The organism is uncultured Peptoniphilus sp., from assembly GCF_946998875.1.
GTDB lineage: Bacteria > Bacillota > Clostridia > Tissierellales > Peptoniphilaceae > Peptoniphilus_A.
Window position 1 is genome coordinate 1 of record NZ_CAMQAY010000008.1, and the last position, 51,839, is coordinate 51,839.

Genomic DNA, 51,839 nt, shown 5'->3' on the forward strand with positions numbered 1-51,839 from the left:
CATCATTTACTTTTACTTCTTCTATTTCATAACCAGTCTCTGGTGTAAATGTTAATGTTACTGTTTCATTTTTATTCTTTGTAGCATTTGTTGGTGTTACACTTCCGTTTCCACCGTCTACACTTGCTTTCAGAGTATAAGTTACTGGTGTTGGTGGTACGTTTTGAGTCCATTTTGCATATAGTGTTATGTCTGCATTTATTGTTTCTGTTGCAAAGTTAAATGGTGTTGTCAGTCCTGCGTCTTTATACCAACCGTCAAATGTGAAGCCATCTTTTGTCGGTGCTGTCGGTATTGTTGCATGTTCACCTGTTTTTATTACTTGTAATTTTACCTCAGTTCCGCCGTTTGTGTTAAATCTTACTATATATACATAATAGGTAATATTTAAAGTTACATTAAAATTTTTTGTGTAAGATCCCGCTTCGTAGTAATTATCCGTATCGTATTCATAGGTCACTGTACTTGGTTTTGTGATGTCAACTATAAAATTATAATCAGCTCCTACTATATTTGTTGCTTTATTGATGTCAAATGTGCCCGGAAAAGCTGCATAAGGTATTTTCATATCAGTTGTTCTTATGTCAACATCATACTTTTGGCCACGACCGTCTAAACCAACTGTAAAGTTAGGGTGTCCCAGGTCCAAACTTGTTAATTGATTTTCAATACAAGTAAGTTCTGAAAGTGCCTTGTTTTGACTTACATCCAGAATTGTTAATTGATTTCTCGTACAACTAAGTGTATCAAGTGCCTTGTTTTGACTTACATCCAGTTTTGTTAATTTATTTTCCGCACATCTAAGTTCTTGAAGTGCCGGGTTTTTACTTACATTCAGTTCTGTCAGTTGATTTTCTTGACACCAAAGTTCTTTAAGTGCCGTGTTTTTACTTATATCCAGTTTTGTTAGTTGGCAATTATAACACCTAAGTTCTTTAAGTGCCGTGTTTTTACTTATATCCAAGGTGCTTAGTTGGTTAAGAGAACAATAAAGTGTTTGAAGTGCCGTGTTTTTGCTTACGTCCAGTTTTGTTAATTGATTTTCATTACACTTAAGTGTTTGAAGTGACGGGTTCTTACTTACGTCCAGGTTTGTTAGTTTGTTATTATAACACCTAAGTTCTTCAAGTGCCGGGTTTTTACTTACGTCCAGACTTGTTAATTGATTTTTCGAACAACTAAGTGTTTGAAGTGCCGTGTTTTTACTTATATCCAAGTTGCTTAGTTGGTTACCATCACAATAAAGCCATTTAAGTGGTGTGAAATATTCGATTCCTTTTAAATTTGCAATGTCTTTATCTCTAACGTCTATCGATTTTTTGCGTGCAATTTCCGTATCACTTAATTTACCGTCACTATCAGTATCAAAGTTTGTACTAACATACTTCCTAAAGTTTTCATCAGGGAAGTTTGTTTCATTTATGGCAACATCCCCCGGTCCTGCCCAAACTGGGCTTACGATTAAGTTCATTATAAGCATCATAATTGCTAGTAGCATTGCGATGCGTCTTTCTCTTTTCTTTTTCATAATTCTCCTCCTTTTTTCTTGTATGGAAATAGATTTTTTGCTTTCTACCTTTATCTTATAAAATTTTTTTCTTTTGCACATCACCCGAAAGGATGATATTTTGTGAAATTTTATAATTTTTTTGTGTTTTTTTGTAATTTTTTTGATTTTTTTGTATGGTTTTAAAAATTTTTGCGTTTTTTTAAATTATTCTAGCTATTCTTCCTTTTTTCTTTTGAATAAAAAATAAACTGCTAAGACTAGTAGGGCTGCACCTACTCCTGAAATTCCTATGCCCATGGTTCTATTGCTACTTACATTGTCGACGGTGAAGTCTTGACCAGGGTGGATTCCCTTTTTTATATATGATATATCTAAATCATCATCTAGCATAAGCCAGTCGCCTTGTTGTATTCCAACTATGGTAAATTCAAGGGGACCTTTATCAGCATATACTTCGTAGGAGTACCTCTGTTTGTCTACTTGGTCCTGCCACTTCATGCCATTGTAACCTTCGATGACATCTGGAATATATTCATCCTCGCTTAGGTAAGTAGTGTCGTCGTTTTTGCTCCTTTTGATATATAATTCATAATTACCTAGGTCGTCTTCTGTGATGTCTTTCCACTTGTCAATGGTTTCTATCTCTTTAAATATGCGCGGATCGATGTTATACTCGCCGATCTTTATTGGTGCTATAAGCTTACTTGAACTAAGCTCTTTTGTATTAACGCCTTTATTATCACTCTCTATGTCTCCGCTCAAAGAGAACCAATCGTACTCGTAGTCTGTGTTTTTAATGTGACCAAAGATTTCTGCCTTTCTATATGCAGCAAAATATGGAATGGATACGTCTGTTGCCGGGTCTTTAAATGGTAGGTCTGGTTCTACTGTGCCTGCTAGGATTATAACTTTGCCTTCGTTTTCGCTTTTTATTTTCCCATCGTCTACATATGCTGCTGTGTCCAGGGTCTTTTGTATTCCTGGTTGTTCTGTCAAGATTAATATTCAAAGTCCAAGTATTAACGCACCGGCGATGATCAGTATTATTATCTTTTTCATAATTTCCCTCCTTACTCCTTTTCCTATGGAAATATTTTGCTTTATATCTTTATCTTACAAAATTATTTTCTTTTGCACATCACCCGAAAGTATGACTTTTTAAAATATTTTGAAATTTTTTCAATATATGAAATTAGTATAAATATAATCTTTTTGATATAATTAGTTTAAGAATTCTTTATTTTATTAAATTAATAGTTAGATAAAATTATTTTATTTGAAGGGAGGCTACTATGTATCGCAAAGAAATCTTAAGTTATATCGTTTCTATATTTTTGGTTTCAGCTGCATGTGTTCTACATGCTCTTGACTATTATAATTTAGTGAATTTCCCTGTGCATACCATGGTGCTTGTTCTATATACAATTGTAATTTTTATGTGGATGCATAATATGATTAATAGAGTCCTTAGACCTTCTATAGTCACAAGATTTAAACTCATCGCCATACTTCTCATCTGTTACCTTACGGTGAGAACTGTTAAGTACGAAATCTTTATGGGTAACGAAGACGCAGTAAGAATTGCAAGAAACTTCTACTTTGTCTTTCCACTTATTTTAACTCAGCTCGTGTTCCTCACTTCTCTTCACGTTGGGAAATCTGAGAGAGAAAGTATAAGCAAGTACTGGAATCTTCTTTGGATACCTACTTGTGTATCTGCGTTATTAATCTTAACCAACGACTACCACGAGCTAGTCTTCTCCGTTGACCCGAATGCTAGAGGTCTAAATCTGTACGGTCCCCTATATTATTTTATACTTATCTACATAGGTATCTTAGCTATATTAACCATCACATTTACGATGCTCTATTCAACTAAAACTAGCCATATGTCTTCAGTAAATCTGCCTATCTCCATTCTTGTAATCTGGACTATCTACACCTATCTATACATGACTGAATGGGAGCCATTCGAATTTGTTAAAATCCTCTTCAAGAGTGCAGAGTTTAATATTTTGATGGTGCTACTATTTATTGAATCTTTGGTATTTATGAGACTTCTGCCTTCCAACAGAGGCTACGAATCATTTATTGAGCTTTCTTCTCTAAATATTGGGATTGTGGATTCAAATAAAGAGATGATCTTCCGACCGAAAAAGTACAGTGATATAGATCTTGCTCTCGTTGACAAGGCGATTTTAAATCCGATTTTTATAGATGAAGACACTCTTCTTGAAAGTGCAAATATTACCGGCGGCACATCATTTTGGTTTGTAGATTTTACAGATTTCAACAATCTAAAGAGAAAACTCCTTTCCATGAGTGAAGATATGTTAAACGAAAACGAACTTCTAAAGGCGAATAATGCCTTGGAAAAAAATATGGTCAAGGTTGAAGAAGCAAGAGAAATCAGAGAGCACATTCAAATGAAGCTTAAACCTCAGTTTGATCAGCTTAAATATATCTTGATGAATCTTCCTGAAGATGAAGATCTATTTGAAGTAAAACTAAAACACGCGTGTTTTCTAGACGTGTACATCAAGAGATATTCCAACCTATTCTTGATTACGAAGAATAAAAAGATTCTAGAACTTGCAGAGCTTAGGCTTGCCTTTGGCGAATCCCTCGACTATTTGAAACTAAGCGATGTTAATACCAGTTTAGATTGGGATTTAAAGGGAAGATTCGATGCAAAGTATTGCCTCGACCTATACGAAATTTTTCAATATGCCTTGGAATTTTACATGCCTGGTATCGACATTCTCCAGGTGAGTCTGTATAGAAAGTACCGTATACCTACCCTAAGTATTAAAATTACCGGTGTAGAACCGAAATCTTTCTTAAGTAAATATGAAGACACCTATGCTAATCGCGGAATCTCCATTGATGAGGACCTAACAGAAGATGAAATCAACCTATGTATTTATCTTGGAAGGAGGCATATATGACTCTTTTAAATCTAAGTACTAATAACCTTGCCATACTATTTCTTTTTAACACCTTAGTCTTGGTCGCAAGTGTAAAGATTGTTGTCGATACAGCAAGTAGTAAGCTATACTCCAAGTATTTTGTACATAGTGTATTCATCTTTTTATTGAGTTTTTTCTCTATGCAAATTTTGGCAGAGATTGGAACAGGCAAACTCTACATTGCAAAACTTATGTTAGACCTTCCCGTTTACCTATTTATAATCTTAGATTTGTTCCTCTGCACCCTTGAAATCCTCTTTGCAATAAGTTTTATAAAGATTAAAAATAGTACCATAGGTAAGAACTCCATCAAGGAAAGTATGGACAATCTCCCTGACGGCATCTGCTTTTCAAAGCTTGACGGTACGCCCCTCTTGGTAAATAGAGTAATGCAGGACATAAGCTATGCAGTATTCGGAAAAATGCTAGTAAACGATGTGGCCTGTGTAGAAGATGTAAGAAATAATAAAATAAAAAAGGATGCTCGTATCTTGCAACAAGATCCTCTCATAGTAGAAGCACTGGGAGATATTTGGCAGATACAGATTGTCCTTCACGAAAATGTCAGGGAAACCTTGGCATATAAAATCACCCTAGAGTGGGGTCTGTACCAAAAGATTGAAGAAAAGAATAGACAGATTGAAAAGATCAACCGAAGTCTCAAAGAATATCAAAAGAACGTGGCAGAGTACACGAGACAAAAGGAAATCTTGCAGGCAAAGATCAAAATCCACGACAAGATTGGTCAGTCTCTAATCTATTTTAAAAGATACCTGGATATGGACAAAAAGACCAAGGAAGATCGGGACAAACTCATCAATTTATGGATGGAGAGTCTCGTAATACTCGATGAAAAAGATGATTTCTTAAGTGAAAAGGTAAATTCTTCGAAAAATGAAGCAATTTTTGAAAAATTGATCTCCACCGCAAAAGATATAGGAGTTGCTGTCCACTTGGACGGCGAAACTCCAAGGGACGAAGGCAATCTAAATCTCTTGGTCGATATAGTTCACGAGGCACTTAACAATGCCATTCGCCACGGTCAAGCAAAAAATATATGGATTAAGTTAGATGAAGGCGATTTAAATATCCATTGCAAGATAAGAAACGACGGCATATTATCCAAAGAACCGATAAAAGAAAAGGGCGGCCTCAAAAACATCCATCAAAGGTTAAAAAGCTTTGGTGGTAAGATGAATATAGAACTTAATCCGCAATTCACCTTGGACCTATCCTGGCCAAAAGGAGGAAACTATGACCTATAAAATAATGATAGTTGACGATCAGTTCGTCTCCAGAGAAATGTTTAAACTATACATCAGCCAATGCCCCGACTACGAAGTGGTCTACTGCGTCGATACCGCCATGTTTGCAGACACCTATGTACTAAATACTAAACTCGACCTGGTTATCATGGACATACTGATGCAGGATGGTTCCAACGGCCTCGATGCAGCGGAGAAGATAAAGAAATTAAGACCAGAACTTAAAATAATAGCCGTTACCAGCATGCCGGAAGTATCTTGGATGGATAGAGCAAAAGGAATCGGCATCGAAAGTTTCTGGTACAAAGAAGTATCTGAAAAGACAATTTTAGAAATAATCGAAAGAACATTAAATGGAGAGTCCATCTATCCAATTAAGACACCAGAAGTTAAATTGGGAATGACTAAATCCACCGACCTAACCCCGAGGGAGATCCAAGTCTTAAGACTCCTGACCACAGGAGTGGAGAACGACGAAATCGCCGACAGCTTAGGCATCTCACTTAACACAGTTAAGACCCATATCCAACATCTCTTGGACAAGACTGGATTTGCAAGTAGAACACAACTTGCAATTCAAGCACGCATCACAGGATTTGTAATAGGAGACGATTAAAATTAAACAAAATAACAAAACCCCCGGTCTAACTGGGGGATCAAGTACAAAAAGGGCTCTCACGAGCCCTATTTTTAGTAGTTCTATAATAAATAGTGTTGGTGAGGAATTATTGTGAGTCGGTAAATAATTTTTAGTGGAAAAAAATTTTATTTATTACGAATTAAACACTTCAGTATTTGAAGATTTACTTACTTGGATTGTAAAATTTAGAGGAGAAGACAATGAAAAATAAATTTAGATTTAGGAAAAACAGCATAGTTTCAATAATTGCATCGCTTGCGATTTTAATAATTTTTAATGCCCTCTTTTATAGCAAAATGCCAGCAGAGCTTCCAACTCACTGGAACTTTCAAGGTCAAGCTGATGACTACGGCTCAAAATTTCACGCCATGGTAACGATTCAAGGATTTTTAGTCCTTATGAATTTATTTCTCTGCTTTATGCTTGATAACGACCCAAAAAACGAGAGGCAAAACAATTTTTTAATGACTTTAAGCAAGATGTCCATGCCAATAATGATGATAGTAATTTATGTCATAACAATTTTAGCTGGCCTTGGAAAAGATATAAATACATCAGTTATAATTTCTATTTTAATGGGAATCCTATTTATAGCAATTGGAAATTATATGCCAAAGGTAAAGAGAAATTACACCATGGGCATAAAACTTCCTTGGACCTTAAATAGCGACGAAAACTGGAGGAGGACTCACAGATTTGGCGGTCTTTGCTTTATATTTATGGGACTATGTTTTTTTGCTACGCCCTTTGTCAAAAGCGAATTAATAATAATTATAGCTATGGCAATAGTTGTAGTCCTTCCAGCAATTTATTCCTATTACCTTTACACTAAGGGAATCTAAAAAAAGCCAGTGCGTCTTGCATTGGCTTCTTTAAATTATTTTTATCTTTAAAAATTATTTTCTATCTTAAATTTATTTTTAATCTAATATAATTTTCTATTTTTTCTTGAAACTTCTAGGGGAAGTTTTTCCCTCTCCCTCTTTACTTTTTCATCTTCCAATTTTATTACGGCGAGATTTTTTTCTTGACCTAGGTCCGCAAGGATATCGCCTCTTGGTGAGATGCACAAAGAGTGGGCGTAGGCATTTTTGGAAAGGTCCTCATCTCTTGCTATGGCAGGTGAAACTACATAACACTGAGTGTCAACTGCACGAGCCCTATTTAAGAGGTGGAAGTGAACTTCGCCAGTCTTCTTCATAAAGGTTGATGGGACAAAGATGACTTCTGCCCCAAAGTCACGAAAACTTTGGAAGAGCTCAGGAAATCTCAGGTCAAAACAAATTGCAAGACCAAAAATCCCATATTCTGTTTCAAAAACACCTAGGGACTTGCCGCCAGAAATGGTATCAGACTCCTTGTAGCCTTCAATGTCAAAGAGGTTGATCTTTGAATACCTGTAAATTTCTTTGCCATCCTTGTCAAAGACATAGGAGCGGTTGTAAATTTTTTCACCAGCCTTAATTGGTATTGAGCCGCCAATTAAGTAGACTTTATTTTCTTTTGCCACCTGGCTCATTTTTTTATAAGTTTCCCCAAAATCTTCTTCGGCAAATTTTGTGAAATAAGAATTTTGGTAGGGACAGTTCCACATTTCTGGGAGACAAATTACATGAGCGCCTTCCTTTTTTGCCCGAGACACATATTCTTCCATGGTATTTAAATTTTTTTCCTTGTCTCCACTTGCTGGCAGTTGAATTACTCCTACATTAAAATCTTTCATATAAACCTCAAATTATGTTAAAAAATCCAAGGCATAAAACTACAAGTCCAAGGACTATTCTGTAGTAGCCAAAGACAATGAAGTCGTGTTCACGAACATAGCCAAGGAATTTTTTAATTACTATTAGGGCAACAATGTAAGAAATCACGCCGCCAAGAATAATCAAAAACCACTCCTTTAAGCTAAAGGAAAAGCCAATTTTTAAAATTTTAAGGGCAGTTGCTCCAAGCATAGTTGGCACTGCAAGGTAGAAAGAAAATTTTGCAGAGCTTGTTCTTGAACAGCCAAGTAGCATGGCGCCAATAATTGTTGCAGCAGAGCGTGATGTGCCTGGAACCATGGCAAGGCATTGGAAAAAGCCAATGAAAAGTGCAGTCTTTAGTCCTATGTCATTTAAGTTTTCATACTTAAAAGTTTTGTCCCTATTATTTTTTTCCATGAAAATAATTATTACACCATAAAAAATTAGAGCTATGGCAACGGTAATTGGATTAAAGAGATGAGCGTCGATGAAGTCGTCTAGCAAAAATCCAAAAAAGGCTGCGGGAAGAAATCCCACGATTATCTTTGCAATTAGCCTCATAGTTTCAAGGTCTCTGTACTTAAATTTTTCCTTAAAAGATAAACTATCGTACTTTTCTTCGCCAATGACTGGTGCAAGTTTTCCCTTGGCAATGGGATTGATGTCGTAGAAGTATAAATAAACTACGGCAAGAATTGCGCCAAGCTGAATAATTACGCTAAAGGCATTGGAAAAGGACTTTGGCTCAAGTTTTATGAAGCTGTCTGCTATTATTAGGTGACCTGTTGATGAAACAGGCAAAAATTCTGTGAGTCCTTCAATTATTCCAAGGATCACTACTTTTATTATGTCTAAAATCATATATACCTCCAAATTTATCAAAGCTATTATAACATTTGTAGAGACAAAAATAAAAGGCTCTCGCCATAAAGACAAGAGCCTTAAAAAATTTATTCACTTCTTTGTAAATTTAAAAATTTTGTAAATTCCTTCTTAAACATTAATTCAACTGTTCCCGTAGGACCATTTCTGTGCTTGGCAATAATTACTTCACCAATGTTTGGCTTTTCTGATTCTTCCTTGGTGTAATATTCATCTCTGTATAAAAACATTACTATGTCGGCATCTTGTTCTATGGCACCAGACTCACGAAGGTCAGAGAGGATTGGTTTGTGGTCAGTTCTTAGTTCTGGGGCACGAGAAAGTTGTGATAGGGCAATAACTGGCACTTCAAGTTCCTTTGCAATTGCCTTTAAATTTCTTGAAATGGCAGAAATTTCTTGTTGCCTTGACTCAACTCGGGAGTTCATCTGCATAAGTTGTAAGTAGTCTATTACAATTAAGTCAAGTCCCTTTTCCACCTTCATCCTTCTGCACTTGGCCTTTAGTTCAAGGGGCGATATGCCGGCAGTGTCGTCAATTTCAATTTTTAAATTGGAGACAATGGGCATGGTGTTAATAATTTTTGTCCACTCTTCCTCATTTAAGTTGCCGGAAATAACTTTTTGCAAATCCACATGGGCATTTGATGAAATAATTCTTTGGAAAAGCTGGTTCTTGCTCATTTCAAGGGAGAAGACTGCCACTGATGCGCCCCCTCTTAGGGCTGCGTTAGTGGCAATATTTACCATAAGAGCAGTTTTACCCATGGAAGGTCTTGCTGCAAGTAAAATTAAGTCAGACTTCTGAAGCCCTGAAATTTTTCTGTCAAGATCTACAAAGCCAGTTGTAAGACCAGTTAAGGCATTTGGATTTTGCGCCTTCTTTTCCAAGTCAGAGAAGGATTCAAGGGCAATATTTTTTATATTTACAAGTCCATTTTTTGTTGAGTCCTGAGTAATGTCAAATACAGACTTTTCTGCAAGCTCGATTATAAGTTCTGCCTTTGCATCTGATGAATAGGCAGCGGAAATAATTTTGTCAGAGGCATTTATTAATTCTCTTAAGATTCCCTTTTCCTTAATAATTTTGCAGTAAGACCTAATATTTGACACAGCAGTTACATTAGAAGACAAATCGGCAAGATAAGTTATGCCGCCAACTTCTTCTAGGGAGTCAGTTTTTTTCAGTTCCTCAGCAATGGTTATTACATCTGCAGGTTCATTTCTGTTGTAAATATTTAAAATTGCATCGTATATTTTTCTGTGAGCATCTTGATAAAAGTCCTCTGTCTTTAAAATTTCAATAGAGGAGGTTATAGCTTCCTTGGATAGCATCATAGAGCCCAGGGCAGATTCTTCAGCCTCTAAGCTGTGAGGAGGCATTTTTATATTTTCAACAGAATTTAAATCTAATTGGTCCTTAACATCCATATCAATCAAGATTCCGGTCTAACATTTACCTTTAAAGTTGCAGTAACATCTGGATATAATTTTATGTCGATGTTTTTCATGCCAGCTTCTTTAATATTTTCAGCTAAGTCAATTTTTTTCTTGTCAACTTCAATTTTGTATTCGCTCATTAAATTTTTAGCAATGTCTTGTGAAGTTATTGCGCCAAAAAGTCTTCCGCCTTCGCCAGCCTTTGCCTTAATAGTTAAAGTTACTTCTTCAATTTTTTTCTTAACTTCATTGGCCTTGGCGCGGTTTTCCTTTTCTAACTTTTCTTCTTCAATTTTATTTTTCTTCCAAGTTTCCATATTTTCAGGAGTAGCTTCAATGGCAACTCCCCTTGGGATTAAAAAGTTACGAGCGTAGCCAGTCTTTGCGTTAACTATGCTTCCCTTAGCTCCTAAGTTTTTGTCGTCCTTTAATAAAATTACTTTCATGTTATTCCTCGCTTTTATTTTCTTCTAAATATTCATCTATAGCTTCTATTAAAATCTTTTCAGCTTCATCTAAATCATCAGTGTCAACTTGAGCTCCAGCCATATTTAAGTGACCGCCGCCGCCAATTTTTTCAAGTATAAGTTGAACTGATACAACTTCTCCACGAGACCTGCCAGAGATGTGAGTTTTGCCATCGTTAATTGTTAAAACAAAGGATGCGTCAATGCCGTTTATATCAAGTAGGGCATCGGCAGCTTGTGCAGCCACAAGGACGGAATTTTTTGCCGCCTTTTCAAATCTGGAAACAGCAATATTATCGTGGATAATTTTTGTGTTGTGAATTACATCTGCCCTATAAAGCATAGTGTCAAAGTCGTCTTGGAAAAGTGCCTTTACCTTTAACATATTTGCCCCAGCCCTCTTTAAAACTGAAGCAGCTTCAAAGGTTCTCACTCCAGTTTGGAAGGAGAAATTTTTTGTGTCTACAACTATTCCACTCATGAGAGCATCAGCTTCAAAGTGAGTTAAATTTAAGTCATCAGACATATAAGTTAGCATTTCAGTTATAAGCTCGCAAGTGGAAGAAGCATAGGGTTCCAAATATGTTAAAACTGGATTTTCAACAAATTCCTTGCCCCTTCTGTGGTGGTCGATTACAACTATTTGACCAGTTTCCTTTAAAAGGTCAGGATACTCTGTAAAGGATGGCTTGTGATTGTCCACTAAAATTATTAGAGAAGAATGCTTTATAGTATTCATGGCAGTATCTCTAGAAATCACCTTTTCATAAATTTCCGGCTCTTCTTCCTTCATCCTGTCAATTAAATTGTCAATAGAAGGATTGGACTTTTCAAGAACTATAAAGCCCTCCTTATTCCTATTTAAGGTTGCACGAAGACAACCTATGGCAGCACCAATGGCATCCATGTCTGGATTTTGGTGGCCCATAATATAGACATTTTCAGATCTGTCAATTAATTGTTTTAAGGCTTCACCTATAACTCTTGCCTTAACCTTATTTCTCTTTTCAACAGCCTTTGACTTGCCACCAAAAAAGGCATAGTTGTCGTCAACCTTTACAACGGCTTGGTCACCACCACGACCTAGTGCCAAATCAAGTGATGAGTCAGCTTCAAGGTAGGCATCTTTAAAATTAAGTCCAAAGGAAGAAACTCCAATAGATAAGGTTATTGGAATGGAGTTTCCCTTGTTTAAATCTCTAAGGTCATCTAAGATATCAAATCTCTTGTCCTTTAAAATAGTTAGAGACTTATAAGTCATTACAACAAGGTACAAATCTTCGTCCATTTTTCTAACTAGGGCGTCGTACTCTTCAAAGTACTGAGAAATAGTTGAGTCAATCTCTGCAATGAGTAGGGGTCTGATTTCTGATGGGGCAGAACTTACAGCCTCAGAGAAATTGTCCACTTCAATCTTTGCAATAATTGGATACTCAGAGGTGTACTTGTCCTTTAAATTTTTGTAGGCAGTGTTGTCTACAAAGTAAAGGAGCACAGACTTGCCTTCCTTATTTTCAGACTTATTTTCCACAACATTTGTGTAGACACTAAAGGATCTCTTGTTGATCTCAATAGGAAGAGTGCTTTCGCCACTTCTACTTATGACATTTGACATGTCAATGTCTTTAACTAAATTTTCAAGGTCTCTATCTAGCACGCTCTTTTCCTTAAATAAATTTATGAAGGGAGTGTTGTACCAGAGGATTTTTGCCTTTTCGTCAGTAACTACAAGGGGAAAGGGCATATCAAAAATAGCTTCCTTAGTTAAAGAGTCGAATTTTTCATTTAAATTTTCAATGTGTTTAATTGTCTCTTCATTCTTATTTTTGATTTCGGAATAGCTTATATAAAAAATATATGCCAAAGCCAAAATTGAAACAAGACCAAGAATTGGCTTTAGTATTATTAAAATAATAACAACAGCAATACCAAAAATAAGATAGGGGAGAAAATCACTAATTTTATAATTATCTTTCATAATATTCCCACTTAATTAATTTTTCTAAAGTTAACAATTTGGTCAAGGGCGCCAAGTATCATAACAAAAATTTGTAGGGTCGAGATAGCTAGGCAAAGACCAATTAATAGATATTGTAAAAAACTCTTAAAGCCAAACCTGGTCATAAAAAATTTAAGAACGCTTATACCTGCTGCAAAGAGCATGAAAAAAACTAAATTCATTAAATTAATCATAAAAATCTCACCGCTGGGACCAAAATAATCGCCAGTCAAAGAAAAAATTGCAAGAGTAGCAATGGATAACATAATAACTTCTCTTGGGAATTTTAAAAATTCAAGAGAAGAAGGTTGCATAATAAACTTTCCCTTTGAAAGGAGACTTCTTCCAGCTGTAGTGTAAGTTACATAGGAAGTAACTACAGAAATAATGATTAAAACAGAGGGAAGAATTTGTAAAGATCTCTTGTAATAAATTTCTGCACTTGCAGCAAAATTTGATAAATCGCCTTGTGATAGCCCAGCTTCCTTGGCAATATTTGTATAAAAGCCTGTAATGGAATTAATAGTTTCCCTTGAATTTAGCACTTCACTATTTATGCCAAAGGCAAAAAATAAAACCATTATAGATGTAAAAAATATAAGAGATGTTGCCATAATTGTGGCAGCAACACTTTTATTTGTTGTAATCATATAGTGAAAAATTAAGATGAAGGGTCCAAAAATTGTAAAAATTATTATTGCCTCCATGGGTCCTAAGATAGCACCGATTAGGAGGACAACTGCAATTAAAGTCGCCATCACTTTTATAATTCCTTCTTTTACAGATTCAACTACATACATAGAAGGAAATAAAATATAAAGAAAGGGAAAAATCATTCCAATCATGGAAATAAATATAGACCTAGTAAAAAGTCTGAAGAGTCCCTTAAAATCAGTTTCTTTTTCCAATAAATCAACTCCTGTCTTCTTCATTTTACCACAGATTTATAATTTGATAAAGAAATCTAAATTTAGGCAAAAATTAGAAAAATTAAAAATAAAGTTGGCGATAAAGTCTTGGCAAATTTTATAAAAAAAGCCAGGGTCATCCCTAGCTTTAAAAATTAGTAAATAATTAAGTTGTCGCCATCCTTATACATAAAGAAGCTGTCGTAAATTCCATCGGGGCTATTCTCTAAGTCCAGTAAAAAGTCCTCTATATTTTCCATGACTTCATCAGTAATTTCCAAATCCTCGTAGCGAAAAGTAATGCCCGATAGGATAATTTTCTTTTCCTCCATAATTTCCTTCCTTTCTCAAAAAATAATTATAAAAACTACTCTTAATAAATAACTTAAAAAAGAAAAAAATTATATAGAAAAAAGTTCCCCTAAAGGAACTTTAAAATTAAATAAATATTATTTTGCTGAAGAAATATTTTATAAATGGGAGATTTAATTTTTTATAAGGCTTGTAACTCCTTTATTGCTTGGACTATTTTATTCAAACCTTCTTCTAGAACCTCTCTTTGACAGGCAATGCTAAGTCTAAAATAACCATTGCCTGGTTCACCAAAGACAATGCCATCTTCAATTAACAAGTCGTATTTTGTAATTAAAAGGTCCATAAGGTCTTTGTGATTTACATAAGCACCAAAATTTATCCAAGCTAAGAAAGTTCCCTCAGGTTTTTTGTATTTTGTTTTAGGAAGTTTTTCTTCTAAGAACTTAACAATAAAATCAAAATTATCCTCAACATATTCCATTACTTCATCAACCCAATAAGCACAGTGGGAGTAGGCTGTCTCACACAAAACCATGTCAAGGGGTGGAGCAAATCTAATGAAGTGCTTTCCATAAGTTTCTTTGTTCCACTTATCTTTTAAATTCTTGTGGTCAATAATAATTTGAGCTATGGGAAGCCCACCAACATTAAAAGTTTTACTTGGAGCTACAGCGGCAGCAATCTTTTTATAAGCACCGAGACTCATAAGGGGATAATGCCTTACATTTTTTCTTGTTAAATCACAGTGAATTTCATCAGAGAAAATAGTTAAATCATATTTTTTGCAAATCTCAATAATTTTTAAAAGTTCTTCTTTTTTCCAGACACGGCCAACTGGATTATGAGGAGAGCAAAGGAGAAGCATAGTGTTATTTGGATCCTTAGCTTTATTTTCAAGATCATCAAAGTCAATATAGTAGTAACCGTCCTCGTTGATTAAATTATTATTAACAACCTTTCTGCCGTTTTCTTCAATTAATTGTGCAAAGGGATAGAATACTGGAGGTTGAATTATAATTCCCTCTCCTTCTTTGGTAAAAGAATTTATGGCAAAACCAATGGCTGGGAGGACACCAGGAGAATAAAATATTGAATCCACTTCTATTTTCCAAGAAAATCTTTCATAGTACCAGCTTTGAATAGATGAAAAATATTTTTGACCAGGCATTGACTGACCAAAAAAACCATGGTCAACTCTTTTTGACAGGGCCTCTATAATTTCATCGGCTACTCTAAACTCCATATCAGACAACCAAAGAGGAAGAGCCTCATCACTTGCTCTTGGATCAATAAAATCTTTGTGGTCCCATTTTACGCTGTTACTTCCACGTCTATCATACTTAATTTCTAAATTTAACTTATTCATTTTTCACCTCATAAAACAAGTATAGCAAGTAAGAAAAATTATTTTTTTGACTTAAATCTACTATAAGGAAACTTTTTCACAAGAAGTTTCTCTCAAGTGGAAAAATTAGCCTTAATATGATAAAATTATAAATAAGTAAATTATTTAAGTAAAAAAACCATTAAAAGAATATTTATAGGAAATTTGGTGAATTTTTATGGATGAATATTTAATAGAGGTTGGTAAAAAAATAAAGAAAATTAGAAAGGTAAAAAAGATGACCATAGATGACTTGGCAAAGAAGATAAATAAAAGCAAGTCAGCAGTATCAAAATATGAAAATGGAGAAATTAATATTGACCTGATTACCTTAAAGGAGATTAGTGATGTCTTTGAAATAGAAATAACTAATCTAATACCCCAAAATATTATTAAAGCTAAGGAAAAATCTATGGACTTGGATAAGGTACCTAAATTTTTTAAATACGATTCAAAAATATATTCTTATTATTACGATGGGAGGAATTCAAAAATTGTTAAGTCCCTCATTGAGATAAGAAGAGAAGAGGATGAAGAGCACAGCGTCTGTATGTATATGAATATTTCAGATTATGAATTTCCCTATATATGTGAAAACACCTATTCTGGCAACATTGAGCATTTTGACAGTATAACTAGAATAAATCTGATCAACAAATACACAGATCTTGAAAAGCCCATTATATCTATATTATCACCCTTTGTTGATTCAGAAATAAGGTGGGGACTTTGGAGTGGCATTTCAATTAGGCCAATAATGCCAGCTGCTATAAAGATGCTTTTTTCAACAAAAATTTTAGATGAAAATAAAGAATTGCAGAAGAAACTTCTTTTAAACCGCGAAGATATGACCTACATAAAGAAATTTAATATGTTTTCTGTTTTTTAATTAGGTATAATTTTATTTAAAATCATGAAACAAACTAAAATATAAGCTTCCTTTAACTACAAAACTCTAAAGTTTTTATTAGACAAAAAAAGTTCCCCCTAAAGGAACTTTAAAATTAATTGCTAAAGTATGCAAGGAAGAGAGCACCTGGACCTGTGTGAGTGCCAACTACACTTCCTATTTGTATAAACTCTGGAGAAGAAATTTTATCTTCCCATAGATTTTTTGTCTCTCTCAAATATTTTTCAATCTTTTCTCTGTCTCTACCTGTGTAGCCAAGTTTAAGGGGCATGGAAAAATCAATAGAGCCATGCTTTTCAATTTCACTAATAAATAAATTGTTGGCATTTTTTACGCCCTTTGCCTTGCCAATACTTGCAATTGCTCCATCTTCCATGGAAAGAAGAACCTTTACAGAAAAAAGTCCACCTATAAGGGCAGATGTCTTTGAAATTCTTCCACCTCTTTCAAGGTATTCCAAGGTGTCAACTAAAACTACAAGTCGAAGTCTTTTCTTTGCTTCCTCCAAAAGTTCGGCGATTTCTCTTGCAGACTTTCCTTCTCTTACAAGCCTCATGGCATAATCAACGAGAGCTCCCTCTGCATTTGAAACATTTAAGCTATCTACAATAAAAATTTTATCCTCAAGACCTTGGCTAGCTATCTTTGCACTTTGATAAGTTCCAGATAATTTTGATGACAAGACAATTACCACAGCCTCGTCGCCCTTATCAATAACTTTTTTGTAGGCATCCATAAAAGCCACAGGTGTTGGTTGACTTGTCTTTGGAAATTCTTCCTTCCTTTCAAGCCTTTCATAAAATTCATCCTTTGTAATATCAACTGAATCTAAAAAGTCTTCTTCGCCAAAAGTTACGTGAAGGGGCACAACAATTAAGTCCTTCTTAATATTTTCTTCTATGTCACAAGTTGATCCTACAATTATTTTTACTGCCATATATTTCCTCACAATTATTTATATTTTATCTATTTTTACTATTATACATTAAAAATATTAAAACTTATTTTATAAATTATTAACATTTCATTAAACTTTTCACATATTTACTATATTGTGCAAGCTTTAGTATAAAGAAAATAAGGGAAAGTGTCAACATTTACACCAAGCCAAGTGTAAAGTTTTTGTGGTAAAATATTTAGAGAAGATTGATTTTATTTGGGGAGATGATTTTATCAATAGATATTCAAAAATTACAAATAAGACAAAAAGAGAAATTGTCCTTCTTAAGGCAAGACCCTGCAAGTGGGGCAAGTGTACTTTTTGTGATTATATAGAAGACAACGAAGTGGACAATAAAAAAATTGACGAGATAAATTTTGAAGTTTTAAAAAATGTCACTGGAGAATTTGGAGTCCTAGAAGTCATTGACTCAGCCTCAGTTTTTGATTTGACAGAAGCGACTCTTAGAGAAATAAAGAGAATTGTTGAGGAAAAAAATATAAAGCGCTTATTTTTTGAAGCTCATTGGATTTATAGGAATAGATTAGATGAGATAAGAGATTTTTTTAAAGTTCCCATAACTTTTAAAACAGGAATAGAAACTTTTGACAATGACTTTAGGGAAAACATCTTAAAAAAGGGAGCCGACTTTAAAGACTATAGGGAAGTTAAAAAATATTTTGACTCTCCCTGTGTCATGGTGGGCATAAAGGGTCAGACAAGAGAAATGATTGATAAAGACATGGAAATTATAAAAAACTTTTCTCATGCGACAGTAAATATTTTTATGAACAACTCCACAGATATAAAAAGAGACGATGAACTCGTTAAGTGGTTTGTAGAAAAATATAGGTACCTTGAAGATGATCCTCGTGTCGATATTTTATTTGAAATAACAGACTTTGGTGTGGGCTAACAATCTTTAAGAAAAAATAAATAGAAATCTTTAGAATTTGTTTTTAAGATTAAAAAATTCCCGATGGAAAATTTCCACCGGGATTATTTTTTGAGAATATTTTATTTTAGATAAATAACATTGTTATCATGTCTTGGACATGAAGTGGTGCTTCTGGTCCAACAGGAAGTCCCACTAGATACCATACTATCATTAAAGCTGTCCAACATAATAAGAAGAACATTGAATATGGAAGCATCATTGAAGTAAGAGTTCCAAGTCCAGATTCTTCGTCATACTTTTGCATGAATACAACGATCATTGCGAAGTAAGACATAAGTGGTGTGATGATGTTTGTTGAAGAGTCACCAATTCTATAAGCGACTTGTGTAAGTGCAGGTGAAAGTCCAAGATTATACATCATTGGCACAAAGATTGGAGCCATGATTGCCCATTTTGCTGAAGCCGAACCCATAAATAGGTTTAAGAAAGCTGAAAGCAAGATGAACATAAGTAATAGCGGAAGTCCCTTTAACTTAATTGACTCTAAGAAGTCTGCTCCGTTTTTTGCAAGAATTAGTCCCAAGTTTGTTTGGTTGAAATATTTTACGAACTGTGCTGCAAAGAAAGCAAGAACAAGGTATCCGCCCATGCCCTTCATTGCCTTTGTCATTGCTTCAACAAGGTCGTGGGAATTTTTTATTGTTCCAACGGTTTTACCATAAGCTAGACCAGGAATCATGAAAAGTAGTAGCATAGCTGGTATAAGTCCGTGACCCAAGAAGTACTTAAGAGTTTTCATGTCTTTTCCTTCCTCTATTGCTCTAAAAGGAGCATTAGCTGGGAACATCAAAAATGCCATTATTGCTACAAAGACTATGAAAGCTATAAGAGCATTTCTAAGTCCCTTTCTTTCCACATCTGTAAGAGGTGTAGAACTAGCCTTATAGGAGCCATGATATTCTCCCAAGTTCTTTTCTACAATTCTATTAGTTACAAAGGTACCAATAATTGTGATTAAGAAAGTTGATACAAATAGGAAGTACCAGTTACAAGTAGCGGCAAGAGTCATGTCTATACCACCAGCTTTTAAGGCTTCATTTGTAATATTTGTAAGTAGGGGGTCAGTTGTACCAAGTAATAAGTTGGCAGAGAAACCACCACTTACGCCTGCAAAGGCTGCGGCAATACCAGCAAGGGGATGACGACCTGCATTTGCAAAGATTAGAGCTCCTAGTGGAACTACTACTAAGTATCCAGCATCAGATGCAATATTTGACATAACGCCAGCAAATACAACTGTGGCTGATAAAAGTGTTGGGTTTACATTTGATAGTAGTCTTTTTAAGGTAGCATCAAAAAGTCCACTGTTTTCAGCAACACCAACCCCAAGCATTGCTACAAGAACTGTTCCTAGTGGAGCAAAGCCTGTAAAGTTTTCTGTTGCAGAGTTAAAGATATAAGCTAGTCCTTCCCAATTTAATAGAGATACAGCTTCTTTAGTAACTTTTTCTCCAGCTTTTGCATCGAAATATGTAACACTTAAGCCTGATTTTGCTGCAAAATATGATACTATGATTACGATTACACTCAGTATTGCAAAAATCATGGCAGGATGTGGTAATTTATTACCAATTCTTTCTACGCCTTTCAGAAAGCCGCCAACATCGTTCTGGTTTTTAACCTGTTTTTTGTTTTCTTTCATTTAATTCCTCCTTATTAATGAAAATAATATCCTCAAATTTAATATTATAGTAAATCTGTTATACTTTCAACAATTATTTGACAATATTACTATTTTTATCAATACTGTAATAGATTAAATTAAATGATTTATTTTCATACAATATAAAATCTATTTATAATCAACTATTGACTAAAAATTTGTTGTTTAGAGGGCTTAGGAATGTTAAATTTAATTCACAAATTTAACACTTTATGCTAAAATAGAATAGCAAGGAGAGGGTTAAATAATGAAAGAATATAGTTCCTTTGAAATCCTTGGACCCATAATGGTTGGTCCATCGTCATCACACACTGCAGGCGCTTGCAAGATTGCAAGAGTTGCTGCAAAAATTTGTCCTAGTAATTATGAAAGCGTGGAATTTTATTTGCACGGTTCTTTTGCATATACATATAAGGGTCATGGCACTGATAGGGCACTTTTAGGCGGAATAATGGGCTTTAAGACCTATGATAATTCTATTAGAAGGGCTTATGAGATTGCTGATGAGAGAGGCCTTAACTACTCTTTCATCCCAATGAATTTAGGAGAAGAGTATCACCCAAATACAGTTAAAATAAAATTTAATTATAAAGATGGAAGTAGCGAATATGTTATTGGCTCCTCAATTGGCGGAGGCAATATGATAATCGTTGACATAAATGGAATAAAGGTTGAATTTGATGGCAAATTTCCTACATTTTTGTTCCAATATAATGAACAAAAGGGCGTTATCGCCGAAGTTTCCACAGCTTTAGCTAATGAAAATTACAATATTGAATCTATTAACACATCTAAGGATATGCTTACTGAAATTGTAACCCTAACTGTTGAGCTAGACGAAAATGCCAATGAAAATTTAAAAAATCTTTTGTTAAATAATCCTAGATATTTAACTTCAAAATATGTGGAGGTTTAAATGTTAAATACTGCTAAAGAAATTGTAGAAGTATGCGAAAGTGAAAATCTTCACCTTTATGACTTAGTATTAAAGGGAGAGACAAAGACCCTTAAAATGACTGAAGAAGAGATGAAGAAAAAGCTTCAAGATATTTTAGATGTTATGAAAGCTTCATCGCATGAAACACTAGATAAAACTTACGACACTGAATATAAAATGATAGACGGCTTTGCAAAGAAGATGAACGACTATCAAAAAGAAAAAGATCCTTTAACTAGCAAATTTCTAGTTAGGACAATGGCTATGGCCTTTTCCACATCTGAAACCAATGCAAATATGGGAACTATTGCAGCAGCGCCAACTGCTGGAAGTTCAGGTATTATGCCTGCAGCCTTAATGGCAGCAAGAGACAAATATGGTTTAGATGACGAGACTTTAATAAATGGACTTTTGACATCAATAGGAATAGGGCAAATTATTGGTAAATATGCAACATTTGCCGGTGCTGAAGGTGGATGCCAAGCTGAATGTGGTTCTGCCAGTGCTATGGCAGCAGCTGCATTAGTAGAGATGCTTGGCGGAAGCGTAGAAGAAGCACTAAATGCAGCCAGCATTACACTTATTAATGTAATGGGGCTGGCCTGCGATCCAATTGCAGGACTAGTAGAGTATCCATGTACTTTTAGAAATGCCTCAGGTGTTATGAATTCTTTCATATCAGCTGATATGGCCCTTGCAGGTATTAAATCTATTGTACCTTTTGACGAAGTTTGTCAAGCAATGGGTGAAGTTGGGCATCTACTACATGAATCAATTAGGGAGACTGGTCTTGGCGGGCTAGCAGGTACAAAAACCGGACAATGTATTAGAGCCGAGTTTTTGAATATTAAGGAGGATTAAAATGACAGAAAAAAAGAAAAAAATAGGTCTAATTCCTAGACTTATTATAGCTATTGCACTAGGTATTATTGTTGGTCAATATTGTCCAGCAGTAGTAACTAAAATTGCAATCACAATCTCTGGATTATTTGGAAAGTTCTTAAACTTCATTATTCCATTGATGATCATCGCCTTTGTATCTAAAGGTATTGCAGACCTATCTGAAGGTGCTGGTAAACTTTTAGGAGTAACTGTTGCACTTGCTTATGCATCTACACTAGTTGCTGGATCTTTATCCTACACTATGGCAAGAAGCATATTCCCAAGCTTTATTAAACCAGAACTTGCAGATCAAGTTCAAAAGGCAACTACAAATGAAATTGCACCTTTCTTTGAAATTCCACTAGGAGCTTTCATTGATGTAACAGCAGCACTTGTACTTGCATTTATGCTAGGACTTACAGTTTCAGCACTAAGAGCAAAGGGAAGCGGAGAAGTTTTCTATAAGGGAATTAACGAATTCAACGAAATCATAAATTTAGTATTAGCTAGATTCGTAATACCTCTACTTCCATTCTTTATCTTTGGTAACTTCTGTAACCTATCATATTCAGGTTCAGTATTTGCAATTCTTGCAATATTCTGGAAAATATTCCTATGCATTATTATTTTGCATTCACTTTACATGGTTGTTCTATTTACAGCATCAGGCGCATACACAGGAAGAAATCCTTTCAAATGCTTAAGAGCAGCAGTTCCAGCTTACTTAACAGCTATAGGAACTCAATCTTCAGCAGCAACTATCCCTGTAAATGTTGCTTGTAACAGAAAAATGGGCGTAACAAGACAAATTAGAGAATTCTGTATCCCACTTTGTGCAACAGTTCACTTAGCTGGATCAATGATTACTTTAACAGCTTGCGTATTCACATTACTTACAATGTTTGATATGCCTCACTCTTTCCCACTAATTCTTAAATTTATCGGTATCCTAGGAGTTGCCATGGTAGCAGCACCAGGAGCACCTGGTGGAGCAGTAATGAGTGCACTTCCATTCTTACCAGTAGTAGGAATTGAATCATCAGGAACACTTGCTACAATTTTAATTTCACTATATCTAACTCAAGACTCTTTTGGTACAGCAGCTAACGTAACTGGCGATAACGCTATTTCAATGGCAGTTGAAAAAATCTATTACAAGTACATTGTAAAAAGACCTATTCCAGAAGAAAACTTCGAAGAAGAAGCAAGACTAGATATTTAACAAAAATGCATATTTACCTAGAAAAAACTATGTCTCTGACATAGTTTTTTTGCTTTATAAATTTTTTTATGTCTATCTAATTAAAGAATTAAAATAAATTTGCTATAATGAGACTAAAGGTTGGTGTGACATGAAGACTGTACTTATAACTGGTGCCTCAAGAGGTATTGGCAGAGACATTGCCAAGAGACTGGCAAGAGAAGACTATAGAATTATAATAAATTACAATAAATCTGAAAAAGAAGCAAAAAAATTAGAAGAAGAAATTAGAACTATGGGAAAAGATGCCCTTGCCATAAAGGCAGATGTGACAAAATTTTCTGAAGTGGAAGAAATGTTTCATGAAGTTTCAAAAAGATTTAAGGGCGTTGATATACTCATAAACAATGCAGGAATTTCTAGCTATGCACTTTTCCAAGACATTGACGAAAAAACTTGGGATAATATTTTTGATGTAAATGTAAAGGGAGTTTACAATTCCATTCACGCAGCTCTTCCCTATATGTTAGAAAAGCATGCGGGAAAAATTTTAAATATGTCATCTATTTGGGGCATAGTTGGTGGCTCCATGGAAAGTCATTACTCTGCAAGTAAGGGCGCTATAAATGCGCTTACAAAGGCCCTGGCACAGGAACTTGGCTACTCTGGCATAACGGTAAATGCTATTGCGCCAGGCGCAGTTGATACACCAATGACCAAGGAAATAGGAGAAGAAAACTTGTGCATTTTATCTGAGGAAATTCCCATGGGTAGGCTTGCTACCACTGAAGAGATAGCAGAGCTAGTTGCCTTTATGATTTCAGAGAAAAATTCCTATATGACAGGACAAATTATTTCGCCTAACGGCGGCATGATAGTTTATTAATAAAGAGAGGTACTTATAATGAAGATTTTATTTATTTACAATCCAAATTCTGGAGATGAAAGTGGAGAAGAGTTTATTGGAGAAGTTCAAAAGTATTTAGAAGGATATTTTGAAGAAGTAATTTTAAGGGAGACAAAAAAAGAAGGCGACGGCACAAGGTTTGTAGAAGAGACAAAGGATATTGATGCTATTGGAGTTTATGGTGGTGACGGAACTGTAAATGAAGTTTTATTGGGCATGCATAAAACTTCTTCAAGGGCTAAACTTTTAATTTTGCCAGGGGGTACGGGAAATTTATTGGCAAAGAAACTTGGAATAGATGATGACAAGGAAGCTGCCCTAAGATCCTTTGACTTTAAAAGGACAAAGAAGATTGACCTTGGCAAGGTAAATGATAAGATTTTCAGCCTCTTTGCATCAATAGGTGCAGTGCCAGAGGCAATCCACGAAGTCTCCTCAGAAGAAAAGTCAAAATTTGGTGGTCTTGCCTATATAAAGAAGTCCATAGAAAAATTAGCTTCATCAGAAGAATATAAGCTCCAAGTAAAATCTGATGGTGGAGATTATTCTGGACCTGTGGATCACTTAATAGTTGGTCTTACAAATAAAATTGGAAAATTAGAATTTACCCAAGAAAACGAAGAGATGAATAGTGGCAAGGCAAACTTATTTATACTTACAAGGGACACCCTAAAGGACAGACTAGAAGCTTTAAAGGATTCCATAGCTGGAGAAGTTGAAGAGGGAGAAAATGTCCTTCACTATACAGTTAAAGAAGTTGAAATAGATTCCCTTGACGGTGAAAAAGTTAGCCTAGATATTGATGGAGATAAGGGACCAAGCTTGCCAGTTAAGATAAAAATTTTAAGAGAAAGAGTGGAAGTATACCTTCCAAGTGAGGTGAAAGATGACTAAGATTTTATATGCTAAGGATTATGTTGATAAAAAAAGCTGTGACTTAATAGAAAGGGTAAAAAAATTAAAATCTAAGCCAATTATTTCTATAATAAGAGTGGGCAATGACTACGGCAGCCTTGCCTATGAAAAGGGAATAAAAAAGACGGCAGAAAAACTTGGCATTGAGGTTGATGTAAAGGAATTTGCAAAAGATTCCAGCCAAGATGAAATCATTGATGCAATAAAAAAGTTAAATGATGATGAAAGTATTGGAGGCATACTTGTCTTTAGACCTCTTCCAGAAAATTTTGACGAAGAAGAAATTTCTCTTGCCCTAGATCCAAAAAAAGATGTGGACTGCATGCATCCCTTAAACATGGCGAGAGTTTTCGGTGGAGATGTCAGTGGTTTCACTCCCCTTGCCCCAAAGGCAGCCTATGAGCTTTTAAAATTTTATGGCTATGATTTAAAGGGCAAGGATACTGTTATAATCAACCACTCCAATGTTGTGGGTAAGCCCCTTGCCATGCTTTTATTAAATGATCTTGCCACAGTTACAATTTGCCATGTGGGCACAAGGGACTTAAAAAAGCACACAAGGTCGGCAGAAATTATTTTTACGGCCATGGGTCGCGCAGAAACTTTAGACGAGACTTATTTTAATGAAGATGCTCTTGTAATTGACATTGGCACTTCAAAAAATAAGGAGGGGAAATACAGAGGCGACCTTGACGAAAAATCTGTAGATGGAAAAATAAGTGCCTACTCACCAGTTCCCGGCGGTATAGGAAGCATCACCAACTTACTCTTACTTGAAAATGTAATAAATTATTATTAAAAATTTTTGGCTCTCCAAATTTTCTGGAGAGCCTTTTATTTTTATATTTGTTATAATAAAAATAAGGAGAGATAAATGATAACGAATAAAGTAATTTTAGTAAGGCCCTATGCCTTTAAGTACAATAAAGAGACAGCCCATGACAATGCCTACCAAGAGCGCCCCAGAGAAAATATAGAAGATGAAATAAAAGAGAGAGCCTTAAGGGAATTTGACCAAGCAGTTAGACTTCTTCAAGAAAATAAAATTCATGTTGATGTAATAGAAGATTTTGATGAGTCTACACCAGATTCAATTTTTCCCAACAATGTCTTTGTGACCTTCCCAGGAAAAGTTTTTGTATCAGAAATGTACACAGAAAACAGAAATAAGGAGTACGAAAAAATTCTTCCCCAGCTAAAAAAAATTATTGATTACGACAAAGCCCAGGTAATTGATTTTAGAAATGATGAGGGAAAAGTTTTAGAAGGAACAGGCGCTCTTGTCATAGACAGGTGGAAGGATATTTGCTACGGCTGCCTATCAAAACGCTGTGACGAAAATGAATTTTTAAAATTTGCCAAGGTCTTTAATCTTAAGCCAGTGGCTTTTAGGGCAAGGGACAAGGGCAAGGACATTTACCACACAAATGTGCTTATGATGGTGGCAGAAAAGTTTGCCATTATTGCAGATAGTTTGATTACTGAAAATAGAGAAGAAGTTTTAAAATCCTTAAGAGATTCTGGCAAGGAAATAATTTCTCTTTCAGAAGATGAATTTAATAATTTTGCAGCAAATTCTATTGAACTAAGGGGTCAAGACAAAAATATTCTTGTGATTTCAAAAGCTGCCTATGATGCCCTAAGTGATGACCACAAAAAAATAATTGAAAAGTACGATGAAATACTTCCAATTGATGTTGAGACAATATCAAAATATGGCGGCGGGTCCATAAGATGTATGATTGCCGAAAATTTTTTTGACTTAAGAAGGCCTTGATGTGAAAATATTTAAGTGTCTGGGATTTATAATTTTTGCAATTTTTTGGTCAAGTGAAATCCCAAAAAATTTTAAAAACTATAAAAAAGACAAGTCTAGGAATAATTTATTGCCGGTCTTGGGAAAACTTATAATGGTCCTAGCTTCTATAATCTTGGCAATAGGAGTTTATCTTTAAAAGTTAAAAGAAAAATATCATTAATCAGATAGTAATAATAAAACAATAATAAAAAGGTAAGCTTCCTTTAATTTACAAAAATAGCAAAGATTGTTATAATATAAACAATTGGGGGTGTAAATTTGCCTAAGAACGCAAGGGGCATTTCTGAAACTGTTATAAGAAGGATGCCAGTTTATCATAGATATTTAAAAGAATTAATTGATAGCGGAATTGAAAGAGTTTCTTCCAAGGAGCTTAGCCGCATCACTGGCTTTAGTGCGTCACAAATTAGACAGGACTTAAATAATTTTGGCGGCTTTGGCCAACAGGGCTATGGCTACAACACCAAGGCTCTAAAGGAACAAGTGGATAAAATTCTAGGAATAGATAAGTCTTACAAGAGCATAGTCATAGGTGCAGGCAGGCTTGGACAGGCAATTGCCAGATACAAGGGCTTTAGAGATTCTGGCTTTAATGTTATTTCTCTCTTTGATGTAAAAGATGACATGGAAGACATAAGTGGCATCAAGGTTAGGAATATGAAGGACCTGGAAAAATACATAAGAGATGAGAAAGTTGATGTGGCAATTATAACTGTGCCTAAGGAATTTTGCCAGGATGTGGCAAAAAAAGTTATAGATGCAGGCGTTAAGGGAATTTGGAATTTTGCGCCCTACGATTTAAAGGGACCTGAAGGTGTAGTAGTTGAAAATATTAGACTTAACGACTCTCTTTTAACCCTTTCTTATTTTATGAAAGAAATTAGCTGACCTATTATTTATTAATAGGTTTTTTATTTATGGGAGAAAATTTTAATGAAGATAAATTTTGATGGAGATCTTTGCCTAATAAGTGAATTGGATGAGTTTGACCCAAGGGATATTTTCACCTGCGGTCAAGCCTTTAGGTGGTATGAAGAAGCTGACGGATCCTTTACCTTTATAGCTCATGGAAAAGTTGCCAATGCAAAAAAAGTTGGCGGAGAAATTTTCTTAAGGGGAGTGGACAGGACTTCCTTTGACGAAATTTTTTATAATTACTTTGACCTTTCTCGGGACTACAAACTTGTAATGGAAGAGCTTGCAAGAGACGAAATTATGAAGAATGCAACGGAATATGGCAAGGGCATAAGAATTTTAAACCAGGACAAGTTTGAGACAATTATTTCCTTTATAATTTCTGCAAATAATCAAATACCCAGAATAAAAAATGCCATTGAAAAAATTTCTGAAATGTATGGAGATTATCTTGGTGAAGACGAAAATAGAAAATATTATTCCTTTCCAAGTGCTGAAAAATTATCTCAAGCAAGGCCAGAGGACCTAAGAGAATTTGCAAGAGTTGGCTTTCGCGATGTGAGAATTGTTGAAACGGCAAATTTAATAAAGGATGGCTATGTAAATTTAGATGAAATCGACAAGATGGACCTTGAAGATGCCAGATGCGCCCTTCAAGTTCTCCCAGGAGTTGGACCAAAGGTTGCCGACTGCATCCTCCTCTTTGCCTTTGACAGAAAGGAGTCCTTCCCCGTTGATGTTTGGATAAAGAGAGTTATGGAAGAACTTTATTTAAAAGAAGTTACGCCAAAATCAAAAATTGCCATGAGGGGTCGAGAAGTCTTTGGCAAAAACGCAGGCTTTGCCAACCAATACTTATTTTATTATGGCAGAGAAAACAAGTTGGGAAAGTAATAAAATATTAAAAATAAAGAAGCTCTTGGAGGAATATAAATTATAAAAATTCCTCTGAGAGCTTTTATTTTGCATTTGCTATACTGAATTTCGCTTCAGTATTATTTTTTAAAAATTTCTAGCCTTTCTATCCTATCAAAGGCTTCATTTATTTTGTCCTTATTGACTGTTACTGCAATTCTTATAAAGCCCTTGCCAGCTGGTCCAAAGGCTTCGCCGTTAATTAAATTTACATGGGCCTTTTCTAATATTTCCCTTAGGACTTCCTTTGTAGTCATGCCTGGCACAGAAATTTTTGGAAAGATGTAAAAAGTTCCTTGTGGCTTTAAAACTTCTACATGCTTTAATTTTTTTAGTCTCTCATAGGCTAGATACATTCTCTCCTTGTATTCTTCATAGAGGGGTGGGCAAATCGTCTTTCTATTGGCAATGCCAAGGGCACCTGCGTGCTGGCAAATTGTTGGCACTGAATAGACTATGTTCTCGTGAATGTAGGTCATGGTCTTTATTAAGTCTTCATTGGCAAGGATGGCGCCAAGCCTCCAACCAGTCATGACAAAGTCCTTGGACATGGATGTAATTGAAATTACATTTTTAAATTCTTCGTCGTAGGAAATCATTGGCTTAAATTTGATCTCGTAGGAATAAATTGTGTAGATGTCGTCGCAAATCACAAGAATATTGTATTTTTTTGCCATTTCATAAATTTCTCTTAGAGTCTCGTCACTATAAACTGCGCCCGTTGGATTGTTAGGCGTATTTATTATTAAAGCCTTAGTTTTTGCAGTGATTAATTTTTCAATTTCTTTTGGCTCAAGCTTAAATTCATTTTCAAATTTTGTTTCATAAATTACTGGCAGCCCCCCTGTCATTTCAATTTGGTCGGGATAGACGCTAAAGTAGGGCGAAGGCACAATGACTTCGTCGCCTGGATTTATTATTGCCTCTAAAATTATATAAAGGGCTTCAGTGCCAGACATGGTAATTAAAATTTCCTTGGACTCGCATTTTACTCCGTAGTCCTCCCAGTAGGCCTTGGCGATTTCTTCTCTAAGTCCAAGGTAGCCTTGGGGGTCTGCGTAGTGAGTGTAGCCCTTCATCTGTGAGTCGTAGGCTTCTTTTATAATCATGTCATGAGTCCTAAGGTCTGGGTCACCCACGCCAAAATTTATAAAGTCAGGATATATGCTTGAATAGTCAGTGGAATAAAGTGACTCTTTAATATTTTTATATTTTTCTTGGATAAATTCTTTCATATTTCTTCCTCCATCAATAATATCTTAACACAAAAATTTTTTATTTAAGGTCATGTTTTTAATTCCTTAAACATTCAAGATGTCTATGATATAATTAAATAAATATAGATAAAATAATAATCGTCATAAATAATATATAGGAGGAATCCTTTTGGATAAAATTTTAGTAAAACCCAATGGCCCACTAAGAGGCAATGTAAGAATATCAGGTGCAAAAAATGCTGCTCTACCTATACTTGCAGCTACAATACTTGGAACAGAAGAAATTATTTTGGAAGATGTGCCTGAGCTTAAGGATGTTGAAATAATTACAGAAGTTTTGAGAAAACTTGGCCTTAAAATAAATAAGGAAGGCAACAAACTCATAATCGACCCTTCTGGACTCAATTCTTATAAAACAGATTACGATCTCATGAGCAAGATGAGGGCATCCTTCCTTGTCATGGGACCCCTTCTTGCCAAGCTAAATAGGGCATACAACTCTCTACCTGGCGGCTGCAACATTGGCTCAAGGCCAATTGACTTGCACTTAAAGGGCTTTAGGGCCCTAGGCGCCAATATAGAAATGACTCACGGAGAGATTAAGGCTGAGTGCGACAAATTAGTTGGCACGAGAATTTACTTGGACTTCCCTTCTGTTGGTGCAACTGAAAATATTATGACAGCTGCAGTTTTGGCTGAAGGCGAAACTGTAATGGAAAACTGCGCCATGGAGCCAGAAATTGTTGATTTGGCAAACTTTTTAAATAAAATGGGCGCCAAGGTAATGGGAGCAGGAACTTCAACTATAAGAATTAGGGGAGTGGAAAAGCTAAGAGGTTGCACTCACCAAGTTATTCCAGATAGAATTGAAGCAGGCACTTTTATGGTGGCAGCTGCAATTACTGGCGGCGACATCACAATCGAAAACATCATTACTTCTCACTTAAAGCCTGTCATTGCAAAGCTAGAAGAAACTGGGGCAAAGATAATTGAAGAGGACGACACAGTGAGAGTAATTGGCAATGATGAAATAAAGCCAATTGAGATAAAAACTCTTCCTCACCCAGGTTTCCCAACAGATTTACAGGCACAATTCATGGCACTTTTAACTCAAGCCGATGGACAATCCTCTATTATTGAGACAGTTTTTGAAAATCGCTTTATGCACGCCGAAGAGTTAAAGAAGATGGGCGCAAAAATCAAAGTAGTAGATAGAGAAGCTATACTATTGGGTAAGAGTAAACTATACGGATCCAAGGTTGCTGCAACAGACTTAAGAGCAGGAGCTGCCCTTATACTTGCAGGACTCGTTTCTGAAGGTGAGACAGAAATTTCTGAAATTCATCACATTGACAGAGGTTATGAAAAAATTGAAGAAAAATTTAGAAATCTTGGAGCAGATATAAGAAGAGTATAGAAAATAGAAAGGAAGATGATAATGAAGAAAAAATTAATTATAGGAATGCTTTTAGTCCTATCCCTATTTATGGTAGCTTGTTCCAATAAAAAAGAAGAAGCCCAAGGGGAAGGCAAGGTCTTAAAGGTTGCAGTTTCAGAAGATACGACAACACTTGAGCCAAATGCACTTTCTGATGACTATGAAGAAAATATTTTAATTCAAGTTTACGACACTTTAGTTAAGAGAAATTCTAAGGGTGAACTGGTAAATTCTCTTGCAGAATCTATTGAAAACCCAGACCCACAAACTTTTAAAATTAAACTTAGAGAGGGAGTTAAGTTCTCCAATGGAGACCCACTTACTGCTGACGATGTAATCTTTACACTTCAAAGAGCAGCAACAAGTGACAGATACAAATCTTTTTATGGAAAAATTGATGCAAATTCTTACAAAAAAGAAGATGATTTAACTTTCTCCTTTAAATTAACTGAACCTGACGCTGCCTTTTTAAATTCACTTTCACATCCAGCAGTTTCAATTTTATCTAAAAAATATGTTGAAGGCGGAGCAGATCTTACTAATGCACCAATGGGAACAGGACCCTTTGTCTTAGATGAGTGGATTCAAAATGACCATGCGACTTTTTCTGTAAATGAAAATTATTGGGGCGACAAGCCAACAATTGCTGGCATTGAAATGAAGGTTATACCAGAAGCTTCACAAAGAATTATTGAACTTGAAAGTGGTGGAGTTGACCTTGCTTATAAAATCGACCCAAGTGAAATTCCTAACATAGAAGAAAATAAGGACCTACAACTTTTTAGGAGATTAGATAATTCAATTCACTTTATAGGATTTAATGTAGCTAAGGCTCCTTTTGACAAGTTGGAAGCAAGGGAAGCTATGGTAAATGCCATTGACACTAAGACAATTTTTGAAACTGTCTACATGAACAGTGGAAAGCTTGCAACAAGTCCAATAAACCCTAACTTCAAATATTCTATTGCAGATTCATTAAAGCCAAATGCAGTAAATAAAGAAAAGGCAAAGGAACTTTTTGCTGCAGCAGGAATGGGTCAAGGAACAAATCTTAAAATTTATACTTCTGACAATCAACAAAGAGTTAATGTTGCAACAATGATGCAAGATCAATTAAAGGATTATGGAATTGGTCTTAGCGTAGAAAGACTTGAATGGGGTGCCTTTGTAGATGCTGTTAGAAATAAGGAACATGATATGTTTATTATGAGTTGGAATCCATCAATAGTAGATGCTCATTATGAACTTTTCCAACCTTTCCATTCTGAAAATAAAGGTAAGGAGCCAAATGTCACATTCTTTGGAAATGAAGAACTTGATAATTTAATTAAAGAAGGTATTTCAACTATTGACGATGCCAAGAGAGCTGACATCTATAAGAGAGCCCAAGAGCTTATCAATAGAGAATATCCATGGCTTTATATCTGCTATGGCGAGACACTTGTTGCTGGTTCTAATAAAGTAGAAGGTCTTGATCTTCTTCCAAAATATCCACAAGAACTTAAAGATGTAAAACTTTTAGAAAAATAATTTTTTTAAATTCACCAAGGTCTTCTTTGGTGAATTTTGTCTTTTCTACAGAAGAAAGGATTAGATATGACTAAATATGTATTAAAGAGACTTTTAATATTAATACCTACACTTCTTGGAGTGAGCTTTATAGTTTTCTTGCTCCTTTACTTGTCGCCAGGAGATGCTGCCCTTGCTGCAGCTGGACCTAACGCACCTAAGGAGACAGTTGATGCTATAAGAGAAAGTCTTGGACTAAATAAGCCCTTTATAGTTCAATATGGAAATTACTTAAAGGATTTAATTTTTCACTTTGACCTTGGCAAAAGCTATCAGTCAGGAAGATCAGTTTCAGAAGCCCTATTAAGAGTTTTTCCAACAACTTTAAAACTTGCAGGAGGCGCCCTTGTCGTTGCCATAATTATGGGCATAACTTTTGGAGTAATAGCAGCCCTAAAGAAAAATACTTTTATTGACTCAATGATCACAGCTCTTGGCATGGTTGGACTTGCAATGCCAATTTTTTGGTCAGGACTTTTACTTATAATTGTGTTTTCAACAAAGCTAAAGATTCTTCCAGCATCAGGTTTTTCTTCCATAAAGCACATGATCCTGCCTTGGTTCGCCCTAGGCTTTCAGTCATCAGCTGTAATTATGAGAATGACAAGATCTGCCATGTTAGATGTCCTAGATAAGGACTACATTAGGACTGCCTATGCCAAGGGACTTTCCAAAGCAAAAATTATTTTTGTCCACGCCCTTAAAAATGCAATGATTCCGGTTATAACCACTATTGGGCTTCAAGCAGGTGGACTTCTTGGCGGAAGTATTTTGACAGAAACAATTTTCTCCATTCCAGGCATTGGTAGACTAATGGTGGACTCCATAAAAACTCGTGACTATCCAATAATTCTTGGGGCAATAATGCTTATTGCCATAGTTTATTCTGTAATTTCCATTATCGTTGACATCCTCTACGGCTTTATCAATCCAAGAATAAAGGCAGACTACAAGTAGGTGAATCATGTTAAAAAGATTAAAAACATTTTTTAAATATTACAGGAGAAATAAAGTTGCAGTAGTGGCACTGGTCCTATTAATTCTCATAATTTTTGCTGCAATTTTTGCCGACCTCCTTTCACCCTACGACTACACAGAGCAGTTTCCCAAGGATAATTTTTTGAAGCCAAGTAGTGAACATCTAATGGGGACAGATAACTTTGGACGAGACATATTTTCGAGAGTCCTTCATGGAGCTCAGGTTTCTCTTAAAATTGGCTTTACATCTGTAATTATTTCCACAGTAATTGGAGTAATTATTGGTGCCTTGGCAGGTTATTACGAGGGAATTTTTGATGCCATAATTATGAGAGTCATGGACACAATCTTATCTATTCCACAACTTGTCCTTGCCATTGCCCTTGCTGCAGCCCTTGGTGGCGGCATGAGAAATTTAATTTTGGCAGTTTCCCTATCTTCAATTCCATCCTATGCCAGGATAGTCAGAAGTCAGGTCATGTCTGTAAAAAATTTGGAGTACATTGAATCGGCAAGGCTGGCTGGAGTAAAAACTTTTAAATTAATTTTTGCAGAAATTCTACCCAACTGCTTTGCGCCCATAATTGTCCAAGCAACAATTGGCGTTGGTACTGCCATCTTATCTGCAGCTTCCCTTTCCTTTATTGGCATGGGAATTATGCCGCCAGAAGCAGAGTGGGGTCAAATGCTTTCTGAAGGGAGAGCTTATATTAGAAATTATCCACACATAACTCTATTCCCAGGCATGGCAATTGCCATAACAATTTTACTTTTAAATATTGTTGGCGACGCCTTAAGAGATGCCTTTGACCCAAAGTTCAGGAGGTAGTATGTTATTAGAAATAAAGGACCTTGAAGTTTTTTTCAAAAGCTCCCAAGGCATAGTAAAAGCTGTAAATAAAGTTAATATAAATACTCGTGAAAAAATGACAACTGCCATAGTAGGAGAATCTGGCTCGGGAAAGTCTGTAACAACGCTCGCCATTATGGGCCTTCTGGACAAGTCCTCTCTTGAAAAAATTTCTGGTGAGATAATTTTTGAAGGAAAAAATCTTTTAGAGTCTTCTCCAGAAGAATTAAGGCACACTCGCGGCAATGAAATTTCTATGATTTTTCAAGAACCCATGACTTCACTAAATCCTGCCCTAAAGATTGGCTATCAAATGTCTGAAGTCTTTAGAACTCACTTTGACATGGATAAAAAAACTGCCAAGGAAAAATCGTTAGAGATGATAAAAAAAGTTGAAATAGGTAGGGCAGAAGATGTCTACAATTCTTATCCTCACGAACTTTCTGGAGGCATGAGGCAGAGAATTATGATTGCCATGGCACTTTCTTCTTCTCCTAAACTTTTAATAGCAGATGAACCTACAACTGCCCTTGATGTTACCATTCAAAAGGAAGTTTTGGAGCTCATGAAAAAATTAAAGGAAGACATGAATACTGCCATAATTTTTATAAGTCACGATCTTGGAGTTGTTTCTGATATAGCAGATTATGTAAATGTAATGTACGCGGGAAAAATCGTGGAGAGGGCGAGGGCAGAAGATATATTTAAAAAGCCCCTTCACCCTTACACCAGAGGACTTATAAGGGCAATACCTACTGCCCACAAGAAAAAAGACCAGCTCTACACAATTAGGGGGTCAGTTCCAAATCCAATTGACCTTCCAGAATCCTGCTACTTCTGCGACAGGTGTGACGAGAAGATGAAAATTTGCCAGGAAAAAATTCCTGAAGAAGTGGACATTGACGGTCACAAGGTATCCTGCTTTTTGTATAGGTGATAAAATGAAGGACGAAATTATTTTACAAGTTAAAAATTTAAATAAAGAATTTAAAATTAGCGGCGGCAAAAGCTTTAAGGCAGTTGATGAAATTTCCTTCGACCTAAAAACTTCTCACACACTTGGCGTTGTTGGCGAGAGTGGCTCAGGTAAGTCAACTCTTGCCAGGTGCATCATGGGACTTTATCCTGATGCCAGCGGAGAAATAATTTATAATAATAAAAATATTTTAAAGGAAAATCAGAGGGAATTAAAGGTCTATAGAAAAGATGTGCAGATGATTTTTCAAGATCCCTATTCCTCACTTAACCCAAGAAAAAAGTGCAAGGACATAATTGCATCGGGCATAAGAAATCTATTGGGCGAGAAGGACAAAAAGAAAATCGAAAAAAAAGTTTTGGAAACCATGGAAATTTGTGGTCTGTCAGAATATCACATGGAGAGGTATCCCCACGAATTTTCTGGAGGGCAGAGGCAGAGAATTTCCATTGCCAGGGCTCTTGCCGTTGACCCAAAAATAATTGTGGCAGACGAGCCCACTTCTGCCCTTGATGTTTCCATTCAGGCACAAATAATAAACCTTCTTGAAGATCTGCAAAGGGACTTGGGTCTATCCATGATTTTTATTTCTCACGACCTTTCCGTTGTAAGACATGTGGCAGAGGAAGTCCTCGTTATGTATAAGGGCAGATGCGTGGAATATAATGAGTCTGAAGAAATTTTTGAAAACCCAAAAGAGGACTACACAAAAAAATTATTGTCATCAGTGCCAGGCAAGACTCTGGCTCAAGTGGAAGATGTGTAGAAATTTTTCTTCCTGGGTATTATAATTAGATAAAGTAGATAAAACTGTAGGCTTCTACAGTTTTTTATTTTGGAGGTGAAAAGATGCTTAATGAAGAGGGCAAAAGAATTTTTTTTAGCGACCAAGAAAATAATATTGACCTTCCACTTGAAATAATTGAGGATATTTATGACAAAAGAGAAGAGAAAATAGATTTTAAATCAAGTGATGATGATCCAAAAGAAGAAAACTTTACTCATAAAGATTTAAAGGAGAGTCAAGAAGAAAACCCAGAAGAAGTTCAAAAGGAAGATAAAGAAGTCAATTCAGAAGAAACTCAAGATGAAGTTCAAGATGACAACCAAGAAGATGAGGATTTATTTGATGAAAATAAATATGATCCCTATTACTTGGAGAGAATCGACGAGGTTCAGGAAATGTTGGAAGAAATTTGCGAGTCCATACCTTCTTATGCCTACGAGCATCTTAATGGTGGTATAATTCTTACAGAAGAGGCAAAGTACCACGAGGAAGCCTATGCAGAGGACCTTGTCATCATGGGCGAGTACCAAAGATCAATGCTTGGCAACATGATAAAAATTTATTATGGGTCCTTTATGGACATGTACAGATTTTCCTCAAGGGAGATCCTAAGGGAAAAGTTAGAGGAAGTTCTCCTCCACGAATTCACCCATCACTTGGAGTTTCTTGCCAATGAGTGGGGACTTGTAATTGAAGACAATAAATTTTTAGAAGAATATAGAAAAAGGAAGCAAAATGAATAAAATTTTAGGATATTTTTATAAGGGTTTAGGCAAATTTTTTGACCTCATCTTAACTTTTTTAATTGTAATAGTTAATATTGCTGTTGATTTATTTTCAGCCATAAGAAGATTTTTCTTATATGTACTTTCCATGGGCGGCTGCTTGATAATATTTTTACTTTTAAATCCCTTTGCCTGGGCTGGCATTGCAAGAAATAAGTGGCTCTCAACTCTAATCATGCTGGCTATTGTTGTGCCCCTACTTGGCAATGTGTCAGAATCTTTTTTGAAATACATACATTATATGGTGACAGAATTTTTCTACGACAGGGCAGATCATTATCTGCTTGGTAAGGCTAATGAATTTGAAAGTATTTCTGGCTACGGCAGGGCTTATTGGGAGAAAAAAGAAAGGGAAAGAATTAGACAAGAGGAAGAGAGAAGGAAGAAGAGAGAGGAAGAATTTAGAGAGAGATTTAAAGATTTCGGTGGCTTTACTTGGACGACCTTCGACGACTTTTCTCAGTTTGATGAATTTTTTAGGCAGCAAGGTTATGGCGGCTTTTATGAAAATCAAGGCGGCTCTTATGGAAATAATTATGGCGGCTCCTACGGAAGCGGGCAAGGAGGAAGCTACGGCTTTAAGGACCAATACGAAAAAGCCTGCGACACTCTCGGCGTAAATTATTCCGCAGACAAGTATGAAGTGAAGCTTGCCTATAGGAAGATGGCGAAAAGATATCACCCTGACTTAAACAAAGAAGAGGGCGCCAAGGAAAAATTCCAAGAAATAAATGCAGCCTACGAATTTTTAAATGACTCAAATATTGAGATGTATAAAAAAATGTCTGGGGCAAATTAATTTTATTTGATATGAAAATTTAGACAAAAAAAAGGACCACGAGGGTCCTTTTTTAGTGCTTAGATTTTTAAAAATTATAACTATCTACTATTTAAGAAAAATGTTTTAACTAACTTTGAAAAAATTATTTTATAATTTCTTCTGCCATCCTATAAAATTCGTTCACGTCCATATTATCTCCAGCCATTAAAGAATATTGAATTCCCTTGTAATCAAAGCTTAGGTGCTTTGATGCTTTTTCTTCTCTTTTATCTGAGCCAATGCCTAGGTTAAAGAATGGATCATTTTTTGACCTTTCAAGTTCTTCTTTTGTTGCATCTTTTTCATCTGGTAAAAAGACACTTTCTAATCTTGAATAATAAACTTGCACGCCATTAATTTCTCTCATTTCTTGATGAGCTTGTTCTGAAGTAGGTATTGAACTTTTTGGATACTTGTCAATTGAGAGCATTACTTTGTCGTCTGCTTCGTTTTTATAGGTTACATCAAACGCCTTTCTCTTATTTATTTGTGCTCCAGTATCGTCCATATCTGCCATATTCACCATTGTGATTCCGTCAAATTTATATTCACCTAAGCTTTCTGGTGCTTCTACGTCAAAACCTGCCTTTTTTTCAGCCTTAGCCAGGTCAGTGTAATTTGTGTAGTTGTAATATGATGTTGAAGATGCAATAGTTCCAGTAATTTTTCCTGCTGCAAATACGCCTACTGAAAGGACAAGGGCAGCAGCTGCCACTAATACAAATTTCTTTTTCATTTTAAATTCTCCTTTTTCTTCTGTTGACTTTACTTCTAAGTCAATTTTATTTTTTAGGTAAGCAGAAGGAGCAGAATTTTCCACGCTTTTTTCTAATTTGTCTTTTATATACTCATCAAAATTATTAAAATTATTCATAAATACTCTCCTTCTCGCCAAAGTCTTGGTCGACTTTCATTATTTCTTTCTTTAAATTTTTTCGAGCTCTAAAAAGTCTAGACTTAACTGTACCCTGAAAGGTCTTCAAGATTTTTGCAATTTCTTCTATGGAGAAGTCGTCGTAATAAAATAGGACTAGGACTTCTCTTTCCTTGGGATTTAATTTTAAGAGGGCTGATTCAACTTCATTATTTAATACAAATTCATCTTCTCCACTTGAAATAAGCTTTGAGTCAGCCTTTTCCAAAATAAATTCGTCTGGAAATTCTCTCTTTCTATTTTTATATCTGGTGTAGCAAGAATTTTTTAAAATTGAAAAAATCCAAGGTCTTAATTTGTTAAATTCCTTCAAGTTATTTATGTTTTTGTAAATAGAAAAGAAGGTGTCTTGGAGGACATCTTCTGCCTCCTCCCTATTTCCCAAGATGAGAAGGGCAGTTCGGTACAAGCTTAAGTAGTATTCTTCATAGAGGAGATCAAAGGAATCTTTGTCGCCCTTTTTTAATTTTTTAAAATTTTCTATGCTAAATTTTTGGGGATTCATTTTAACCTCCTTTGGATGCATCTACTTATAAGACTATTTAGGATGCGAAAAGGTTCATTTTTTTCAAAAAAAATCTCCACCTAAGTGGAGAAATTAATTTAAAGTCTTATCTGATATCCAGCCCCTCAAATTTTCACCAGAGATGCTGGACTTAACTTCTACATGGCACCAAATTCTCTTGCCCTGCTCGATTTTTGTCTCTAAGACATAGAGTTCAGTTCCCTTTTCCAAAATTTTTATAATTTCAGAATCTACACTTGCTTCCTTTCTTAAGTTTGCCTTTTCTGTGGCAACATTTCTGTAAGTGTGTAGAAGTTCAGAAGATTTTTTTGCAGTTTGGGCTGCATCGGTGTAGTCATTTTCTTTTTCAAAACTTTCTGTTTGATCTTTATCTTTGTTTATATCAATGGCGTTTTTGCTTTCAATTTCTTTTTTTAGGCTTGTTGCCTTCGCAGATTCAGGCACGACGGCAAGGTACGAATTTAAGAGGAGCATTGCTTCATTTACCTTGTTTTCCTTATAAGTGTCCTTTACTTTATTCAAAATTATATTGTCTATGGAGAGAAGTTTATCTTGAGCTGAGTTATAATTTTTCTCGTCTTCTTGAATTACCTTTTTAAAATTGTAGGCTGAGTCAATATAATTTTCTTCCTGGTAAAGTTTGATGCCCTTTTGGTAGAAGTCATCAGATTGAACTAACTTCTTTAGTTTTTCCATTTCATTTGAAATTTCTGGACTAGTCTTTTTCTTTGTAGCTTCCTTGTATAAGTCCAGTGCCTCTTTGTATTCGCCACTTAGGGCAAGTCCCCTTGCATCTTCAATTTTATTTTCGTTTCTCGTTATCACAGCAAAATTAATTATAAATAGAGAGATTATGGACAAAATAATAATTAAAACTATGGAGAAAAATATAATCTTTGCAGAAAATTTCTTTGGTTTTTTTGTAGTCACTTCATTAGTTCTATCAACTTTGAGGCTCTCTGTATTTGGAGCAATCTTTGAAAGGTTTGTCTGAGTCAAATGAGTCTCAAGGGTCTTTAAATTTATATCTGAAGTTGACCTTGTGTTTTCAATTACATTTAAAATTTTTGAATTAATAAGGGGTTCAGTCAAATTATTTAGGACAAAACTTTTATTTCTGCCACAAAAATCACATTCGCTCTTATCCTTTTCATTAATAAAACCACAGGCGCATCGCCAAAAATCAATTCGATTTTCACCATAAGTTTTAATTCCCTCGCCAAGAGTTTCCTTTATTTGTGCACGCTTTTTTTCGGGAATGACTGGCAAATTCATGTCATGTTTTTTTTCTGAAGAGGTATAAGTTTTTCCGTCGCAAGTGTACTTTGATATGTAAATGTCTATAGCCCTTGCCTCATAAAATCTCTCGTCTAATAAAAAGGGCTCCAAAAAATATCTTTTATAGGGCTCAATATTTACTGCTTGAGAAAAATAAAACTCTCTGCCATTAAAGAGATAGGACTTTTCAATGGACTTAAACTTTACGGCAAATTCAATGTTTGTGACAAAGGAGTCCTGGGCATTTAAGACATCAATTGCTAGGGCAAAATCTCCGCTAGTGAGTTCTGCGTTGGCAATTTGAATTTTTTCATTTGTATTAAAGCTAAGTTTAGTTGGCAGTGTTCTAAAAAAACTCATAAAGACTCCTTTCTATCTATTACTTTATTACTTAATTATAATCTACTTGAAAAATTTTTACAATATGGCTTCTATTTACTAAATTAGACCTTTAGCATATAATTTAATTATATGGAAGGAGAAGGTGAAATGAATTTAAAAGAAAAATACATAAAGCTCAAGGACGAGGAAATTTTTTATCTCGAAAATGAAAGCAAATCTGACAAAGATATTTTAATGATTCATGGAAATATGTACTCATCTTCTTGTTTTATTGAAATTATAAAAAAGTTAGAGGACTACCACATATTTGCTCCCGACATGAGGGGATATGGCAAGTCTTCCTATAATAATAAAATTACTTCAATTGATGATTTTGTTTCGGACATCAAAGAATTTATTTTAAAGCTTGACATAAAAAACTTTACCCTAGTCTCATGGTCTCTTGGCGGTGGAGTCGCCCTTGAACTTGCAAAGGACAAAGATATAAAAGACAGAATCAAAAATCAAATTTTTCTTGCACCCTTTGGCTACGCACCCTTTAGGACCAACGGCGCAGATATTTTGACAAATAATTTTCATGAATATTTAAATAATTTTGACTTCATAAACCCTCAAAAAAACCTAGAAATCATAAAGGGGCTCATGACTTTTAACTTAAACTTAATCGAAGACAGCTTTGCCAGCATGGGCATGACGGGAACAGAATTAAAAAAAGACAACATAAGAGTTTTATTTAAGACCTTTATCTACAATGTAAAATTGCCAGAAAAAGAAGAGTTTGAGAGAAATGTAGAGTCGGCAATTAGGCAGAGAAATTTAGATGAAGTTGCAGGCATCTTGAGAGATTATAAATATCATGGAGGAAAGCTAGAGATGAAAAGCCTAGTCCTTCATGGCTATGATGACAAAATAATATCTTACATGGATGGAAAATTTTTATCAGATGAAATTGGCGCAAAATTTGAAAAGCTAGACAATTGTGGACACTCTGTAATGACTGACAAAAAGAATTTAGTAATAAAAAATATAAAAAAATTTGTGGAGGAATAAATGAAAGTACTATTAGGCCAAGGCATGGCAAGAAAATATGGCGACACAATAAGAAAATTAGGTTATGAGGTAATTGGCTATGACGAAAAAAATCCCAATGCAGAGGAAGATTATGGCGAAGACATATTAATTGGCGCAATAAATTTAGAAAATTTAAATTACAAGGACCACAAAAATTTAAAGTACATCTTTTTGACATCAGTGGGCATTGACTTTTTGGACTTAAATTACATTAAAGAAAAGGAAATAATATTATCCAACAACAACGGCGCCTACGACGACCCCATAGCCGAATGGATTGTCTATGGACTACTTCAAATAGATAAGGAAGACAGAAAAAATATAGAAAACCAAAAGAAAAAACTTTGGAATAAGAGAAGTTTCTCACACAACCTATATGGCAAGAAGGCAATATTTTTGGGCACAGGCACAATTGCCATAGCAGGAGCAAAAAGGCTTAAGGGCTTTGACATTGAGCTAAGTGGCTTTAACACCAGCGGAAGAAAAGTTGAGCCCTTTGACAATGTCTATTCAATAGATGAGCTTGACCACATACTTCCACAAATGGACTACATCATAATGTGCCTGCCAGGAACAGAAAAAACTCATCACATATTAAATAGAGAAAGATTTAAAATCCTAAAAGATGGAGTAGTTATAGTAAACATATCAAGGGGAGCAACAATTGACGAAGAGGCACTTGTAGAAGCACTTGAAGAAGGAAAAGTAAGAGGGGCAGCCCTAGATGTCTTTGAAGAAGAACCCCTAGATGAGTCATCACCACTTTGGGACATGGATAATGTCTACATCTATCCACACATTTCCTTCTCCTGCGAAGACTTGGGCATAAGACAGTTTGAAACAGCCTACCAAAACCTAAAGGCCCTAAAAAACGACGGCGACTTCAAAAATATAGTAGACTTCGACAAGGGTTATTAATAATAAAATAAATTGGGGAAGAGTTTGTAATTTATATAAATAAGTTGCAAACTCTTTTGTGCATAAAACAAGAGGTGCGAAATGTTAGATAAATTATATGCCCATATAGATCAGGGAAATTTAAGAAAGGTGCAGACTTTATACTCTCATCTTTTTAACACAGCTTGCGAGAGCAAAAAGATTGGTGAAAAAGTTGAAATAGAAAATATTTCTTTTTTACTTGGTCTACTTCACGATATTGGTAAAGCAAGTACAGATTTTCAAGAAAAGATCACAAAAAATTCAAACAAAAGGGTAGACCACTCAAGCCTTGGTGGACTATTTGTTTTAAAGATTTATAAAGATATTCAAAGTGAATTTAAAAATGCCTCTAGTGATTACATATTAGAACTAAAAGAAATTTTAATGGCTGATAAAAGCCTTATTTCTGAACTTAGTGATTATACAAATATTTTGATTTACACAATAATGTCTCACCACGGTCAATATGACATGGTTCGAAAAAATGAAGATATGGCTTATGTTTTTACTAGCCTTGAAAGAATGAAAAAAATCAAAAAATTTGAATATAAGTTTGGAATTAGTGGCAGCGAAAGTTTTGACATTGATGAATTTTATATTGAGACTCAAAAGTTTTTTGAAGCTAAAAAAATTAATATAAATAGAATATTTTGCAAGGGCTTTTTAGAGTATGCAAAAATTTTAGAAAAATTAAAAAGGACAGCTTCCGAGTACAGCCAAGAGAAAAGAGAAGAGGCAGTTTATTTTTACAAGGCAATGCTCATAAGACTTTTAGTTTCTATACTAAAGTCAGCAGATATTAAAGATACAATAAATGCTTTTGGTGAAATAATTATTGATGAAGATGAAAATAATTTAAAAAAAGTTATAAAAAATTTTGAAAAAAATGTGGATGAAAAATACAATTCCTTTGGTGAAGCTCTTGGAGAATTAAACATTTTGAGGAATAAAATTTCAGAGGACATATTAGAGAGATCTAAGGAAGATAGAAATGGAATATATAAGTTGGATTTGCCAACGGGTGCAGGTAAGACTCTTTTATCTTTAAGATATGGAATAAATCAAATGAATTATCAAAATAAGGAAAGATTTTTTTATGTGACATCCTTTCTTTCTGTCTTGGAACAAAATGCATCCGAGATGAAAAAAGTTTTAAATAATGACAAATATGTATTGGAGCATCATTCAAATGTAGTAGATGATGAAGAAGAAGCTTCAATTGATGACAAAGAGGATTCAATTGAAATAACAAGAAAAAGATTTCTATTAGACGACTGGACATCGCCAGTGGTCCTAACTACAATGGTGCAGTTTTACAATTCCTTATTTAAGGGGAAATCAGCAAATCTCACAAGGTTTAAATCCTTTATCAATTCTGTAATAATTTTGGACGAGTGGCAATCTATTCCAACAGAATTTTTATATTTGACAAATTTAGTTTTAAATTTTATGAAAATTGTCATGAGGGCAAATTTTGTACTTTCAACAGCGACTCAACCTACTAATGACTATGATGCTCTTAGCCATAAACTTTTTTATGGAGATTTATCGGGCAAGAATAAAGACATCATTGAGCATAAAAATTATGATTTTTCAGCCTTTGAAAGGGCAAAATTAAAAATTTATGGCGACATAAGAAAAATGTATGGAATAGAAGATATAAAAGACCTTGTATTAGAAAATTCTGACAAATCAAATTTAATAATTCTAAACACAAAGTCTGTTGTAAAAAAATTATACGATTTGTTAGAAAAAGATTATGAGGAAGGAGATCTATATTACTTAACAACAAACTTAACTGCAAGCGACAGGCTTAAAAAAATTGATGAGATTAAAAAAAGATTAAAAGATGGAGATAAAATTTGCCTTATTTCAACTCAGCTTATTGAAGCAGGAGTCGATGTGGATTTTGATATGGTTATAAGGTCTTTATCAGGAATGGATTCTATAATTCAAGCCATGGGTAGATGTAATAGAGAAGGGAAAAAAGAAGAGGCTTATACCTATCTCATTAAACTAGACAATACTGAAGAAAAAACTTCTCTCTTAAAGGGAGTTGATAAAAGAAAGAGTGCCTGTCAATCTGCCTTTGAAAGTTATGAATATGATTTTGATATTAAAGATTTAACTAAAGAGTATTTTGAAAAACTATATGCAAATTTGGAAAAGGATAAATTTTCTCCAGTTTTAGAATTGTTGGCTGAAAACAAAGATAAATGTGATGCTTTGAAAAAAACTAAAGAATTTGTAATGCTTAAAGGATATTTAGTTTCAACAGAATTAGAAATGCCAATAGATTTATTCCAATCATTTAAAGAAGCATACAAAGATTTCGAGTTAATAGAAGAAAACCAGAAAGCAGCTGTTGTAAATTATGCTGAAACTAAGGAAGAAATTGAGAGGATTTGGCAATTAGAGCAGGAATTTTTAAAAAATTATAACCCGAAGGACTTAAGAGAAATTAAAATTATTTTAAAAAAATTAAATAGACACACTGTATCGGTGCGAGAAAAAGATTTAGGTTCTTGCGACAAGATACTTGATGGAAAAGTTTATATTTTACCTCAAGAGTATTACGATGAAAAATTTGGGGTAAACTTTGAAAATCCTGGAGGATTTTTTATGTAGAAAAGAAAAAGACCCATTAGTAATAATTGGGTCTGTTCTCAATACAAGAATATTTCAATCCACAGCTTTCGCTGACATTTTCATTATACCAAAAAATTTTAAAATAAAACAGTTGACAAATTTTTATCTAAATACTAGAATGAAATTAAGAAAAGATGATTACCTTTTCACAAAATAATTTCAAAATAAAATTTAAATAAGAGGGGGTGAAAATATTGAATCAATCAAAATATTTTTACGCAAAAATTTATGGACCTAAAGCATTGTTCACAGCGCCTGAAAGCAAGAGTGGGGGAGAAAAGATCTCTTATTCCGCGCCTACTAGAGAAGCCTTAAAGGGAATAATCGACGCAAATTATTTTAAGCCCACAATTACCAATGTAATTGACGAAGTTAGAGTGATGAATAAAATCGAATCCTACACACAGGGTATGAGACTGCTATTAAAGGATTATAAGTCCGATTTGTCGGCATATACCTATTTAATTAGTCCCTGCTACTATGTCAAGTTTCACTTTGAGTGGAATGAAGATAGAGAAGATTTAAAAAGTGATAGAAATTTTAACAAACACGAAGCAATTACAGAGAGATCTCTAAAAAGAGGTGGAAGAAGACCAATCTTTTTAGGCGTATCTGAGTGCCAAGGCTACATTGAATATTTATCTGAAGAAGAATATGAAAGTGACAAGGGCTACTATGATGAAAGTGATTTAGGACTTGGGCTAATGTTTGTTGGATTTATTTATCCGGAAAAATCTGGAGAAACTTTAAAGTCAGCTTATGGACCAATTAATATGAAAAAAGGCAGAATAATTTTTAAAAAACCTGAAGAGTGCCCAATAATAAATGAAGTTTCAAATTATTCTTTTAAAGAAGCTAAAGTTACGAGAACAGTGGACCAAGAATTAGAAGATTATTAAATGGAGGTGAAATATTGAGTTTTTTAACAGCTTTATTAAATAGTTATAACTATGGACTTGAAAATAATTTAGTTGGAAACCTAGAAGATAAATCGAGTTTAATTCTTCCAATTTATCACAATTCTATGAAGTCCAATGGAAAAAATATTGTTGAAATTAAAATTAACAAAAAAAGTGAATTAGTTGATGCAAAATTTTTAGAAGATGGCGATATTGTAATTTTTCCTGTAACGGAAGATTCTGTAGCAAGATCTAGCGGAATTGCTCCCCATCCTCTCTTTGATAATTTTGACTATGTAATGCAAGAAAACACAAACAAATCTGAAGCCTACATTAGTCAGCAGGAAGCTTTGTTAAATTATGATGAAGATGAATTTATAAAAATAATCCACGACTACATCATTAAAGAAAAGGTTTTCGAAGACATACTTTCTAAATTATTTAAAGAATATAAAATTCTAAAAGATAAAAATGTTGAATTTGTGGATAAGTCTGACAAGAAGGCAAAGAAAGTTACAATAGATTTTTCAAAGGTGTTTTTAACATTTGCAGTTGAAAATTATGATGGAAAAAAAGATTTAAGCCTTTCTGAAAATAAGAATTTGCAAGAAAAATTTATTAAATTCACCAAGGACATTTTTGCGAGAGACAAAGAAACGGAAGAAATTATTTGCAACATCAGTGGAGAAAAAGATTTTCTATGTCTTAAACACAAACCTTTAATAGGTTCTGCAAGACTTATTTCTCAAATTACTGCAAATAATGAAAATTTTTTAGGCAGATTTGATAAGCCAGATGAAACTATAAAAATTGGAAAGGAATCTAGCCAAAAAATAATTCAAATGGCAAAGTCTTTACTTGATGGGGATAATACAGCTAGGTGGCTTGGAGAGTTTACCTATGCTTTAAGTTGGTTTTCCGACGATATTCAGAATAAAACTGATTTAGACCCGACAAAGAAAATTGAAATTATTGATTTGGGACCACTTTTTGATATAGCAGGAGAAGACTTGCCTCAAGGAAATAGAAATGAAGGCAGAAAAATTTCTGATGAAACTTCAGAAAGTATAGTAAAGTCTTTCACTAGCGGCAAAGTTCTATTTTCTAATGAATCTAAATATTACATGGCTATAATTGACAAGGTCAGCAATGGAAGAGTAGCTGTAAAATATTTTAGAGAGATGGATAGTTCAAGGCTAAAGGAAAATTTAGTTTCTTGGCAAAATAAATATCATTGGTACAGATTTACCAAAGAAAAGGGCAAGACTAATTATACACCAAGCCCATTAATGCTTATACAAACAGCTTATGGAGTAGAAAGAGAAAAGGGACTTGAGGTAGCAAAAAAGAAATTTGTAACAGATCAATACAAAAATATTTTAGCTTCGATTATTGAAGGCAGAGATATGCCTAAAAATATTATTCAAGCTTTAGAAATAAATATTAGAAACCGATTAAACTACGACAAGTTTTGGTCACAAGTAAAGTTGTGTGCCTTGTCAGTTCTGAGGAAAAAGGAGGGAATAAAAAGCAATATGTTAGATAGAAATGATACTGATAGATCTTACTTGTTTGGAAGACTATTGGCTTTATATGAAAGATTAGAAAAAATAACTTACGATACGGACAATGAAAGAGTTACAAATGCAGAAAAATTATGGACAAGCTATGTCAATAAGCCTGTAACTATGAATTTAAGACTTAGAAATTTACTAAGGCCCTATGAAGATAAATTGTTGCACAATGATTCTAAGAGAGGGATTTATTTTAAAATAAAAAAAGACATAGCAGAAGTTACAAATTTAATTAGCGAAAATTACGATTATAAATCAAAGGAAACTAATAGACCACTAGGTTCAGGTTTTATATTTGGATATGAAGCTCAAATGGCGGATTTATTCACAAAAAAAGAAGATAAAATAATTTTAGAAAGCGAGGAAAATAATGATTAATAATAAAGTGGATTTTATTTTTACAATTGAAGTTTCTGGAGCAAATCCTAATGGTGACCCACTAACTGGCAATATGCCAAGAATAGATAATAGAGGATTTGGAGAAATCTCTGATGTCTGCTTAAAGAGAAAGCTAAGAAATAGGATGCAAGACATGGGTCACGACATCTTTGTAAAATCCTTAGATAGAAGTGACGACGGCTTTAGATCTCTTGAAAAAAGATTTGATTCTGTTTTCAAAAAAGAAGATAGTGACGAAGAAGTAGAAAAGAGAGCCAATGAAAAATGGATTGACATAAGGGCCTTTGGTCAAGTCTTTACTTATCAAAAAAGATCTCTTGGCATTAGAGGTCCAGTAAGTATTTCTATAGCAAAATCTCTTGAGCCAATAGAAACAACTACAATGCAAATAACTAAATCTATAAGTGGTATGGAACCTACTGCAGGAAAGTCAAGAAGTGCCGATACAATGGGAACTAAACACTTTGTTGATTATGGAGTATATGTAGTTAATGGAAGCATTAATTCATATTTTGCAGAAAAAACTGGATTTGATGAAAAAGATGTGGAAACTATAAAAGAGTGTATAAAAACTTTATTTATTAATGATATTTCATCAGCTAGACCAGACGGCTCTATGGAAGTCAAAGACATATTCTGGTTTAATCACTCATCAAAGGTTGGCGATGTTTCCAGCGGAAAAATAAAAGATTTGTTACAATATGACCTACCTAATGCAGAAGATTTAAAAGTAAAATATGAAGACTACAATATTAGATTAGACCAAGAAAAACTAAAAGAATATGAAGAAAAGGGATTAAACGTAGAACATATTAAAGGACTTTAAAAAATGTATGCTGAAGATGACTATTTGATGTTAAATGGAATCCAACACTTTTTGTTTTGCAAAAGACAGTGGGCTCTAATTCATGTTGAAAATATTTGGACGGAAAATTCATTTACAGCGGAAGGTCAAGTAATTCATACAAAAGTAGATAAACCCTTTATAAAAGAAAAGAGGAAAGACTTAATAATATCAAGAGCAATGTCAGTGAGTTCCCAAAATTTGGGACTCTCTGGCAGATTAGATGCAATCGAATTTCATAAATCAGATAAGGGAATTGAGTTAAATAATAGAAAGGGCTTATGGAGGCCGATTATTATAGAGTATAAGAGGGGCAAAAAGAAAAAATATAATTATGACAATGCCCAGTTAATGGCACAGGCAATTTGTGTAGAAGAAAATTTCAATATAAAACTCGATTATGGATATATTTATTATAATGAAACAGATACTCGTGAAAAAGTTGAGTTCACAAATGAATTAAGAGAACTAACAATAAATGCAGCAAAAGAGATGCATCAGTACTATAAAGAAAAAATAGTCCCTAGAGCAGAAAATTATAAGAATTGTAAGATGTGTTCTCTTTATAATGAGTGTAGCCCAAGGATAACGAAAAAAATTAAAAATGTTGATAACTATATTTATGGGGCAGAATTATGAAAAAGCTACTTAATACTTTATATGTCACAAATCCAGATTATTATCTTAGAAAAGAAGGAAGAAACATTTCTATAACTCTTGATTCAAAAACAGTGGCAAGATACCCAATCCATATATTAAAACAGATAGTTTGTTTTAATTATATGGGTATGAGTCCAGATCTAATGAAAATGTGCATGGAAGAAAATGTAGCCATAACCTTCTTTACGCCCTATGGAAAGTATTGCGGCAGAGTTCTTGGAGCATCTTATGGAAATATTTACACAAGGAAGAAACAATATAAAATGCAAGAATCAGAAGAGTCCTTGGATTTTGTAAAAAACATAATTTATGCCAAAGCCTACAACTCTAGAAAAATTTTAATAAGAGGAAAGTTAGACAACAAAGAGAAAGTTGATGTCAAAAGACTAGAAGAAGTTATAAATTCCATAAAACTTTTAATGCTAGAAATCAAAAACTGTAAAAACAAAGACAGCGTGAGAGGTATAGAAGGAATAATAGCTAGAGAATACTTTTCGGTCTTAGATGAATTAATAATAAAACAGCGTGAAGATTTTTTCTTTATAGATAGAAGCAAAAGGCCTCCAATGGACAGATTTAACGCCCTAATATCTTTTCTATATTCACTACTTACAAATAATATTGCCGCAGCCCTTGAAGGTGTAGGTATAGATTCCTATGCAGGGTTCTTTCATACAGATAGGCCGGGAAGGGTTAGCATGGCACTTGACTTAATAGAAGAGATGCGAGCCTTTCTAGTTGATAAATTTACACTATCAATGATAAACTTAAATAGAATAAACAAGAATCATTTTGAGGTAAAAGAAAATGGCGCCACACTTTTAAACGACAATGGCAGACAAATAGTTCTAGAAAATTGGAACAAAAGAGAGCAAGAAGAAATATATCATCCCTTTATAGAAGAAAATATAAAAATAGGGCTACTTCCCCATGTTCAAGCCATGTTATTAAATTCGTATCTTAGAGGAGACATAGAATCCTATCCACCCTTTATGATGGGAGGCTAAAATGCAAGTACTAATAACTTATGATGTAGAAACAGTGTCAAGTGATGGCAAAAGACGATTAAGGCAGGTTGCAAAAGTCTGTTTAGATTACGGACAAAGAGTTCAAAATTCTGTTTTCGAACTAAATATTTATCCTGCAGATTTAGTTCTTATTAAAAACAAATTAGAAAAAATAATTGACCCGAAAAAAGACTCAATTAGAATTTACAATTTAGGGAAAAATTGGGAGAGGAGAGTGGAAACTCTTGGAAGAGATGACTCCTATAACCCAGAAAAAGACTTATTAATCTTATAAGATTATGAGATTTAGAGCTGGACATATAATTCTTGTAACTAACTCATAATAAAACAATGAAAAAGAGACAAAACTCTTAAAAAAATTATTAGCTGTATCTTTTAGTAGTAGAAAAAGGCTAAAAAATGCAGTCGCACCCCTCGTGGGTGCGTGGATTGAAATATTTACTCGATGTTTATCAGGATTCACTTTTAAAAGTCGCACCCCTCGTGGGTGCGTGGATTGAAATTAATTCTTTTCATATTGAAAGTGTAGGAAAATTTGTCGCACCCCTCGTGGGTGCGTGGATTGAAATATGGTTATCATCTGACCATTCAGGTATAACTGTTGTCGCACCCCTCGTGGGTGCGTGGATTGAAATGTCATTGAAGCGGTATTTGTAGCTTAAATCTTGTAGTCGCACCCCTCGTGGGTGCGTGGATTGAAATATTTAACATTGTATATATATAAATACATCGTCTCACGTCGCACCCCTCGTGGGTGCGTGGATTGAAAGCTTATAATAATCAGCGACAAT

The 51,839-nt window shown here is 34.6% G+C and carries 48 protein-coding genes and 1 CRISPR repeat array; of the genes, 32 read left to right on the top strand and 16 right to left on the bottom strand.

The window, feature by feature from the left end:
* Both Q0U74_RS03930 and Q0U74_RS03935 read right to left on the bottom strand, forming a co-directional pair.
* On the bottom strand, positions 1-1,528 hold a 1,528-nt coding region (locus Q0U74_RS03930; RefSeq protein ID WP_297392804.1), incomplete at its 3' end, for a leucine-rich repeat domain-containing protein.
* 195 nt (positions 1,529-1,723) lie between these two features.
* A complete protein-coding gene (locus Q0U74_RS03935) occupies positions 1,724-2,506 on the bottom strand; it encodes a hypothetical protein (RefSeq protein WP_297392805.1) in 783 nt (260 codons plus the stop codon).
* Positions 2,507-2,961: 455 nt separating this feature from the next.
* Here Q0U74_RS03935 and Q0U74_RS03940 point away from each other — a divergent pair, with 455 nt between their 5' ends.
* From Q0U74_RS03940 to Q0U74_RS03955, 4 genes are all read left to right on the top strand, one after another.
* Positions 2,962-4,458: a hypothetical protein gene (locus tag Q0U74_RS03940; RefSeq protein WP_297392806.1), complete on the top strand. Its 1,497-nt coding sequence runs from the start codon at positions 2,962-2,964 to the stop codon at positions 4,456-4,458.
* Positions 4,455-5,744 (top strand): sensor histidine kinase, encoded by a 1,290-nt coding sequence (locus tag Q0U74_RS03945; protein WP_297392807.1) that lies wholly within the window; start codon positions 4,455-4,457, stop codon positions 5,742-5,744. The genes Q0U74_RS03940 and Q0U74_RS03945 overlap by 4 nt, the downstream gene beginning before the upstream one ends.
* Positions 5,734-6,360, top strand: a complete 627-nt coding sequence (locus tag Q0U74_RS03950; RefSeq protein ID WP_297392808.1) for a response regulator transcription factor — start codon at positions 5,734-5,736, stop codon at positions 6,358-6,360. The genes Q0U74_RS03945 and Q0U74_RS03950 overlap by 11 nt, the downstream gene beginning before the upstream one ends.
* Before the next feature lie 224 nt (positions 6,361-6,584).
* A complete protein-coding gene (locus tag Q0U74_RS03955) occupies positions 6,585-7,226 on the top strand; it encodes an SdpI family protein (protein ID WP_297392809.1) in 642 nt (213 codons plus the stop codon).
* A gap of 83 nt (positions 7,227-7,309) precedes the next feature.
* On the opposite strand, the gene Q0U74_RS03960 is transcribed toward Q0U74_RS03955, so the two are convergent.
* The 8 genes from Q0U74_RS03960 to Q0U74_RS03995 all read right to left on the bottom strand — a co-directional run bounded on the left by Q0U74_RS03960 (position 7,310) and on the right by Q0U74_RS03995 (position 15,505).
* Positions 7,310-8,107: a carbon-nitrogen hydrolase family protein gene (locus Q0U74_RS03960; RefSeq protein WP_297392810.1), complete on the bottom strand. Its 798-nt coding sequence runs from the start codon at positions 8,105-8,107 to the stop codon at positions 7,310-7,312.
* Positions 8,108-8,114: 7 nt separating this feature from the next.
* Positions 8,115-8,990 (bottom strand): undecaprenyl-diphosphate phosphatase, encoded by an 876-nt coding sequence (locus tag Q0U74_RS03965; RefSeq protein ID WP_297392811.1) that lies wholly within the window; start codon positions 8,988-8,990, stop codon positions 8,115-8,117.
* 89 nt (positions 8,991-9,079) lie between these two features.
* On the bottom strand, positions 9,080-10,441 hold the full coding sequence (gene dnaB, locus Q0U74_RS03970; RefSeq protein ID WP_297392851.1) for a replicative DNA helicase: 1,362 nt from the start codon (positions 10,439-10,441) through the stop codon (positions 9,080-9,082).
* Between the two features lie 5 nt (positions 10,442-10,446).
* Positions 10,447-10,896: a 50S ribosomal protein L9 gene (gene rplI, locus Q0U74_RS03975; RefSeq protein WP_297392812.1), complete on the bottom strand. Its 450-nt coding sequence runs from the start codon at positions 10,894-10,896 to the stop codon at positions 10,447-10,449.
* Position 10,897: 1 nt separating this feature from the next.
* Positions 10,898-12,895, bottom strand: coding sequence for a DHH family phosphoesterase (locus Q0U74_RS03980; protein ID WP_297392813.1), 1,998 nt, complete (start codon positions 12,893-12,895; stop codon positions 10,898-10,900).
* Positions 12,896-12,906: 11 nt separating this feature from the next.
* Positions 12,907-13,848: a DUF2232 domain-containing protein gene (locus Q0U74_RS03985; RefSeq protein WP_297392814.1), complete on the bottom strand. Its 942-nt coding sequence runs from the start codon at positions 13,846-13,848 to the stop codon at positions 12,907-12,909.
* 131 nt (positions 13,849-13,979) lie between these two features.
* The gene (locus Q0U74_RS03990; protein WP_205052205.1) at positions 13,980-14,156 is read right to left on the bottom strand and encodes a hypothetical protein; all 177 of its coding nucleotides are present in this window, start codon (positions 14,154-14,156) and stop codon (positions 13,980-13,982) included.
* Between the two features lie 161 nt (positions 14,157-14,317).
* The gene (locus Q0U74_RS03995) at positions 14,318-15,505 is read right to left on the bottom strand and encodes a MalY/PatB family protein (protein WP_297392815.1); all 1,188 of its coding nucleotides are present in this window, start codon (positions 15,503-15,505) and stop codon (positions 14,318-14,320) included.
* A gap of 196 nt (positions 15,506-15,701) precedes the next feature.
* On the opposite strand from Q0U74_RS03995, the gene Q0U74_RS04000 reads away from it, so the two are divergent.
* Entirely contained in the window at positions 15,702-16,412 is a 711-nt protein-coding gene (locus Q0U74_RS04000; protein WP_297392816.1) for a helix-turn-helix domain-containing protein, read from the top strand.
* A gap of 115 nt (positions 16,413-16,527) precedes the next feature.
* Here Q0U74_RS04000 and Q0U74_RS04005 read toward each other — a convergent pair whose 3' ends face one another.
* Positions 16,528-17,370 carry a DegV family protein gene (locus tag Q0U74_RS04005; protein ID WP_297392817.1) on the bottom strand — a complete coding sequence of 281 codons (843 nt, stop codon included), beginning with the start codon at positions 17,368-17,370 and terminating at the stop codon, positions 16,528-16,530.
* 235 nt (positions 17,371-17,605) lie between these two features.
* Between Q0U74_RS04005 and Q0U74_RS04010 the strand changes: the two genes are divergently transcribed.
* Positions 17,606-18,289, top strand: a complete 684-nt coding sequence (locus Q0U74_RS04010) for a radical SAM protein (RefSeq protein ID WP_367178315.1) — start codon at positions 17,606-17,608, stop codon at positions 18,287-18,289.
* A gap of 106 nt (positions 18,290-18,395) precedes the next feature.
* On the opposite strand, the gene Q0U74_RS04015 is transcribed toward Q0U74_RS04010, so the two are convergent.
* The gene (locus Q0U74_RS04015) at positions 18,396-19,973 is read right to left on the bottom strand and encodes an AbgT family transporter (RefSeq protein ID WP_297392820.1); all 1,578 of its coding nucleotides are present in this window, start codon (positions 19,971-19,973) and stop codon (positions 18,396-18,398) included.
* Positions 19,974-20,241: 268 nt separating this feature from the next.
* Between Q0U74_RS04015 and sdaAB the strand changes: the two genes are divergently transcribed.
* From sdaAB to Q0U74_RS04060, 9 genes are all read left to right on the top strand, one after another.
* Entirely contained in the window at positions 20,242-20,910 is a 669-nt protein-coding gene (sdaAB, locus tag Q0U74_RS04020; RefSeq protein ID WP_297392821.1) for an L-serine ammonia-lyase, iron-sulfur-dependent subunit beta, read from the top strand.
* Complete coding sequence (gene sdaAA / locus Q0U74_RS04025) at positions 20,911-21,792, top strand: L-serine ammonia-lyase, iron-sulfur-dependent, subunit alpha (RefSeq protein WP_297392822.1); 882 nt, start codon at positions 20,911-20,913, stop codon at positions 21,790-21,792.
* Between the two features lies 1 nt (position 21,793).
* Entirely contained in the window at positions 21,794-23,035 is a 1,242-nt protein-coding gene (locus Q0U74_RS04030) for a dicarboxylate/amino acid:cation symporter (RefSeq protein ID WP_297392823.1), read from the top strand.
* A gap of 130 nt (positions 23,036-23,165) precedes the next feature.
* Positions 23,166-23,900: an elongation factor P 5-aminopentanone reductase gene (fabG, locus tag Q0U74_RS04035; RefSeq protein ID WP_297392824.1), complete on the top strand. Its 735-nt coding sequence runs from the start codon at positions 23,166-23,168 to the stop codon at positions 23,898-23,900.
* An 18-nt stretch (positions 23,901-23,918) separates the two neighbouring features.
* Positions 23,919-24,815: a diacylglycerol kinase family protein gene (locus tag Q0U74_RS04040; protein WP_297392825.1), complete on the top strand. Its 897-nt coding sequence runs from the start codon at positions 23,919-23,921 to the stop codon at positions 24,813-24,815.
* Positions 24,808-25,635, top strand: coding sequence for a bifunctional 5,10-methylenetetrahydrofolate dehydrogenase/5,10-methenyltetrahydrofolate cyclohydrolase (locus Q0U74_RS04045; RefSeq protein ID WP_297392826.1), 828 nt, complete (start codon positions 24,808-24,810; stop codon positions 25,633-25,635). The genes Q0U74_RS04040 and Q0U74_RS04045 overlap by 8 nt, the downstream gene beginning before the upstream one ends.
* 75 nt (positions 25,636-25,710) lie before the next feature.
* Entirely contained in the window at positions 25,711-26,613 is a 903-nt protein-coding gene (locus Q0U74_RS04050) for an arginine deiminase-related protein (RefSeq protein WP_297392827.1), read from the top strand.
* 300 nt (positions 26,614-26,913) lie between these two features.
* Positions 26,914-27,543, top strand: coding sequence for a redox-sensing transcriptional repressor Rex (locus Q0U74_RS04055; RefSeq protein WP_297392829.1), 630 nt, complete (start codon positions 26,914-26,916; stop codon positions 27,541-27,543).
* A 45-nt stretch (positions 27,544-27,588) separates the two neighbouring features.
* The gene (locus Q0U74_RS04060) at positions 27,589-28,464 is read left to right on the top strand and encodes a DNA-3-methyladenine glycosylase (RefSeq protein ID WP_297392830.1); all 876 of its coding nucleotides are present in this window, start codon (positions 27,589-27,591) and stop codon (positions 28,462-28,464) included.
* Between the two features lie 101 nt (positions 28,465-28,565).
* On the opposite strand, the gene Q0U74_RS04065 is transcribed toward Q0U74_RS04060, so the two are convergent.
* A complete protein-coding gene (locus tag Q0U74_RS04065; RefSeq protein ID WP_297392831.1) occupies positions 28,566-29,720 on the bottom strand; it encodes an aminotransferase class I/II-fold pyridoxal phosphate-dependent enzyme in 1,155 nt (384 codons plus the stop codon).
* Positions 29,721-29,871: 151 nt separating this feature from the next.
* Here Q0U74_RS04065 and murA point away from each other — a divergent pair, with 151 nt between their 5' ends.
* From murA to Q0U74_RS04105, 8 genes are all read left to right on the top strand, one after another.
* Positions 29,872-31,119 carry a UDP-N-acetylglucosamine 1-carboxyvinyltransferase gene (murA, locus tag Q0U74_RS04070; RefSeq protein WP_297392832.1) on the top strand — a complete coding sequence of 416 codons (1,248 nt, stop codon included), beginning with the start codon at positions 29,872-29,874 and terminating at the stop codon, positions 31,117-31,119.
* Between the two features lie 21 nt (positions 31,120-31,140).
* On the top strand, positions 31,141-32,670 hold the full coding sequence (locus tag Q0U74_RS04075) for an ABC transporter substrate-binding protein (protein WP_297392833.1): 1,530 nt from the start codon (positions 31,141-31,143) through the stop codon (positions 32,668-32,670).
* Between the two features lie 66 nt (positions 32,671-32,736).
* Positions 32,737-33,666 carry an ABC transporter permease gene (locus Q0U74_RS04080; protein WP_297392834.1) on the top strand — a complete coding sequence of 310 codons (930 nt, stop codon included), beginning with the start codon at positions 32,737-32,739 and terminating at the stop codon, positions 33,664-33,666.
* A 7-nt stretch (positions 33,667-33,673) separates the two neighbouring features.
* A complete protein-coding gene (locus tag Q0U74_RS04085) occupies positions 33,674-34,516 on the top strand; it encodes an ABC transporter permease (RefSeq protein WP_297392835.1) in 843 nt (280 codons plus the stop codon).
* Between the two features lies 1 nt (position 34,517).
* A complete protein-coding gene (locus tag Q0U74_RS04090; RefSeq protein WP_297392836.1) occupies positions 34,518-35,474 on the top strand; it encodes an ABC transporter ATP-binding protein in 957 nt (318 codons plus the stop codon).
* Positions 35,475-35,478: 4 nt separating this feature from the next.
* On the top strand, positions 35,479-36,279 hold the full coding sequence (locus Q0U74_RS04095) for an ATP-binding cassette domain-containing protein (protein WP_297392837.1): 801 nt from the start codon (positions 35,479-35,481) through the stop codon (positions 36,277-36,279).
* A gap of 83 nt (positions 36,280-36,362) precedes the next feature.
* A complete protein-coding gene (locus Q0U74_RS04100; RefSeq protein WP_297392838.1) occupies positions 36,363-37,043 on the top strand; it encodes a metallopeptidase family protein in 681 nt (226 codons plus the stop codon).
* Positions 37,036-37,884 (top strand): DnaJ domain-containing protein, encoded by an 849-nt coding sequence (locus Q0U74_RS04105; protein ID WP_297392839.1) that lies wholly within the window; start codon positions 37,036-37,038, stop codon positions 37,882-37,884. Before Q0U74_RS04100 ends, Q0U74_RS04105 begins: the two co-directional genes overlap by 8 nt.
* Before the next feature lie 124 nt (positions 37,885-38,008).
* On the opposite strand, the gene Q0U74_RS04110 is transcribed toward Q0U74_RS04105, so the two are convergent.
* From Q0U74_RS04110 to Q0U74_RS04120, 3 genes are all read right to left on the bottom strand, one after another.
* Positions 38,009-38,779 (bottom strand): hypothetical protein, encoded by a 771-nt coding sequence (locus Q0U74_RS04110; protein ID WP_297392840.1) that lies wholly within the window; start codon positions 38,777-38,779, stop codon positions 38,009-38,011.
* Entirely contained in the window at positions 38,772-39,344 is a 573-nt protein-coding gene (locus Q0U74_RS04115; RefSeq protein WP_297392841.1) for an RNA polymerase sigma factor, read from the bottom strand. Before Q0U74_RS04115 ends, Q0U74_RS04110 begins: the two co-directional genes overlap by 8 nt.
* A 93-nt stretch (positions 39,345-39,437) precedes the next feature.
* On the bottom strand, positions 39,438-41,003 hold the full coding sequence (locus tag Q0U74_RS04120; protein ID WP_297392842.1) for an SH3 domain-containing protein: 1,566 nt from the start codon (positions 41,001-41,003) through the stop codon (positions 39,438-39,440).
* Between the two features lie 129 nt (positions 41,004-41,132).
* Here Q0U74_RS04120 and Q0U74_RS04125 point away from each other — a divergent pair, with 129 nt between their 5' ends.
* The 9 genes from Q0U74_RS04125 to cas2 all read left to right on the top strand — a co-directional run bounded on the left by Q0U74_RS04125 (position 41,133) and on the right by cas2 (position 51,322).
* Positions 41,133-42,035 (top strand): alpha/beta fold hydrolase, encoded by a 903-nt coding sequence (locus Q0U74_RS04125; protein WP_297392843.1) that lies wholly within the window; start codon positions 41,133-41,135, stop codon positions 42,033-42,035.
* Entirely contained in the window at positions 42,036-42,974 is a 939-nt protein-coding gene (locus Q0U74_RS04130; RefSeq protein WP_297392844.1) for an NAD(P)-dependent oxidoreductase, read from the top strand.
* Between the two features lie 81 nt (positions 42,975-43,055).
* A complete protein-coding gene (cas3, locus tag Q0U74_RS04135) occupies positions 43,056-45,623 on the top strand; it encodes a CRISPR-associated helicase Cas3' (protein WP_297392845.1) in 2,568 nt (855 codons plus the stop codon).
* A gap of 206 nt (positions 45,624-45,829) precedes the next feature.
* Complete coding sequence (gene cas5c / locus Q0U74_RS04140) at positions 45,830-46,543, top strand: type I-C CRISPR-associated protein Cas5c (protein ID WP_297392846.1); 714 nt, start codon at positions 45,830-45,832, stop codon at positions 46,541-46,543.
* Positions 46,544-46,557: 14 nt separating this feature from the next.
* On the top strand, positions 46,558-48,495 hold the full coding sequence (gene cas8c / locus Q0U74_RS04145; protein WP_297392847.1) for a type I-C CRISPR-associated protein Cas8c/Csd1: 1,938 nt from the start codon (positions 46,558-46,560) through the stop codon (positions 48,493-48,495).
* Entirely contained in the window at positions 48,488-49,342 is an 855-nt protein-coding gene (cas7c, locus tag Q0U74_RS04150; protein ID WP_297392848.1) for a type I-C CRISPR-associated protein Cas7/Csd2, read from the top strand. The genes cas8c and cas7c overlap by 8 nt, the downstream gene beginning before the upstream one ends.
* A gap of 3 nt (positions 49,343-49,345) precedes the next feature.
* Positions 49,346-49,999: a CRISPR-associated protein Cas4 gene (gene cas4, locus Q0U74_RS04155; protein ID WP_297392849.1), complete on the top strand. Its 654-nt coding sequence runs from the start codon at positions 49,346-49,348 to the stop codon at positions 49,997-49,999.
* Positions 49,996-51,027 (top strand): type I-C CRISPR-associated endonuclease Cas1c, encoded by a 1,032-nt coding sequence (gene cas1c / locus Q0U74_RS04160; protein WP_297392850.1) that lies wholly within the window; start codon positions 49,996-49,998, stop codon positions 51,025-51,027. The genes cas4 and cas1c overlap by 4 nt, the downstream gene beginning before the upstream one ends.
* Before the next feature lies 1 nt (position 51,028).
* On the top strand, positions 51,029-51,322 hold the full coding sequence (gene cas2, locus Q0U74_RS04165) for a CRISPR-associated endonuclease Cas2 (RefSeq protein WP_019125558.1): 294 nt from the start codon (positions 51,029-51,031) through the stop codon (positions 51,320-51,322).
* Positions 51,323-51,452: 130 nt separating this feature from the next.
* Positions 51,453-51,818: direct repeats of the CRISPR family, unit length 32 nt; unit sequence GTCGCACCCCTCGTGGGTGCGTGGATTGAAAT.
* Positions 51,819-51,839: the final 21 nt, after the last annotated feature.

Excerpts from the sequence above, each read along its gene's own strand:
- Q0U74_RS03940 (WP_297392806.1), top strand. The coding sequence starts at position 2,962 with ATGATTAATAGAGTCCTTAGACCTTCTATAGTCACAAGATTTAAACTC.
- Q0U74_RS03945 (WP_297392807.1), top strand. The coding sequence starts at position 4,455 with ATGACTCTTTTAAATCTAAGTACTAATAACCTTGCCATACTATTTCTT.
- Q0U74_RS03950 (WP_297392808.1), top strand. The coding sequence starts at position 5,734 with ATGACCTATAAAATAATGATAGTTGACGATCAGTTCGTCTCCAGAGAA.
- Q0U74_RS03955 (WP_297392809.1), top strand. The coding sequence starts at position 6,585 with ATGAAAAATAAATTTAGATTTAGGAAAAACAGCATAGTTTCAATAATT.
- Q0U74_RS03960 (WP_297392810.1), bottom strand. The coding sequence starts at position 8,107 with ATGAAAGATTTTAATGTAGGAGTAATTCAACTGCCAGCAAGTGGAGAC.
- Q0U74_RS03965 (WP_297392811.1), bottom strand. The coding sequence starts at position 8,990 with ATGATTTTAGACATAATAAAAGTAGTGATCCTTGGAATAATTGAAGGA.
- dnaB (WP_297392851.1), bottom strand. The coding sequence starts at position 10,441 with ATGGATGTTAAGGACCAATTAGATTTAAATTCTGTTGAAAATATAAAA.
- rplI (WP_297392812.1), bottom strand. The coding sequence starts at position 10,896 with ATGAAAGTAATTTTATTAAAGGACGACAAAAACTTAGGAGCTAAGGGA.
- Q0U74_RS03980 (WP_297392813.1), bottom strand. The coding sequence starts at position 12,895 with ATGAAAGATAATTATAAAATTAGTGATTTTCTCCCCTATCTTATTTTT.
- Q0U74_RS03985 (WP_297392814.1), bottom strand. The coding sequence starts at position 13,848 with ATGAAGAAGACAGGAGTTGATTTATTGGAAAAAGAAACTGATTTTAAG.
- Q0U74_RS03990 (WP_205052205.1), bottom strand. The coding sequence starts at position 14,156 with ATGGAGGAAAAGAAAATTATCCTATCGGGCATTACTTTTCGCTACGAG.
- Q0U74_RS03995 (WP_297392815.1), bottom strand. The coding sequence starts at position 15,505 with ATGAATAAGTTAAATTTAGAAATTAAGTATGATAGACGTGGAAGTAAC.
- Q0U74_RS04000 (WP_297392816.1), top strand. The coding sequence starts at position 15,702 with ATGGATGAATATTTAATAGAGGTTGGTAAAAAAATAAAGAAAATTAGA.
- Q0U74_RS04005 (WP_297392817.1), bottom strand. The coding sequence starts at position 17,370 with ATGGCAGTAAAAATAATTGTAGGATCAACTTGTGACATAGAAGAAAAT.
- Q0U74_RS04015 (WP_297392820.1), bottom strand. The coding sequence starts at position 19,973 with ATGAAAGAAAACAAAAAACAGGTTAAAAACCAGAACGATGTTGGCGGC.
- sdaAB (WP_297392821.1), top strand. The coding sequence starts at position 20,242 with ATGAAAGAATATAGTTCCTTTGAAATCCTTGGACCCATAATGGTTGGT.
- sdaAA (WP_297392822.1), top strand. The coding sequence starts at position 20,911 with ATGTTAAATACTGCTAAAGAAATTGTAGAAGTATGCGAAAGTGAAAAT.
- Q0U74_RS04030 (WP_297392823.1), top strand. The coding sequence starts at position 21,794 with ATGACAGAAAAAAAGAAAAAAATAGGTCTAATTCCTAGACTTATTATA.
- fabG (WP_297392824.1), top strand. The coding sequence starts at position 23,166 with ATGAAGACTGTACTTATAACTGGTGCCTCAAGAGGTATTGGCAGAGAC.
- Q0U74_RS04040 (WP_297392825.1), top strand. The coding sequence starts at position 23,919 with ATGAAGATTTTATTTATTTACAATCCAAATTCTGGAGATGAAAGTGGA.
- Q0U74_RS04045 (WP_297392826.1), top strand. The coding sequence starts at position 24,808 with ATGACTAAGATTTTATATGCTAAGGATTATGTTGATAAAAAAAGCTGT.
- Q0U74_RS04050 (WP_297392827.1), top strand. The coding sequence starts at position 25,711 with ATGATAACGAATAAAGTAATTTTAGTAAGGCCCTATGCCTTTAAGTAC.
- Q0U74_RS04060 (WP_297392830.1), top strand. The coding sequence starts at position 27,589 with ATGAAGATAAATTTTGATGGAGATCTTTGCCTAATAAGTGAATTGGAT.
- Q0U74_RS04065 (WP_297392831.1), bottom strand. The coding sequence starts at position 29,720 with ATGAAAGAATTTATCCAAGAAAAATATAAAAATATTAAAGAGTCACTT.
- Q0U74_RS04075 (WP_297392833.1), top strand. The coding sequence starts at position 31,141 with ATGAAGAAAAAATTAATTATAGGAATGCTTTTAGTCCTATCCCTATTT.
- Q0U74_RS04080 (WP_297392834.1), top strand. The coding sequence starts at position 32,737 with ATGACTAAATATGTATTAAAGAGACTTTTAATATTAATACCTACACTT.
- Q0U74_RS04085 (WP_297392835.1), top strand. The coding sequence starts at position 33,674 with ATGTTAAAAAGATTAAAAACATTTTTTAAATATTACAGGAGAAATAAA.
- Q0U74_RS04090 (WP_297392836.1), top strand. The coding sequence starts at position 34,518 with ATGTTATTAGAAATAAAGGACCTTGAAGTTTTTTTCAAAAGCTCCCAA.
- Q0U74_RS04095 (WP_297392837.1), top strand. The coding sequence starts at position 35,479 with ATGAAGGACGAAATTATTTTACAAGTTAAAAATTTAAATAAAGAATTT.
- Q0U74_RS04100 (WP_297392838.1), top strand. The coding sequence starts at position 36,363 with ATGCTTAATGAAGAGGGCAAAAGAATTTTTTTTAGCGACCAAGAAAAT.
- Q0U74_RS04105 (WP_297392839.1), top strand. The coding sequence starts at position 37,036 with ATGAATAAAATTTTAGGATATTTTTATAAGGGTTTAGGCAAATTTTTT.
- Q0U74_RS04110 (WP_297392840.1), bottom strand. The coding sequence starts at position 38,779 with ATGAATAATTTTAATAATTTTGATGAGTATATAAAAGACAAATTAGAA.
- Q0U74_RS04115 (WP_297392841.1), bottom strand. The coding sequence starts at position 39,344 with ATGAATCCCCAAAAATTTAGCATAGAAAATTTTAAAAAATTAAAAAAG.
- Q0U74_RS04120 (WP_297392842.1), bottom strand. The coding sequence starts at position 41,003 with ATGAGTTTTTTTAGAACACTGCCAACTAAACTTAGCTTTAATACAAAT.
- Q0U74_RS04125 (WP_297392843.1), top strand. The coding sequence starts at position 41,133 with ATGAATTTAAAAGAAAAATACATAAAGCTCAAGGACGAGGAAATTTTT.
- Q0U74_RS04130 (WP_297392844.1), top strand. The coding sequence starts at position 42,036 with ATGAAAGTACTATTAGGCCAAGGCATGGCAAGAAAATATGGCGACACA.
- cas3 (WP_297392845.1), top strand. The coding sequence starts at position 43,056 with ATGTTAGATAAATTATATGCCCATATAGATCAGGGAAATTTAAGAAAG.
- cas7c (WP_297392848.1), top strand. The coding sequence starts at position 48,488 with ATGATTAATAATAAAGTGGATTTTATTTTTACAATTGAAGTTTCTGGA.
- cas4 (WP_297392849.1), top strand. The coding sequence starts at position 49,346 with ATGTATGCTGAAGATGACTATTTGATGTTAAATGGAATCCAACACTTT.
- cas1c (WP_297392850.1), top strand. The coding sequence starts at position 49,996 with ATGAAAAAGCTACTTAATACTTTATATGTCACAAATCCAGATTATTAT.
- cas2 (WP_019125558.1), top strand. The coding sequence starts at position 51,029 with ATGCAAGTACTAATAACTTATGATGTAGAAACAGTGTCAAGTGATGGC.